General features: G+C 74.1%; 47 protein-coding genes and 1 riboswitch. Of the genes, 19 read left to right on the top strand and 28 right to left on the bottom strand.

Features of this window, described 5'->3' with window-relative positions; translation table 11 throughout:
• The first annotated feature begins 249 nt into the window (after positions 1-249).
• Entirely contained in the window at positions 250-1,866 is a 1,617-nt protein-coding gene (locus ACFVHI_RS26700; RefSeq protein ID WP_380343477.1) for a hypothetical protein, read from the top strand.
• A 275-nt stretch (positions 1,867-2,141) separates the two neighbouring features.
• Positions 2,142-2,516: an RNA polymerase-binding protein RbpA gene (locus ACFVHI_RS26695; protein WP_030306127.1), complete on the top strand. Its 375-nt coding sequence runs from the start codon at positions 2,142-2,144 to the stop codon at positions 2,514-2,516.
• 111 nt (positions 2,517-2,627) lie between these two features.
• On the opposite strand, the gene fxsA is transcribed toward ACFVHI_RS26695, so the two are convergent.
• The 4 genes from fxsA to ACFVHI_RS26675 all read right to left on the bottom strand — a co-directional run bounded on the left by fxsA (position 2,628) and on the right by ACFVHI_RS26675 (position 7,286).
• Positions 2,628-3,206, bottom strand: a complete 579-nt coding sequence (gene fxsA / locus ACFVHI_RS26690; protein ID WP_063346461.1) for an FxsA family membrane protein — start codon at positions 3,204-3,206, stop codon at positions 2,628-2,630.
• Positions 3,207-3,261: 55 nt separating this feature from the next.
• Positions 3,262-4,902, bottom strand: a complete 1,641-nt coding sequence (lnt, locus tag ACFVHI_RS26685; protein ID WP_380343473.1) for an apolipoprotein N-acyltransferase — start codon at positions 4,900-4,902, stop codon at positions 3,262-3,264.
• Positions 4,903-5,200: 298 nt separating this feature from the next.
• The gene (locus ACFVHI_RS26680) at positions 5,201-6,814 is read right to left on the bottom strand and encodes an amidohydrolase (RefSeq protein WP_380343470.1); all 1,614 of its coding nucleotides are present in this window, start codon (positions 6,812-6,814) and stop codon (positions 5,201-5,203) included.
• A 31-nt stretch (positions 6,815-6,845) separates the two neighbouring features.
• Positions 6,846-7,286 carry an Lrp/AsnC family transcriptional regulator gene (locus ACFVHI_RS26675; protein ID WP_045694655.1) on the bottom strand — a complete coding sequence of 147 codons (441 nt, stop codon included), beginning with the start codon at positions 7,284-7,286 and terminating at the stop codon, positions 6,846-6,848.
• Between the two features lie 229 nt (positions 7,287-7,515).
• On the opposite strand from ACFVHI_RS26675, the gene ACFVHI_RS26670 reads away from it, so the two are divergent.
• Positions 7,516-7,986, top strand: a complete 471-nt coding sequence (locus ACFVHI_RS26670) for a hypothetical protein (RefSeq protein ID WP_380343467.1) — start codon at positions 7,516-7,518, stop codon at positions 7,984-7,986.
• A 98-nt stretch (positions 7,987-8,084) separates the two neighbouring features.
• Here ACFVHI_RS26670 and ACFVHI_RS26665 read toward each other — a convergent pair whose 3' ends face one another.
• Positions 8,085-9,248 carry an acyl-CoA dehydrogenase family protein gene (locus ACFVHI_RS26665; protein WP_380343464.1) on the bottom strand — a complete coding sequence of 388 codons (1,164 nt, stop codon included), beginning with the start codon at positions 9,246-9,248 and terminating at the stop codon, positions 8,085-8,087.
• Positions 9,249-9,457: 209 nt separating this feature from the next.
• Here ACFVHI_RS26665 and ACFVHI_RS26660 point away from each other — a divergent pair, with 209 nt between their 5' ends.
• Together ACFVHI_RS26660 and ACFVHI_RS26655 are read left to right on the top strand one after the other, a co-directional pair.
• A complete protein-coding gene (locus ACFVHI_RS26660; RefSeq protein WP_380343461.1) occupies positions 9,458-10,090 on the top strand; it encodes a uridine kinase in 633 nt (210 codons plus the stop codon).
• Between the two features lie 407 nt (positions 10,091-10,497).
• Positions 10,498-12,474, top strand: coding sequence for an AAA family ATPase (locus ACFVHI_RS26655; RefSeq protein WP_380343484.1), 1,977 nt, complete (start codon positions 10,498-10,500; stop codon positions 12,472-12,474).
• A gap of 26 nt (positions 12,475-12,500) precedes the next feature.
• On the opposite strand, the gene ACFVHI_RS26650 is transcribed toward ACFVHI_RS26655, so the two are convergent.
• The 11 genes from ACFVHI_RS26650 to ACFVHI_RS26600 form a co-directional block, all read right to left on the bottom strand.
• Positions 12,501-13,487, bottom strand: coding sequence for an NAD-dependent epimerase/dehydratase family protein (locus tag ACFVHI_RS26650; RefSeq protein WP_380343458.1), 987 nt, complete (start codon positions 13,485-13,487; stop codon positions 12,501-12,503).
• A gap of 98 nt (positions 13,488-13,585) precedes the next feature.
• Positions 13,586-14,632, bottom strand: coding sequence for a hemolysin family protein (locus ACFVHI_RS26645; protein ID WP_063346468.1), 1,047 nt, complete (start codon positions 14,630-14,632; stop codon positions 13,586-13,588).
• Complete coding sequence (locus ACFVHI_RS26640; RefSeq protein ID WP_380343456.1) at positions 14,629-15,972, bottom strand: hemolysin family protein; 1,344 nt, start codon at positions 15,970-15,972, stop codon at positions 14,629-14,631. Before ACFVHI_RS26640 ends, ACFVHI_RS26645 begins: the two co-directional genes overlap by 4 nt.
• A 304-nt stretch (positions 15,973-16,276) precedes the next feature.
• Positions 16,277-16,717: a PH domain-containing protein gene (locus tag ACFVHI_RS26635; protein ID WP_063346470.1), complete on the bottom strand. Its 441-nt coding sequence runs from the start codon at positions 16,715-16,717 to the stop codon at positions 16,277-16,279.
• 194 nt (positions 16,718-16,911) lie between these two features.
• A complete protein-coding gene (gene hisG, locus ACFVHI_RS26630) occupies positions 16,912-17,760 on the bottom strand; it encodes an ATP phosphoribosyltransferase (protein ID WP_363369700.1) in 849 nt (282 codons plus the stop codon).
• 45 nt (positions 17,761-17,805) lie between these two features.
• Positions 17,806-18,078 (bottom strand): phosphoribosyl-ATP diphosphatase, encoded by a 273-nt coding sequence (locus ACFVHI_RS26625; protein WP_063346472.1) that lies wholly within the window; start codon positions 18,076-18,078, stop codon positions 17,806-17,808.
• 100 nt (positions 18,079-18,178) lie between these two features.
• Positions 18,179-18,652, bottom strand: a complete 474-nt coding sequence (gene ribH, locus ACFVHI_RS26620) for a 6,7-dimethyl-8-ribityllumazine synthase (RefSeq protein ID WP_063346473.1) — start codon at positions 18,650-18,652, stop codon at positions 18,179-18,181.
• A 77-nt stretch (positions 18,653-18,729) separates the two neighbouring features.
• On the bottom strand, positions 18,730-20,007 hold the full coding sequence (locus ACFVHI_RS26615; RefSeq protein ID WP_063346474.1) for a bifunctional 3,4-dihydroxy-2-butanone-4-phosphate synthase/GTP cyclohydrolase II: 1,278 nt from the start codon (positions 20,005-20,007) through the stop codon (positions 18,730-18,732).
• Positions 20,004-20,591: a nicotinamide mononucleotide transporter family protein gene (locus ACFVHI_RS26610; RefSeq protein ID WP_079136192.1), complete on the bottom strand. Its 588-nt coding sequence runs from the start codon at positions 20,589-20,591 to the stop codon at positions 20,004-20,006. Before ACFVHI_RS26610 ends, ACFVHI_RS26615 begins: the two co-directional genes overlap by 4 nt.
• 56 nt (positions 20,592-20,647) lie before the next feature.
• Positions 20,648-21,310 carry a riboflavin synthase gene (locus ACFVHI_RS26605; protein WP_063346476.1) on the bottom strand — a complete coding sequence of 221 codons (663 nt, stop codon included), beginning with the start codon at positions 21,308-21,310 and terminating at the stop codon, positions 20,648-20,650.
• 208 nt (positions 21,311-21,518) lie between these two features.
• Positions 21,519-21,646, bottom strand: a riboswitch (FMN riboswitch).
• Positions 21,647-21,843: 197 nt separating this feature from the next.
• Entirely contained in the window at positions 21,844-22,158 is a 315-nt protein-coding gene (locus ACFVHI_RS26600; RefSeq protein ID WP_159398348.1) for an antibiotic biosynthesis monooxygenase, read from the bottom strand.
• 141 nt (positions 22,159-22,299) lie between these two features.
• Here ACFVHI_RS26600 and ACFVHI_RS26595 point away from each other — a divergent pair, with 141 nt between their 5' ends.
• Positions 22,300-22,995, top strand: coding sequence for an MSMEG_1061 family FMN-dependent PPOX-type flavoprotein (locus ACFVHI_RS26595; protein WP_380343448.1), 696 nt, complete (start codon positions 22,300-22,302; stop codon positions 22,993-22,995).
• Between the two features lie 57 nt (positions 22,996-23,052).
• Here the strand turns inward: ACFVHI_RS26595 and ACFVHI_RS26590 are convergent, their stop codons facing one another.
• The gene (locus tag ACFVHI_RS26590; protein ID WP_063346479.1) at positions 23,053-23,241 is read right to left on the bottom strand and encodes a DUF1508 domain-containing protein; all 189 of its coding nucleotides are present in this window, start codon (positions 23,239-23,241) and stop codon (positions 23,053-23,055) included.
• Positions 23,242-23,408: 167 nt separating this feature from the next.
• Between ACFVHI_RS26590 and ACFVHI_RS26585 the strand changes: the two genes are divergently transcribed.
• The 5 genes from ACFVHI_RS26585 to ACFVHI_RS26565 all read left to right on the top strand — a co-directional run bounded on the left by ACFVHI_RS26585 (position 23,409) and on the right by ACFVHI_RS26565 (position 28,850).
• Complete coding sequence (locus tag ACFVHI_RS26585; RefSeq protein WP_363369713.1) at positions 23,409-23,822, top strand: HIT family protein; 414 nt, start codon at positions 23,409-23,411, stop codon at positions 23,820-23,822.
• 317 nt (positions 23,823-24,139) lie between these two features.
• Positions 24,140-25,207, top strand: coding sequence for a glycoside hydrolase family 19 protein (locus ACFVHI_RS26580; protein ID WP_063346481.1), 1,068 nt, complete (start codon positions 24,140-24,142; stop codon positions 25,205-25,207).
• 202 nt (positions 25,208-25,409) lie between these two features.
• The gene (locus tag ACFVHI_RS26575) at positions 25,410-26,486 is read left to right on the top strand and encodes a serine hydrolase domain-containing protein (RefSeq protein ID WP_380343444.1); all 1,077 of its coding nucleotides are present in this window, start codon (positions 25,410-25,412) and stop codon (positions 26,484-26,486) included.
• A 157-nt stretch (positions 26,487-26,643) separates the two neighbouring features.
• Entirely contained in the window at positions 26,644-27,450 is an 807-nt protein-coding gene (locus tag ACFVHI_RS26570; protein ID WP_380343441.1) for a hypothetical protein, read from the top strand.
• 206 nt (positions 27,451-27,656) lie between these two features.
• Positions 27,657-28,850: an alpha/beta hydrolase family protein gene (locus ACFVHI_RS26565; RefSeq protein WP_380343438.1), complete on the top strand. Its 1,194-nt coding sequence runs from the start codon at positions 27,657-27,659 to the stop codon at positions 28,848-28,850.
• A gap of 112 nt (positions 28,851-28,962) precedes the next feature.
• On the opposite strand, the gene ACFVHI_RS26560 is transcribed toward ACFVHI_RS26565, so the two are convergent.
• Complete coding sequence (locus ACFVHI_RS26560) at positions 28,963-29,505, bottom strand: helix-turn-helix domain-containing protein (protein ID WP_063346485.1); 543 nt, start codon at positions 29,503-29,505, stop codon at positions 28,963-28,965.
• A gap of 121 nt (positions 29,506-29,626) precedes the next feature.
• On the opposite strand from ACFVHI_RS26560, the gene ACFVHI_RS26555 reads away from it, so the two are divergent.
• On the top strand, positions 29,627-31,123 hold the full coding sequence (locus ACFVHI_RS26555) for an MFS transporter (protein WP_380343434.1): 1,497 nt from the start codon (positions 29,627-29,629) through the stop codon (positions 31,121-31,123).
• Between the two features lie 196 nt (positions 31,124-31,319).
• Complete coding sequence (locus ACFVHI_RS26550; protein WP_380343431.1) at positions 31,320-35,000, top strand: SpoIIE family protein phosphatase; 3,681 nt, start codon at positions 31,320-31,322, stop codon at positions 34,998-35,000.
• Between the two features lie 98 nt (positions 35,001-35,098).
• Here the strand turns inward: ACFVHI_RS26550 and ACFVHI_RS26545 are convergent, their stop codons facing one another.
• From ACFVHI_RS26545 to ACFVHI_RS26535, 3 genes are all read right to left on the bottom strand, one after another.
• The gene (locus tag ACFVHI_RS26545; protein ID WP_380343428.1) at positions 35,099-36,166 is read right to left on the bottom strand and encodes an S-adenosylmethionine:tRNA ribosyltransferase-isomerase; all 1,068 of its coding nucleotides are present in this window, start codon (positions 36,164-36,166) and stop codon (positions 35,099-35,101) included.
• Complete coding sequence (locus ACFVHI_RS26540; protein WP_363369728.1) at positions 36,163-36,912, bottom strand: SDR family NAD(P)-dependent oxidoreductase; 750 nt, start codon at positions 36,910-36,912, stop codon at positions 36,163-36,165. The genes ACFVHI_RS26545 and ACFVHI_RS26540 overlap by 4 nt, the downstream gene beginning before the upstream one ends.
• Before the next feature lie 72 nt (positions 36,913-36,984).
• Positions 36,985-37,953 (bottom strand): pseudouridine synthase, encoded by a 969-nt coding sequence (locus tag ACFVHI_RS26535; protein ID WP_380343424.1) that lies wholly within the window; start codon positions 37,951-37,953, stop codon positions 36,985-36,987.
• Between the two features lie 126 nt (positions 37,954-38,079).
• Between ACFVHI_RS26535 and ACFVHI_RS26530 the strand changes: the two genes are divergently transcribed.
• The 3 genes from ACFVHI_RS26530 (at position 38,080) to ACFVHI_RS26520 (ending at position 40,834) form a co-directional block, all read left to right on the top strand.
• Complete coding sequence (locus tag ACFVHI_RS26530) at positions 38,080-39,168, top strand: PP2C family protein-serine/threonine phosphatase (RefSeq protein WP_380343421.1); 1,089 nt, start codon at positions 38,080-38,082, stop codon at positions 39,166-39,168.
• Positions 39,169-39,298: 130 nt separating this feature from the next.
• Complete coding sequence (locus ACFVHI_RS26525; RefSeq protein ID WP_063346492.1) at positions 39,299-39,688, top strand: DUF3224 domain-containing protein; 390 nt, start codon at positions 39,299-39,301, stop codon at positions 39,686-39,688.
• A 102-nt stretch (positions 39,689-39,790) separates the two neighbouring features.
• Complete coding sequence (locus ACFVHI_RS26520) at positions 39,791-40,834, top strand: DUF5995 family protein (protein ID WP_380343417.1); 1,044 nt, start codon at positions 39,791-39,793, stop codon at positions 40,832-40,834.
• On the opposite strand, the gene ACFVHI_RS26515 is transcribed toward ACFVHI_RS26520, so the two are convergent.
• Entirely contained in the window at positions 40,795-42,234 is a 1,440-nt protein-coding gene (locus ACFVHI_RS26515) for a GuaB1 family IMP dehydrogenase-related protein (protein WP_380343415.1), read from the bottom strand. The genes ACFVHI_RS26520 and ACFVHI_RS26515 overlap by 40 nt on opposite strands.
• A 297-nt stretch (positions 42,235-42,531) precedes the next feature.
• On the opposite strand from ACFVHI_RS26515, the gene ACFVHI_RS26510 reads away from it, so the two are divergent.
• A complete protein-coding gene (locus ACFVHI_RS26510; protein ID WP_380343480.1) occupies positions 42,532-44,022 on the top strand; it encodes an SDR family NAD(P)-dependent oxidoreductase in 1,491 nt (496 codons plus the stop codon).
• Positions 44,023-44,062: 40 nt separating this feature from the next.
• Entirely contained in the window at positions 44,063-44,515 is a 453-nt protein-coding gene (locus tag ACFVHI_RS26505; protein ID WP_380343412.1) for an NUDIX hydrolase, read from the top strand.
• A gap of 82 nt (positions 44,516-44,597) precedes the next feature.
• Here ACFVHI_RS26505 and ACFVHI_RS26500 read toward each other — a convergent pair whose 3' ends face one another.
• The 3 genes from ACFVHI_RS26500 to ACFVHI_RS26490 are packed head-to-tail and all read right to left on the bottom strand — an operon-like array spanning position 44,598 to position 48,072.
• Positions 44,598-46,838 (bottom strand): FtsX-like permease family protein, encoded by a 2,241-nt coding sequence (locus ACFVHI_RS26500; RefSeq protein ID WP_380343409.1) that lies wholly within the window; start codon positions 46,836-46,838, stop codon positions 44,598-44,600.
• Positions 46,835-47,551, bottom strand: a complete 717-nt coding sequence (locus tag ACFVHI_RS26495; protein WP_380343406.1) for an ABC transporter ATP-binding protein — start codon at positions 47,549-47,551, stop codon at positions 46,835-46,837. Before ACFVHI_RS26495 ends, ACFVHI_RS26500 begins: the two co-directional genes overlap by 4 nt.
• Positions 47,548-48,072, bottom strand: coding sequence for a PadR family transcriptional regulator (locus ACFVHI_RS26490; RefSeq protein ID WP_063346498.1), 525 nt, complete (start codon positions 48,070-48,072; stop codon positions 47,548-47,550). The genes ACFVHI_RS26495 and ACFVHI_RS26490 overlap by 4 nt, the downstream gene beginning before the upstream one ends.
• Before the next feature lie 522 nt (positions 48,073-48,594).
• Between ACFVHI_RS26490 and ACFVHI_RS26485 the strand changes: the two genes are divergently transcribed.
• Positions 48,595-49,263, top strand: coding sequence for a hypothetical protein (locus ACFVHI_RS26485; RefSeq protein WP_380343403.1), 669 nt, complete (start codon positions 48,595-48,597; stop codon positions 49,261-49,263).
• Positions 49,264-49,311: 48 nt separating this feature from the next.
• Here the strand turns inward: ACFVHI_RS26485 and ACFVHI_RS26480 are convergent, their stop codons facing one another.
• From ACFVHI_RS26480 to ACFVHI_RS26470, 3 genes are all read right to left on the bottom strand, one after another.
• Positions 49,312-49,989, bottom strand: a complete 678-nt coding sequence (locus tag ACFVHI_RS26480) for a YoaK family protein (protein WP_063346500.1) — start codon at positions 49,987-49,989, stop codon at positions 49,312-49,314.
• Positions 49,990-50,048: 59 nt separating this feature from the next.
• Positions 50,049-50,783: an MgtC/SapB family protein gene (locus tag ACFVHI_RS26475; protein WP_063346501.1), complete on the bottom strand. Its 735-nt coding sequence runs from the start codon at positions 50,781-50,783 to the stop codon at positions 50,049-50,051.
• A gap of 120 nt (positions 50,784-50,903) precedes the next feature.
• The coding region (locus ACFVHI_RS26470; RefSeq protein ID WP_380343399.1) for a divalent metal cation transporter at positions 50,904-51,557 on the bottom strand (654 nt) is incomplete at its 5' end.

Below are 51,557 nucleotides of genomic sequence, written 5' to 3'. Positions count from 1 at the left end.
CCAAGTACGGCCCAGTACGAGGACGCTTCGCCGGCACGCCCAGCCGGGCGCCCACCGCCGCGCGCTGATCCGACGCGAATTGTCAGACACGCCCTGGGCCCTGTCCGGCCGGACAGGGCCCGGGCCCCACGTTCCAGGCGCTGCCACTCCCCCGCACGGGCCCGGGCGCGGATCCCACCGCCCCGGGTCCCGTCGTACCGGCTCCGCCCCCGCCACCCGACCCGTCCCACTCGCCCGGGGAGTCAAGGAATGCCGCTCCAACGCCATCTCAGCAAGGGCCGCGAGATCGCCCGAACCGCCGGGGACCACGCCTCCGACATGTTCGCCCCGCTCTCCGTGATCGGCCGCGGACTGCGCCACCACGCGGGCTGGGCCAAGGACCGCTGGAACGCCACCCCGAAGGAGCGCCGCGGCCCGACGCTGTTCATCTCCGCCGCGATGCTGGTCGGCGTCTACCTGCTGCCGCACGGCCTGCTGTTCGCCCTGATCGCCCTGATGGCCAGCTCCGCCTGGACCGGCCGGGCCCCCAAGCCGGCACCCGCCCCGCCCGCCCCGGACGTCGCCGACATCAAGCTCGGTGCGCTCTACGCGGCGCTCACGCCGTACCTGTGCGGCCCCGAGGACGCCAACCCGCTGTACCACTACGAGGGCCACTACAAGCGCGCCTTCGGCTCCTGGGAGTTCGACGACGAGGGCCGGCTCTCCCGGCTGGAACTCGGCTACCCGGCGTACTTCACCGACACCGAGCCGAGCGCGCGGGCCCGGATCGAGCAGGTCGTCCAGGGCAAGGCCGGCCGGGCCCGGGAGTACCGCTTCGACTGGGACGAGGAGTCCAACCGGCTGCGGATCGCCGCGCTCACCCCGCTGCCCGCCGACATCGTCGCCCAGCGCTTCGTGGCCGCCCCCGGCGAGATCGTGCTCGGCTTCACCGACGAGGACGGCACCGCCCGGACCATCCCGGTCTTCCAGGGCGGCGCGATCGCCCAGCAGCCGCCGGTCGTCTGGCGCACCGGCCCGCGCTCGGCCGAGCCGCACCTGCTGGCACTCGGCGTCACCGGCTACGGCACCTCCAGCCTGATCCGCTCGATCGCGCTCCAGGCGCTCCCGTACGGGGACCTGGTGGTGGTCGACGGCGCGGGCACCGGGGAGCACGCCTGCCTGGTCAACCGGCCCGGCGTGCACACCGTGGAGACCAGCCTGCACGGCGCGCTGGCCGCGCTGGAGTGGGCCTCCCAGGAGACCGAGCGCCGGCTCGCCGCGCTGAACGCCGCCCGGCACGCCGGCACCGCGCCGCCCGAGGACGCCACCCGTCCGCTCTGGCTGCTCCTGGACCACCCGACCGAGCTGAGCGAGCTCGCCCACGCCGAGGGCCGCCCGGACCCGCAGGACCTGCTGGAGCTGCCGCTGCGGCACGGCCGCGCCGCCCGCGTCACCGTGGTGATCGCCGACGACATCGAGGCCAGGGGCCGGATCACCGCGACCGTGCGCTCCACCACCCGGGCCCGGGTGCTGCTCGGCCCCGCCGGCCCCGAGGAGGGCCACGCCGTGCTCGGCGCGCCGCTGGACATCGTGCCCGCCGCGCACGCCCCCGCCGGCCGCGGCTACGCCCGGATCGGCAACAGCACCCCCGTCCGGCTCCAGGTGCCCGCCACCGTCGACCCGCTGGACGAGGAGGCCCCGACCCAGCTGCGGGACGCGGTGATCGCCCTGCTGCCGCACCGCGACACCCGCACCGAGGCCGCCGCCGACCTGCCGCCCCGGCCGGAGCGCCCGCCGGCGGCCCTGCCGGCCGATCCGACCCCCCGGGCCCACCCGGTCGACCTCGCCAAGGGCGAGCCGATGATCCGTTCCCGCCCGATCTCCTGACCACGGCGGACGGGGGCGGCGGCGCTCGTCGAATCCCGTCCCGGTAGGCTCGTCCAGGAAAGGCCGACCGATCACCAGATGTGAAATAGGTGACACCTAGGGTGATATCCACGGCCAGATGTGACAAATCGGGCGCCGATGGGTACAAACAGGGGCGGCACCACAGACGACGCATGTCCCGGGACGGGAATCTTCGTCGGAAGCCGAGCGTTGACCGAACGACGAAGAACAGCGACCACTAGTCCTGTGGGCTATAAGCCCGGGAGGCACGATTCATGAGCGAGCGAGCTCTCCGCGGCACGCGACTCGGGGCCACTAGCTACGAGACCGACCGCGGTATCGATCTGGCTCCCCGCCAGACCGTCGAGTATGCATGTCAGAACGGACACCGATTCGAGGTTCCTTTCTCGGTCGAGGCGGAGATCCCCCAGGCCTGGGAATGCCGCTTCTGTGGCCAGGAGGCGGTACTTCTCGACGGCGACGAGCCGGAAGAGAAGAAGGTCAAGCCGACGCGTACCCATTGGGACATGCTGATGGAGCGCCGGACCCGTGAGGAACTGGAGGAGGTACTGGCCGAGCGACTGGCCGTGCTCCGCTCCGGCGGAATGAACCTCGCGGTGCACCCGCGGGACACCCGCAAGAGCGCCTGACCTCGCTCCCGCCACGGCGGGAGGACGCGAAAAGGGACCCTGGTCACCAGGGTCCCTTTCGCGTTCCCGCCTCGCGTTCCCCGGGACGGGAACGCGGGACGGGAGGGGCGGTCAGCCCGAGATCGGCGGGCGGTACGTGGTGTCCGGGCCCTGCGGACCGCGCGGGCCGTCGCCGGGCTCCACCACCTCGCCCTGGATCACCTTGCCGTCCGGGCGGTGGATGCGCAGCTGCTCCTGCAGCCGCATCGCGTCCGCGAACGGGTCCGCCCCGGCGGCGACGGTGCTGCGCAGCGCCTTGTCGGCCACCCGGCGGCCACCGGCCCGCCAGAGCGCCCGGGTGGGCGGGAACAGCAGGGTGAGCGCCACCAGGTCCGACAGGAAGCCCGGGACGATCAGCAGCAGGCCCGCCAGCACCGTCAGACTGGTGCCGGTCTGGGGCTGCTCGGACTTCGGGTCCTTGCTCTGCTCGATCGCCGCGGACAGCGCCTTCAGCCCGGCCCGCTTGATCAGCGAACCGCCGATCAGCGCGCCCGCGATGAGCAGCAGCACGACGACGAATCCACCCAGCCACGAGCCCACTTGGACCAGCAGCCAGATCTCCAGCACCAGCCAGGCGGTGATCAGCAGCGGCAGCACCCGGCGGAGCTTGCCGCGCGGGGCCGGACGGGCGGGGGTAGCTTGCTGGGTCACGGTACGAATCCACTCCAAGCAGTGCTCTGCGCGCCGCACGGGAGGTCCGGGCCGGCTACGGCACCACCTGGTCCAACGATTCCCCGGCGGCCGGTGTTCCGGCGCCGGCCTTCCGTCGGCGGCCGACCAGCACGCCCGCGCCGCAGGCCAGCAGGCCTGCGAGGGCCAGCGTCCACTCCGGCGCGGCGCCGACCCGGTCGGCGACCGTGGTGCCGTCGCGCAGCGGGACGACCGCCGACAGCTCGGCCGCGGTCAGCTCCTCGGTGCGCTGCTGGACCGTGCCGTCCGGGGCGATCACCGCGCTGATGCCGCTGGTGGCGGCGATCAGCACGGCCCGGCCGTGCTCGACCGCACGCAGCCGGCTCATCGCGAGCTGCTGCTCGGGCTGGCCCGTCTTGGCATAGGTCGCGTTGTTGGTCTGGACCACCAGGACGCGGGCGCCGCTGTCCACGGTGTCGCGGACGATCTCGTCGTAGGCGACCTCGAAGCAGATCACGTCGCCGATCCGGGCCGGGCCGAGCTGCATGACGCCGTTGTGGTCGCCGGGGTAGAAGTCCCGGGCGACCCGCTGGAGGCGGGTGATCACCTTCATCAGCTGGGCGCGGAACGGCACGTACTCGCCGAACGGGACGGGGTGCTGCTTGGTGTAGGAGGCGCCGGGGCCGGTCTTCGGGTCCCAGACGATGCCCTCGTTCTGGACGTGCTGCGCGTCCGGGCCGTCCACCAGGGTGCCGACCAAGGTGGGCACGCCGACCGTCTTCACGGCCTGGTCGATGCGCTGGTAGGCGAGCGGGTCGCTGAACGGGTCCAGGTCGGAGGAGTTCTCCGGCCAGATCACGATGTCGGGGCGCTCGACCTTGCCGGCGGCGATGTCCGCGGCCAGCCGCTCGGTCGCCACCGCGTGGTTGTTGAGGACCATCATCGGGCGGCCCAGGAAGTCCATGCCCGGGTTGGGCACGTTGCCCTGGACGATGGCGACCTTGACGGTGTCGGCCGGCGCGGTCGGCACCGGCACCAGGTACCCGGCCAGCAGCGCGGCCACCGCGCCCAGCCCCGCCAGCGCGGCGGCCCGGGGCGTCTTACGCGGCCCGCGCAGGCGCAGCGCGGCGCCGGCGAGCAGGGCGCCCGAGAGGGCGACCGCGAAGGTCACCAGCGGTGCGCCGCCGAGCGCGGCCAGCGGCGTGAACGGGGTCGCGGTGTTGGCGAAGGCCAGCCGCCCCCACGGGAAGCCGCCGAACGGCAGCCGGTCGCGCGCCCACTCCTGGGTGATCCACAGGCAGGCCGCCCAGAGCGGCCAGGCCGGCAGCCGGGAGGTGAGGGCCAGGCCGCCGCCGAGGACGGCCAGGAACAGCGCCTCCACGACCGACAGGCCGACCGTCGCGTCCCAGCCGACCACCCGCAGCCAGCTGAGCAGCAGCAGGAAGAACGGCAGGCCGAAGGCGAAGCCCGTCCAGGCCGCCTGGCGGACGGTGCGGCCACGGGTGAGCAGGGACAGCGCGGCGACGCCGAGCAGCGACAGCGGCCACAGGTCGAAGGGCGGGAAGGCGAGTGCGAGCAGCAGACCCGCCAGGGCCGCGAGGCCGGTGCGGGGAAGGCCCGCCCGGACCTTGGCGACGGCGCGGGCGGCCCGGCCGGGCCTGGGCGCCGACTCCGCCGGTTCGGGTGCGGCCCCGGGCCGCTCCTGGGTGACGGGCATGGCCACCGGCGCACCATCTTCCTGGATCTTGCTGTTCGGACGCTGTCCGAAGAAGGTACCCCGGACGGTCAGGGAAGCGTGAGGTCAGGGTGGTAGCAGGGTCAGCGGCTCACGGCCCCGGTGGGCTTGCCGCACATGCCCCGTCGGAGGCGCTGTGCTGCTCGCCCAGGGGTTCCGGGTGGAAGTCCGGGGCGAGCAGCTCGCGGGGGTCGGTGAAGCCGACGGGGCGGTCGTCCTGGGGTCGACCCACGGCCGCCGGGCCGCCGCTTCAGCTGGGTTGATGCGGGCCTGCTCGGCTCTACTCGGCGGCCAGGTGGACGGTGCGGCCGCGGACGACGGTGCGCAGGCAGGCCGGCAGCGGGTGGCCGGGGGTGAGGTCGGGCAGGCCCGGGGTGCCGGAGCGCGGGTCGGTGGACCAGCCCGCCACCCGGGAGTCGGGGGCCTGGACGACCAGTTCGTCGGCGGCCCAGATCGCGTAGCTGGCGACGGCGCCGGGCACGAGCACGCCGTCCTGGTCGCGGCCGATCGCGCGCCAGCCGCCGCGGGTGTGCGCGGTGAAGGCCGCGCGGACGGAGATCCGGTGGTCCAGGGTCTGGTGGAAGGCGGCCGCGCGGACGGTGCCCCAGGGGTCGAGCGGGGTGACCGGGGCGTCCGAGCCGAAGGCCAGCGGCACGCCGGCCCGCAGCAGGGCGGCGAAGGGGTTGAGCCTGGCGGCCCGCTCGGCGCCGAGGCGCTGGACGTACATGCCGTCCGGGCCGCCCCAGGCGGCGTCGAAGGCAGGCTGGACGGAGGCGGTGAGGCCGAGCTCGGCGAAGGCGGCGACGGACTTGTCGTCCAGCGCCTCGGCGTGCTCGACGCGGTGGCGCAGCGCCCGGACCCGCCCGGCGCCGACCCGCTCCCCGGCCGCCCGGACGCCGTCCAGGACGGCGGCCACGGCCGCGTCTCCGATGGCGTGGAAGCCGGCCTGGAGCCCGGCCTCGGTGCAGGCGGCGACGTGGTCGGCGACCTGCTCGGCGGTCAGGTAGGCGGTGCCGGTGTGCTCGGCGTCGGCGTAGGGGGTGTGCAGGCAGGCGGTGTGCGAGCCCAGCGCGCCGTCCGCGAAGAGGTCGCCGCCGGCGCCCACCGCGCCGAGTCGGCGGGCCGTCTCGGCGCCGCCCAACTCGCCCCAGTAGCCGAAGACTTCGGGGCCTTCACCCTCGGCGGCGAGGGCCAGCAGGGCGGCCAGGTCGGCCTCGGAGGAGATCTCCGGGCCGGCGCACTCGTGCAGCGCGCCGATGCCGAGTTCGGCGGCGCGGGCGAGGGTGGCGCGCTGGGCGCGGCCGCGCTGCTCTGGGGTGAGGTGGGCGAGCGCGGTCCGCCGGACGGCGTGGTGGGCGTCCTTGGTGAGCGGGCCGTCGGCGGTGTGGCCGGGGCGCTCGGCCAGGCCGGGGGCGAGGCTGCGCAGCGCGGTGGTGGCGAGCGCGGAGTGCACGTCGGTGCGGGAGAGGTAGAGCGCGGCGCCGCGGGCGGCGGCGTCGAGTTCGGCGAGCGTGGGCGGGCGGCCCTCGGGCCAGCCGGTCTCGTCCCAGCCGTGGCCGATGAGCACCCCGCCGGGCTCGGGGCTGGCGTCGACGAAGGCGGTGACGGCGGCGAGGGCGGCGGCCAGCGAGGGGCTGCCGGTGAGGTCGAGGCCGGTGAGCGCCAGGCCGGTGGCGGTGGCGTGCACGTGGGCGTCGACGAAGGCGGGGGTGACCAGGGCGCCGTCCAGCTCGACGATCTCGTCGGCTGCGGCGGCGTACGCCTCGGCGGCGCCGTCGCTGCCGACCCAGGCGATGTGCTCGCCCTCGACGAGCATCGCGGTGGCGAAGGGGTCGGCGGGGCTGTAGACGGCGCCGCCGCGCAGCAGGACGGTCCGTGGGGTGCGTTCGGTCATGCCGCTAAGTCTGCACCTGCGGGGTTCGTCCTCAGAGCTTCGGGGGTCGCGCTTCGTAGGGGGTGGAGAGGACGACGGTGGTGCGGGTGGAGACGCCGGCGGCGCTGCGGATGCGGGCGAGCAGGTCCTCCAGGTCGCCGGGGGCGCCGACGCGCACCTTGAGGATGTAGTTCTCGTCGCCGGCGACGCTGTGGCAGGCCTCGATCTCGGGCAGGCCGGCCAGCCGTTCGGGGGTGTCGTCCGGGGCGCTGGGGTCGAAGGGCTTGACCGAGATGAACGCGGTCAGCGCCAGGTCGACGGCGTCGGGGTCGATGATCGCGGTGTAGCCGCGGATCACCCCGCGCTGTTCGAGGCGGCGCACCCGCTGGTGCACCGCCGAGGTGGACAGGCCGGTGGCCTTGCCCAGGTCCGTGTAGCTCATCCGGCCGTCCTCTAGGAGCAGCTGGACGATGCGTTGGTCGAGATCCTCCACAGTGCGCAAACCTACCCGGTCGGGGGCACGGGGGGCGCACGCGGTGTCACATCGGGTGCCCGCAGGTGTCACGCGGGCAAATGCCAGGCGAATGTGGCAGTGGATGTGGCCAAGGACACACCCGGTGCATCACGGTGCACCGGACCGCAGGGTTATGAGCCCGAATCGGAGGGAAGTGCTGGTTGTGGCCCCGGGCGACCACGCCGGGCCCGATCCGAGGGGGATCCTCATGCCGACTGACCAGCGTGCCCTGGGCGCCGACGACACCGACGATACGACCGGCCGCGACGACCTCGCGGTCGATCACGGCCACGTCCCGGGCATCGACCCGGGCGAGGCCGAGACCTGGGACATCTTCCGGGTGCACTGCCCCGAGTGCCGCCGCCCGATCGCCCTGGTGGCCGACGAGGAGCGGCTGCCGCAGCACGCGCTGCTGCCGACCGCCTGGAACCCCTTCGCCCCCGCGCTGTGCCCGGGTTCGGGCACGCCGACCGACGACCTCGCCGAGGTGGAGACCCCGGAGGACGACCAGCCCGCCGGACTCGACGCGCTGTTCAGGCTCCCCACCGAACTCGACTGGCGCACACAGCCGTTCTCGCACGCGGTGGCGCACCGGCCGACGCGGACCGCCGTCGTCGCCCCGGCCGTCCCCGTCATCTCGGCCATCCCCGAGCAGCGCCGCCGCCTGGTCCGGCGCTGACCCGCCAGCCCGCGCAGGCGGGCTGACGCAGAGACGAAGACGCCTCCGGCCGTCACTCCGCACCCTGGAGTGACGGCCGGAGGCCGTTTGTGGGGGGATCAGCCCTTGGTGAGGTGGCGACCGATCACCAGGCGCTGGATCTGGTTGGTGCCCTCGACGATCTGCAGCACCTTCGCCTCGCGCATGTAGCGCTCGGCCGGGAAGTCCTGCGTGTAGCCGTAGCCGCCGAGCACCTGGACCGCGTCGGTGGTCACCCGCATCACGGCGTCGGTGCAGAACAGCTTGGCCATCGCCGCCTCCTTGGAGAACGGCAGGCCCGCGTCCCGCAGCCGGGCGGCGGACAGGTAGAGCGCCCGCCCGGCCTCGATCTGGGTGGCCATGTCGGCGAGCATGAAGGATAGACCCTGGAACTCGGCGATCGGGCGGCCGAACTGGCGGCGGGTGCGCGCGTAGTCGACCGCGAGGTCGAGCGCGGCCTGGGCGACGCCGACCGCGCAGGCCGCGATGCCGAGGCGGCCGGAGTCCAGTGCGGCGAGCGCGATCTGGAAGCCCTGGCCCTCCTCGCCGATCAGCCGGTCACGGGCGACCCGGGCGCCGTCGAAGTGCAGCTGCGCGGTCGGCGAGGAGCGCATGCCCATCTTGTGCTCCGGCGGGGCGGCCGACAGGCCCTGTACGTCGCCCGGGACGAGCAGGCAGCTGATGCCCTTGGAACCCTCGTCGCCGGTGCGCACCAGGGCGCTGTAGAAGTCCGCCCGGCCGCCGTGGGTGATCCACGCCTTGGTGCCGTTGACCACGTACGCGTCGCCGTCGAGGTCGGCGCGGGTGCGCAGCGCGGCCGCGTCCGAGCCGGACTGCGGTTCGGAGAGGCAGTAGGCGCCGAGCTGCTCGCCGGAGAGCATTCCGGGCAGCCACCGGCCGCGCTGCTCCTCGGTGCCGAAGCCGGCCAGCGCGTGGCAGGAGAGGGTGTGCACGCTCACCCCGAGGCCGACGGCCAGCCAGCCGGCCGCCAGCTCCTCCAGCACCTGCAGGTACACCTCGTAGGGCTGCCCGCCGCCGCCGTACTTCTCGTCGTAGGGGAGGGAGAGCAGGCCGGCCTCGCCGAGGGTGCGGAAGACCTCTCGCGGGAAGCGGCCGGCGGCCTCGTCCTCGGCCGCGCGGGGCTGCAGCTCGCGCTGGACCAGGTCCCGGGTGAGGCTCAGCAGCTCGTGGGCCTCCTCGCTGGGCAGCTGGCGCTCCACGGCTTTCACTGGGGACGGGGTCATGGCGGCGGTCGCCTCCTCGATCGGGCACCGGAGCGTGGTGTGGCTGGTCCGGCGCGGGTGTGGCAGGTCGGCCCGACCGGCACCGGATTACGGTGAACGGCCGTTCACAGGCATGGCGATGCGAGTATGCCGGAAACCCGCGCCGCCGTCACGATCACCCAGGAGTAACTGGACGGACTGGTGGGCTACGGCACCGTAGGGTTGCCGTTGTGGCTGCTTCCCGACCCCTCGCCCCCGCCCTTTCGCCCGTTCCCGGCGACGCGGTGGCCTCGCTCGCGGCGGAGCTGCGCGCGCTGCCGCCCTCCTGTGGGCCGGTGCGGCTGGTCGCGGTGGACGGGCACGCGGGCTCGGGCAAGACGACCTTCGCCGGGCGGCTGGCGGCGGCGCTCGGCGGGGCGCCGGTGGTCCACCTCGACGACCTGGCCACCCACGCCGAGCCCTTCGGCTGGACCGGGCGGCTGCGCGAACAGGTGCTGGAGCCGCTGGCGGCCGGCCGGGACGGTGCGTACCGGGTGTACGACTGGACGCTGCGCCGCTTCGCGGGCACCACCGCGGTGCCGGTCGCCCCGGTGGTGCTGGTGGAGGGTGTCGGCGCCGGGCGGCGGGCGGTACGGCCGTGGCTGGCCCGGGTGATCTGGCTGGAGTTGGACGCCGCCTCGGCCCGGCGGCGCGGCGAGCAGCGGGACGGGCCGGATCTGGCCGAGTTCTGGGCCGGCTGGGCGCGGGCCGAATCGGCGCATTTCGCCGCGGATCCGAGCCGTCCGTTCGCCGGGACGCGGGTCGACGGGGTGACCGGACGAATCACACCGGGCACCGTGGGTGAACCTTCAACAAGCCCTTGACCTGCACTGTCACCAGGATTTAGGTTCTCCTCAGCCGCCGGAACGGGATGTTCCGGCCGCCTCGGACCCGGCGTCCCCGGCTTGTTCCCCCGTGAGCCGGGGGCGCCGTCCGGTCCTTTCCGAATCGCGCTCCCCCGCCGCCGGTCCAGGCCCCCACCCGCTCAACGACCGCTCACACGATCGCATTTGACTCCGTGGGCGCCCTTCCGGATCAGCGCCACGCCGGTACGATTCCTCGCAGGCGCAGATGCGCCCGGGGGCTTTCGACCACCGGCCCGGCTGCACGCAGGCGACCTGCCACCGAGCCCCGGGCCAAGCCGCGGGGGGCGTGAGTGACAACGGTGGACAGTTCGGACAGCAACGCGGGCGGCCCGGACCGGCTCGCCGAACGCGCGTGGCTGCGTGCCATGGACGCGTACACGGCGGGCGCGTACGCCCGTGCCGAGGAGGAGTTCCGCGCGGCCGTCCGGCTGGACCCGGGCATGGCCGACGCCTGGCTCGGCCTGCACGCGCTGCGCAGCGACACCTCGGCGGCGCTGCTGGCCATGTACCGCAACCAGAAGCGGTTCGGCGAGCAGCGGCGGCGCCACCGCCGCCCGCTCAGTTCCTGGTACTGGCTGGGCTGGTGGGTGCAGCCCGTCCTGGAGGACGCCCGCGACCTGGCGCTGGCGCACGCCTCGCACTGGCTGGACGGCCGCCACCTGGCCGAGCTGGACCGGGCGCTGGAACAGTGCCCGGCGCCCAGCGAGGACCCGTCCGCCCAGTTCCTGTACGCCTGCCGGTCCTATCTGCTCAAGGACTGGGAGCAGCTGATCCGGGACACCGACCGGCTGCTGGACGACCCGCTGCTCGGCATCGAGGCCGGGCTGTTCGCCGGCATGGCGCGGGTCCGACTGGACATGTGCGCCCAGGCGCAGGCGCCGCTGGCCGCCTCGCTGGCCCGCTGCCGCTCCGAGCAGCCCCAGCGCAAGGAACTGCGGTACTGGCTGGCCCGGGCGTACGAGGGGGCCGGGCGCAGTGCGGCCGCGCTGCCGCTCTACCGGGCGGTGCACCGGGCCGATCCGGTGTTCATGGACACCGCCGCGCGGCTGGCCGCGATCGCGGCGGAGGACGGGCTGGCGGACGACCTGCCGGACGCCCTGCTGGACGGCGGCCTGCCGGCGGGCGGGCGGGCGGCCGGGTACGAGGACACCGAGCCGGATGAGACGGACGAGGCGGACGGGACGGACTTCCAGGACGGGGCCGGGTACGCCACGGCGGGGGGCTTCGGCGACGCGGCCCCCGGGTTCACCGAGAGCGCCGGGTTCACCGAGGGCGCCGGGTACACCGGCGGGGTCGGATTCGTCGAGGGGGTCGGGTTCCTCACGGGGCCCGGCCCGGGCGACGGCTCCACGGCCGGCCCGGCCCCGCAGGCGGCCGGCGAGCGGTCGGGTTCGCCGGGCGGCTCCGCCGCCCCGCTGCCGGCGCCGGTCCGCGCCGAGGCCCAGCCCCGCACCGCGCCGCTGCCCGCCGCCCAACCGGTCGACGACGAGCGCGAGTTGGACGCGGCGCTGGCGGAACTCTCGCTGATGGTGGGCCTGGAACCGGTCAAGCGCCAGGTGCGGGCGCTGTCGGCGCAGCTGCGGATGTCCAGACTCCGGGCCGCGCAGGGCCTGCCGGTCCAGCCCCCCAAGCGCCACTTCGTCTTCTCCGGCCCCTCCGGCACCGGCAAGACCACCGTCGCCCGGATCCTCGGCCGGGTCTTCCACGCCCTCGGACTACTCTCCGGCGACCACCTCGTGGAGGCCCAACGGGCCGACCTGGTCGGCGAGTTCCTCGGCCAGACCGCGGTCAAGGCGAACGAGCTGATCGACTCGGCACTGGACGGCGTGCTGTTCATCGACGAGGCGTACAGCCTCTCCAACTCCGGCTACACCAAGGGCGACGCCTACGGCGACGAGGCCCTCCAGGTGCTGCTGAAACGCGCCGAGGACAACCGCGACCGCCTGGTGGTGATCCTGGCCGGCTACCCCGAGGGCATGAACCGGCTGCTCGCCACCAACCCCGGCCTCAACTCCCGCTTCACCACCCGGGTCGACTTCCCCAGCTACCGCCCGAACGAGCTGACCGCGATCGGCGCCGCGCTGGCCGGCCGGGACGGCGACGGCTGGGACGAGGACGCGGCCGAGGAACTGGCCAGCATCTGCACCCACGTGGTCCGCGAGGGCTGGATCGACGAACTCGGGAACGGCCGGTTCATCCGCACCCTGTACGAGAAGTCCTGCGCCTACCGGGACCTGCGGCTCTCGCTGCTGCGCGAGCCGCCGGGCCGCGAGGACCTGGCGACGCTGCGCCTGCCCGACCTCGTCCAGGCCTACGGGGAGCTGATCGACGGCCGCGGCTGAGACCAGCTCCCCGGGATCGCGCCGGGTCAGCCCCGGAGCAGCTCGGCCTCGCGCTCGGGGTCGAGGCCGACCTTCGGCCGGTCGGCGCGCTGCGGGGCGACGCCGCCGATCGACCGCAGCCAGGCCCAGGTGTCCTCGACCGTCTCGCCCACCGGCCGGCAGCGCAGCCCGGCGGCGACCGCCCGGTCCACGGACGCGCCGTGCAGGAAGTCGTTCAGCTCGCCGGGCGCCAGCCAGATCGGCAGCTCCGTCCAGGGCTCGACGCCGGCCGCCAGGATGCGCTCGGGGTCGGTCCAGCGCAGGTCCGCGTCCGAGCCGGTGACCCGCACGCAGGCCTCCAGCAGCTCGCCCATCGTGGTGTGGCCCGCCGGGCTGACCACGTTGCACGCGCCGCCGAACCGGGCCGCCGCCGCGTCCAGCAGCCAGCCCGCGAGGTCGCGGACGTCGATGTACTGCAGCGGCAGGTCGTACGGACCGGGGGCGAGCACCGGGCCGCCCCGGGCGATCCGGTTCAGCCACCAGGGCAGCCGGCCGATGTTCTCGTGCGGGCCGAGGATCAGCCCGGCCCGGGCGAGCAGGGCGCGCCCGCCGAACTCCGCCTCCAGGGCCAGTTCGGCCCCGCGCTTGGCCTCGGCGTAGGGCACCTCGCCCTCGGCGTCCGGGGACGACCCGACCACCTTCGCCGACTCGTCCGCCCCGCGCGCCAGCGGGTAGTCGTACACCGACCGGCTGGAGACGTACCCGTAGTGGCCGACCCGGCCGGCCAGCAGCCGGGCGCTGTCGCGCACCGCCGTCGGGGCTCCGGACCAGGTGTCCACCACCGCGTCCCACTCCCCCGCGGCCAGCGCCGCCAGCCCGCCCTCGGCGGTGCGGTCGCCCAGCAGTGCGGTCACGCCCGCGGGCGCGGGCTGCGTACCGCGGTTGAGGGCCGTCACCTCCCATCCCCTGGCCAGCGCCTCCTCGGCGACGACCCGTCCGACGAAATTCGTTCCACCCAGCAGGAGAAGCCTCATGCCGACCACCCTGCGCCCAGGGTGGTCGGCATGGGAACGGCTGCACGCTGAGAGCAGAATCGCCCGCAGCGGACACGCCGTCAGCGAAAGGGGGAACCTCAGGCGGCGGAGCGGTGGTCCGGGTCGTGCATCTCGCCGACCAGTTCCTCCAGCACGTCCTCCAGCATGACCACACCGAGCGTGCGGCCGTCCTGGTCCAGCACGGCGGCCAGGTGGCAGGTCGCCCGGCGCATCGCGCCGAGCGCGTCGTCCAGCGGGAGGCTGCCGCGCAGCACCGTGATCGGACGCCACAGCCGGGCCGGGACGGGCGCGGACGGGTCCTCCACGTCGAGGATGTCCTTGAGGTGCAGGTAGCCCAGGTAGCCGTGGCCGGCCGGGTCGCCGTCGGTGACCGGGAAGCGCGAGAAGCCGGTGCGCAGGGCGAGCTCCTCGACCTCCGCGGCGGTCACCTTGGTGTCCACGGTGACGAGCTGCTCGGGCTTGAGCAGCACCTCGGTGACCGGGCGGTGGCCCAGCTCCAGGGCGTCCTCCAGACGCTCCTGGCGGCCCTCGTCGAGCAGGCCGGCGTCCCGGGAGTCGACCAGCAGGTACATCAGCTGCTCGGTGGTGAACACCGACTCGACCTCGTCCTTGGACTCGACCCGGAACAGCCGCAGCACACCGTTGGCGATGGCGTTCAGCAGGCTGATCACCGGGGCCAGCCAGCGGGCCAGCCGGTCCAGCGGCGGGCCGAGCCAGAGCGCGGCCTTCTCCGGGCCCGCCATGGCCATGTTCTTGGGCACCATCTCGCCGATCACCATGTGCAGGAAGACCACGACGGCCAGCGAGATGCCGTACGAGAGCGGGTGCATCAGACCGGACGGGACGCCGATCGCGTGGAACGGGCCCTCCAGCAGACTGGCGATGGTCGGCTCGGCCAGGGCGCCGAGGCCCAGCGAGCAGACGGTGATGCCGAGCTGGGCGGCGGCCAGCATCGCGGACACGTTGGACAGCGCGTGCAGCACGGTGCGGGCACGCTTGTGGCCGGCCTCGGCGAGCGGCTCGATCTGGCTGCGGCGCACCGAGACGACGGCGAACTCGGCGCCGACGAAGAAGGCGTTCCCGAGCAGGAGCAGGACGGCGACGGCCAGTTGGAGCGCGGTCATCGGGCATTCTCCTGGTCGTCTCCGAAGGAGGCCGGCGCGCTGGTGCGCTCGACCCGGACCTGGCTGGTGCGGTGCCGGTCGACACCCGTCACGGTGAAGCGCCAGCCCGGCAGCTCCGCCTGCTCGCCGACCTCGGGCAGCTTGCCGAGCAGGTCGGCGACCAGGCCGGCCAGCGTCTCGTACGGGCCGTCCGGGGCGATCAGGCCGATCGCCTCCAGCTGGTCGATCCGGGCGCGGCCCTCGGCCTCCCAGGCCGGCAGGCCGTTCACCGGGGGCAGCGGGAGCAGCTCGGGGCGGTCGGCGGGGTCGTGCTCGTCCTGCACCTCGCCGACGATCTCCTCGACGATGTCCTCGACGGTGACGACGCCGGCGGTGCCGCCGTACTCGTCGACCACGATGGCCATCGGCTGGAGGCGGCGCAGCTGGTCGAGCAGCCGCTCGGCGGGCAGGGTCTCGGGCACCAGCAGCGGCGGCGAGGTGAGCTCGCCCACCCGGACCAGGCCGCGCCGGGCGGCCGGGACGGCGAGGGCGTCCTTGAGGGTCACGATGCCGGTGACCTCGTCCAGGCTGTGGGTGTAGACCGGGAAGCGGGACAGGCCGGTGGCCCGGGTCAGGTTGATCACGTCGGAGGCGGTGGCGTCGCTCTGGAGGGAGGCGACGTCGATCCGCGGGGTCATCACGGACTCGGCGGTCAGCTCGCCCAGGCCCAGGGTGCGGACGAACAGGGTCGCCGACTCCTCGTCTATCGCGCCGGCCTTGGCCGAGTGGCGGGCCAGCGAGACCAGTTCGGCCGGGGTCCGGGCGTGGTCCAGCTCCTCCTGCGGCTCGACGCCGAAGGCGCGGACCGTCCGGTCGGCCGCCCCGTTGAGGAAGCTGATCAGCGGGCGGCAGGCGAAGGAGAAGGCCATGTGCGGGGCGGCGACCGCGCGGGCCACCTGGAGCGGGCGGGAGATCGCCCAGTTCTTCGGGACCAGCTCGCCGATCACCATCTGCACCACGGTGGCGAGCACCATGCCGACGACCACGGCGACGCCGCGGGCGGCCGACTCGGGCACGCCGATCCCGGTCATGACGGGGCTGAGCAGGGTGGACAGCGCAGGCTCGGCGAGCATGCCGACCACCAGCGAGGTGACGGTGATGCCGAGCTGGGCGCCGGAGAGTTCGAACGAGAGGTGCCGCAGGGCCCGGGAGACGCGGACGGACTTGGCGTCGCCGGCCCCGGCGGAGCGTTCGACCGCCCCGCGCTCGACGGTCACGAAGGCGAACTCGGCGGCCACGAACAGGCCGTTGGCGAGGATCAGCAGGAGGGCTGCGAGCAACAGCAGCCAGGCGGTGATCACAGTGCCGCCTGCCTTCCGCTGACAGGAAGGTGGGCGGCGCAGGTACTACCGGACGGATCGTCCATCGAGGGGGGAAGTCACTCCTCAAGTCGTCTTTCGGGCAGGACGGAAGTTTTGCCCTGCTTTTACCAGCGTAGACCATAGCCGGACGATGGTAGGAAGAGTGTTCGGACCCGCCGGGCCGAGGATTCGCAGGCCCGACGGGGCCCGGCGGGGTGTCGGGAGGGGTGTCGGGAGGGGTGTCGGCGGGCGGGCGGTGCCGGTGCGAACGGGCGGGCGCCGACCGGCGGCGGCGGTGCGGGGCTCAGGCCCTGGCGTGGTGCTCGACCAGGTCGCGCAGGGCACGGGCCTGCGCGATCGCCTGGTCCTTGCCGACACCGGACTGGATGCCGACCGCGGCGAGCGAGGTGCCGTCGGCCAGGTCGAGGGTGGCCCACGGGTCACCCTGGCGGAAGTTGACCCGGACGATCTCGGCCCAGGTGAGCCGGCGGCTGCGGACGAAGTTGACCACCGTCACGCCCTGCGCGTCGGCGCTCACCCGGGGGCGGGCCAGCATCAGGCCCACGCACGCGAACAGCACGCCGCTGCCCGCCATCATGATCCGGTCGTTGAGCTGCCAGTTCTCCGGGAGCACCACGGCCATCACGGCGAACAGCACCACCAGCAGCGCGCAGACCGGCAGCAGCACGGCGCGGGTGCGGCGCGGCGCCCAGGTGACGGGGAACTCGACGGGCGGCGTGGACACGTGGGGTCTCCGGTGGGGTGGTTCGGGGGAACGGTCGTTCCCGGGAACGACGGTTCCGGGCAACGGACGGATCCGGACGAAGGGCTGTTCCGGACGACGGTTCCAGACGAAGGGCGGGGACGCCGGTCAGCGTCCCCGCCCCATTCAACCGTTCCTTACCCGCACCACGGCGGGCGAGGTCGCCGCCGCGCCGGTCAGAGGCGGCAGGCGTGGATGTTGGTGACCAGGATGGCCCGGGCGCCGATGGCCCACAGGTCGTCCATGATCTGCTGGGCCTCCTTGCGGAGCACCATCGAGCGCACCGCCACCCAGCCCTCGGTGTGCAGCGGGGAGACGGTCGGCGACTCCAGGCCGGGGGTGAGCGCCACGGCGGCGCCGACCTTCTCGGCGCGGATGTCGTAGTCCATCAGCACGTAGCGGCGGGCCACCAGCACGCCCTGGAGGCGGCGCAGGAACTGGTCCACCCGGGTGTCCTCGCCCGCGCCCTTGGGGCGGATCACCACGGCGTCCGAGATCAGGATCGGCTCGCCGAACACCTCCAGGCCGGCGTTGCGCAGGCTGGTGCCGGTCTCCACCACGTCGGCGATCACGTCGGCGACGCCCAGCTGCACCGCGGTCTCCACCGCGCCGTCCAGCTTGGTGACGGTCGCCTTCACGCCGTGGTCGGCGAGGTGCTGCTCGACCAGGCCGGTGTAGGAGGTCGCGATCCGCAGGCCCTCCAGGCCCTTGACGTCCTCGACGGCGACGCCTTCGGGGCGGGCGAAGCGGAAGGTCGACGCGGCGAAGCCGAGCGCGAGCACCTCCTCGGCGTTGGAGTGCGAGTCCAGCAGCAGGTCACGGCCGGTGATGCCGACGTCCAGGCGGCCGGAGCCGACGTAGACGGCGATGTCGCGCGGGCGCAGGAAGAAGAACTCGACCTCGTTGTTCGGGTCGACGAGGACGAGCTCCTTGGGGTCCTTCCGCTGGCGGTAGCCGGCCTCATGGAGCATCTCCGCCGCGGGACCCGAGAGCGAACCCTTGTTGGGGACGGCGATGCGCAGCATGGGAGGTTGGTTCCTTACCTGTGGGGAGGGGCGTGCGGTTCGGGTTTAGAGGTACTTGTAGACGTCGTCGAGCGTCAGCCCGCGGGCGATCATCATCACCTGAACGTGGTACAGGAGCTGTGAGATCTCCTCAGCGGTCTGCTCGTCCGTCTGGAACTCGGCGGCCATCCAGACTTCGGCGGCCTCCTCGACGACCTTCTTGCCGATCGCATGGACGCCCTGCTGGGCGAGCTGCGCGGTACGGGAGGACGAGGGGTCGCCGGTGGCGGCCTTCTGCTGGAGCTCGGCGAAGAGCTCCTCGAATGTCTTCGAAGCCATGATGGGACTCACCTTACGGCGTGCGGGCTGACCGGCGGTAAACGGTCCCGGACCGTGGACAGTCCGTTGGACGTCCACGGTCCGGGTCGGGGCGGTGCGCTCAGAGCGCGGCGCGCAGCACCGCGGCGGTCGCGACGGCGGCGGTGACGGCCTCGTGGCCCTTGTCCTCCGCGGAGCCGGGCAGGCCCGCGCGGTCGAGCGCCTGCTCCTCGTTGTCGCAGGTCAGCACGCCGAAGCCGACCGGGACGCCGGTGTCGACGCTCACCTGGGTGAGGCCGGCGGTGGCCGCCTGGCAGACGTAGTCGAAGTGCGGGGTGCCGCCGCGGATCACCACGCCGAGGGCGACGACCGCGTCGTAGCCGTGGTCGGCGAGGCGCTTGGCGGCGACCGGCAGCTCGAAGGTACCGGGGACGCGCAGCACCGTCGGCTCGGTGACGCCCAGCTCCTTGAGCGCCCGGTGGGCGCCGTCCAGCAGGCCGTTCATCACAACGTCGTGCCACTGGGCGGCGACGACGGCGACCTTGAGGTCGGCGGCGCCGTCGATGGTCAGCTCGGGGGCTCCGTGGCCGCTCATGTTCGTTCTTCCTGTCCGTCGTCATGGGGTGCGTGGTGCGTGGTGCGTGGGCGCGGTGCGTGGGGCACGGGGCGGGTTCAGGAGTCGAGGCCGGGCAGGTCGTGGCCCATCCGGTCGCGCTTGGTGCGCAGGTAGCGCAGGTTGTGCTCACCCGGCGCGATCTCGACCGCTTCGCGCCCCTTGACCTTGAGGCCGTGCTCGGTGAGCGCGGTGAGCTTCTCCGGGTTGTTGGTGAGCAGGATGAGCGAGCGGACCCCGAGGTCCACCAGCATCTGCGCCGCGATGCTGTAGTCGCGGGCGTCGGCCGGCAGGCCGAGGTCGAGGTTGGCGTCGACGGTGTCGCGCCCCTGCTCCTGGAGTTCGTAGGCGCGCAGCTTGTGGGCCAGGCCGATCCCCCGGCCCTCGTGGCCGCGCAGGTAGAGCACCACGCCGCGGCCGGACTCGGCGACCTTGTGCAGCGAGGCCTCCAGCTGGGGGCCGCAGTCGCAGCGCAGCGAGCCGAAGACGTCGCCGGTCAGGCACTCGGAGTGGACCCGGACCACGACGTCCTCGCCCTCGGGCAGCCGGCCGTCGGCGCCGAGGCCTCCGGCCACCAGCGCGATGTGCTCGACGCCGTCGATGGTGCCCTTGTAACCGACGGCGGTGAACTCGCCGTGTGCGGTGGGCAGGGCGGTCACGGCGGCCCGGTCGACGTGCAGCTCGGTGCGGCGGCGGTAGGCGATCAGGTCCTCGATGGAGATGATCGCGAGGCCGTGCTCGCGGGCGAAGGCGACCAGCTCGGGCAGCCGGGCCATGGTGCCGTCGTCGTTGACCACCTCGGCGATCGCACCGGCCGGCGGCAGCCCGGCGAGCCGGGCCAGGTCGACGGCGGCCTCGGTGTGGCCGGGGCGCACCAGCACGCCGCCCTCGACCGCGCGCAGCGGGAACACGTGCCCGGGGCGGGTGAGGTCGCCGGGCTCGGTGCCGGGCGAGGACAGCAGCCGGACGGTGCGGGCGCGGTCGGCGGCGGAGATTCCGGTGTCGACCCCCTCCCGGGCGTCCACCGAGACGGTGTACGCGGTGCCCTTGCGGTCCTCGTTGACCTGGGTCATCGGCGGCAGCTTGAGCCGGTCCAGCTCCTCGCCGGTCAGCGGGGCGCAGATCACGCCGGAGCTGTAGCGGATGGTGAAGGCCATCAGCTCCGGGGTGGCGGCGGAGGCGGCGAAGACGATGTCGCCCTCGTTCTCGCGGTCCTCGTCGTCGACCACGATCACGGCGCGGCCGAGGGCGATGTCGGCGATCGCGCGCTCGACCGGGTCGAGGACGAGTTCGGGTGCCACCTCGCGGTCGCGGTCGGCGGTGTGGTTCTCGGTCATACCGTGGCTCCCTGCGGGACGTTGGCGGAGTTGACGCGCGGCTCACGGCTGCTCAGCCACCACGAGCGCAGGCCGAGCAGCACCAGGACGAAGTAGATCGAGTAGGTGAGGCCGGAGAAGGGGTAGCCGTTGTTGAAGGCGAGCGGGACGCCGACCACGTCGACGGCGATCCAGGCGAACCAGAACTCCAGCCAGCCACGGGCCTGGGCGACCATCGCGGCCAGCGTGCCGACGAAGATGTAGGCGTCCGACCAGGGGCTCCAGGACAGGCTGGGGTGGGCCGTGAACAGCCAGGCCAGCGCGACGGTGCCGGCCGCGGTGCCGACCACCAGGGCGGCCCGCTCGGGCCAGGTGGCGAACCGGACGGCGATCGTGCCGGTGTCCCGGCGGCCCCGCCGCCACTGGGCCCAGCCCCAGGCGGCGGCGACGAGCACGATCAGCTGCTTGCCGATCAGGCCGGGGACGTGGCCCCCGAGGTAGGCGGCGATCAGCACGGCGCCGGACAGGAGTTGGAGCGGCCAGCTCCACACCGAGCGGCGCCAGCCGAAGGCCAGCCCGGCCAGGCCGAGCAGGTTGCCGAACATGTCGGCCCACTTCACGTGCTCGCCGAAGACGGTGAACGCTTCTCCGCTGAGCCAGTTCACTTGGACTCTCCGGCGATCGTCGGGGGAAGGGTGCGGGAGTCGAGCAGTCGCTCGACGTACTTGGCGAGCACGTCCACTTCGAGGTTGACGCTCTCGCCGACGGCCTTGGCGCCGAGCGAGGTCAGCGCGAGGGTCGTGGGGATGAGGCTGACGGTGAAGCTGTCCCGGGCGGCTTCCACCACGGTGAGGCTGACGCCGTCGACCGTGATCGAGCCCTTCTCCACCAGGTAGCGGGAGATGGTGCCGGGCAGCGAGAAGCGCAGCACCTCCCAGCGCAGGTCGCCGGCCGCGTCGCGCTCGCCGGGCTCGCGGCCCAACAGCGTGCCGGTGGCGTCGACATGGCCCTGGACGAGGTGGCCGCCGAGCCGGTCGCCGAGCGCCATGGCGCGCTCCAGGTTGACCCGGGAGCCGGGCTTCAACTCGCCGAGGCTGGAGCGGTGCAGCGTCTCGGCCATCACGTCGGCGCTGAACTCGCCCGTATCGGCCGCCAGTTGGTCCGGGCTGTCGACGACGGTCAGGCAGACGCCGTTGACCGCGATGGAGTCGCCGTGCCGCGCACCCGTACAGACCACCGGGCCGCGCAGGCGGATTCGCGAGGAGTCGCCGATCTCCTCGATCGACACGACCTCGCCGAGCTCTTCGATGATGCCGGTGAACACCCGGGTTCTCCTCGCGCTTGGGGGCGCGGACTCCGGGGCGACATGGGAGATGACACGGACGGGCAACGGCGCGCGAGCCGACGGCACGACCCGTCGCCGGGATGCCGAGGCCGCCGGGAGATCGCTCGCCCGGCCCGGGAGACACCTCTCCCGCCGTTCACCTGGCCGCGGTCCACCGGGGGACCACGGATACTGCTCTTCGTCCGCCCGCGCACGCCTCCCATCCGGACTTTAACCGTCGGTCCAGGAATTTCACCTGGTCAACCGGCCGCTGGCTGCGGACGGGTCGCGGACTGTAACCGCCGGTTCGGATTTTCACCGACCCCGGAGTGCGCTGAACGTCACTGCTGTTGGGGTCATTCTGCCACGACGCGCGCAAGGCCAGGGAGAGCCTTCCGCTGTGGCCTGTTTCACGCGGATGCGGGGAATGTGCGGCCGGGTGGTAGGTGACGCCCACAACGTGGCGGTCACCTACGGAGGGTGGCAGGCACGTACGGAGGGTAGTGGGTGCGGCCGGAGCGCGGCGGGTGCGGTCAGAGCGTGGCGGGTGCGGCGATCGACGTGAAGTGGGTGACCACCGGCGGGTGCGCGAGGTAGCACAGCTCGCCCTCCGACCAGACCGGCCGGATCCGCCACATCGGCCCCGCGTACCCGCGCAGAGCCGCCTCGTCGCGCCAGCGGCTCACCACGAGCACCCGGTGTCCGTCCTCAGTCACCGAGCGCAGCAGTTCGCCGCCCAGGCAACCGTCGGTCCGCCCGAGCTGCGGGATCACCTGGGTTGTCAGCAGCACACAGAATTCCTCGATGCGACCGGCCAGGACCTGCCCGGCCCAGATCCTCACGATCACGACCACCACCTCCGAGCGGAGCGCCTGGCCCCATTATCAGCGTAAAACCGCTGGTGGGGAGGGGTGGCGGGGAAGCTTTACCGAGGGGTGCACCGCCCGGCGGCCGGGCGCTCCGGGAAGGGGCTCGGCTAGATTTCCGGTATGACCAGCACACCGGAATCTGTCATTGCGTCAACCACCGCTCCGGACATGCCGGGCAGCCTGTTCGCCGCCCTCAGCACAGGGGCGCTGACCGACCAGGCGCAGCTGCGCGAGATCTACGAGCAGCCCGGCGAGCACGCGCGCCGCAAGCAGGTCGACCACCTGCACGAGGTCGCGCGGCGGCTGATCGCCTGCTCCTCGCTGGTGTTCGTGGCGAGCTCGGACGCCGCCGGGCGCTGCGACGTCTCCCCGCGCGGCGGGCCGGCCGGGGTGGTCTCCGTCCTCGACGAGCACACCCTGGCCATCCCGGACGCCACCGGCAACAAGCGGCTGGACACCCTGCACAACATCCTGGAGAACGGCCGGGTCGGGCTGCTCTTCGTCGTCCCGGGCCGGGACACCACGCTGCGGGTCAACGGGCGGGCCTGCATCTCCACCGACCCGGAGCTGCTGCGACAGCTGACCGCCGTCGGCAAGCCCCCGCGCAGCGCGATCGTGGTGGCCGTCGAGGAGGTGTACGCGCACTGCCCGAAGGCCTTCCTGCGCGGCTCGGCGTGGAAGCCGGAGAACTGGCCGGCCAAGGACGCGCAGCCGACCTCGGCCGAGATCACCCTCTCGCACCTGCGGGACGAGTCGCTGACCGTCGAGATGATCGAGCAGACCGAGCGGGAGGCGCTGCTCTACCGCTACGAGTGACGAACGGTGCGGGCGGGCGCGGCGCGCCCGGTGCTCGGCGCCCGGTGCTCGGCGTGCTCAGGCGGCCTTGGGTACGTCCACCACCGGCGCGTCGCTGGCCGCCCGCTGGACGGCCTCGACGCCCTTGTGGGCGGCCTCCTTGCTGGAGTAGCCCTGGCCGGTGGCGACGATCTCGCCGTTGCCCGCCTTGAGCCGGAACCGGTACTTGCCGCCGGCGTCCTCGTAGACCTCGAACTTGCCCGCCATCGGGCCACCTCCTCGTACGGCGCGCGGCGCGCCTCTGGTCGACCCCCTCCAGCACCGTGCGCCCCCCGACCGGGCGGCCGCACCTGCTCGGCCGCCGGACGGGTGACGCCCCGCAACCGCGCGATCGCGGAGGTGCCGGGGCGGCCGCCGGTGGTTTGAATGGACGGATGGACTGCGTCTTCTGTGCGGTGGTGGCGGGCGAGGAGCCCGCGCACCGGGTGCTGGACGACGAGGCGGCGGTGGCCTTCCTGGACCGGCGGCCGCTGTTCCCCGGCCACGTGCTGGTCGTCCCGCGCGCCCACCGCCGCACCCTGGCGGACCTGCCGGCCGCCGAGGTGGGGCCGTTCTTTCTCCAGGTGCAGCGGGTGGCCGCCGCGGTGGAGCGCGGATTGGGCGCGGCGGGCAGCTTCGTGGCGGCGAACAACCGGATCAGCCAGTCGGTGCCGCACCTGCACGTCCACGTGGTGCCGCGCAATCCGAAGGACGGGCTGCGCGGCTTCTTCTGGCCGCGGGGGAAGTACCCGGACGAGGCGGGGGCGGCGGAGGTCGCGGCCCGGCTGCGGGCGGCGCTCGGGGGCTGAAGGGGCGGCTCGGGGGCTGAGGGGACGGCTCGGGGACTGAGGGGACGCTTGGGGGCCGAGTGGGGCGCTCGGAGGCCGAGAGGGCTCGTGGGGGCTCCGGGGGGCGTGCGCACCGCATTTGTGAGCCGGTTTCACCCACTCTCTTGACAGGTATAGAACACTCCGCTTGAGTCGCCTTCACGGCCCCGCACCGGCCCACACCCCGGTCGGCCGCCTCCCCTGGCGCACCCCCGCACGAGGCCCGGCTCCCCTGCCCCGCTCAAGTCCCTGTCACGACGACGTGCGGCCCCCACCGCACAAGGGGTGATGACGTGTCAATGAAACGCCTGCTCGCGCTGCTCTCCGCCGTGGTCACGGCGCTGGCGGTCGCGGTGCTCCTCCCCGCCTCCGCCAGCGCCGCCGCCTGCGGCACACCGTGGAGCGCGGCCACCGCCTACACCGGCGGCGCGGCCGTCTCGTACAACGGGCACAACTGGAACGCCAAGTGGTGGACCCAGAACGAGCCCCCGAGCACCGGCGGCACCGGGGTCTGGGCCGACCAGGGCTCCTGCGGCGGGTCCACCGACCCGACGCCGACCCCGACGTCCGGCACCTGCAACTACCCCGCCTGGGTCGCCGGCCGCGCCTACGTCGCCGGCGACATCGTCCGGTACACCAACGGCGGCTACTACCGCGCCACCCACGACAACCCGGGCTACGACCCGGTCATCAGCACCTGGTACTGGGAGCCGTACGGCTGCGGCTCGACCCAGCCGCCCAACCCGGGCGGATTCCCGGTCAGCCAGGCCCAGTTCGACCAGATGTTCCCGGGCCGGAACTCCTTCTACACCTACCAGGGCCTGCTCGACGCGCTCGGCGCCTACCCCGGCTTCGCGGCCACCGGCAGCGACACCGTGCGCCGGCAGGAGGCCGCCGCGTTCCTCGCCAACGTCAGCCACGAGACCGGCGGACTGGTGTACGTGGTCGAGCAGAACACCGCCAACTACCCGCACTACTGCGACACCTCGCAGCCGTACGGGTGCCCGGCCGGGCAGGCCGCCTACTACGGGCGCGGGCCGATCCAGCTGAGCTGGAACTTCAACTACAAGGCCGCCGGCGACGCGCTCGGCATCGACCTGCTGAACAATCCGAACCTGGTGCAGACCGACCCGGCGGTGGCCTGGAAGACCGGCCTCTGGTACTGGAACACCCAGAACGGGCCGGGCACCATGACCGCGCACAACGCCATGGTCAACGGGTACGGCTTCGGTGAGACGATCCGCAGCATCAACGGCTCGCTGGAGTGCAACGGCAACAACACCGCCCAGATGCAGCACCGGATCAGCCTGTACCAGAGCTTCGTCCAGATCCTCGGCACCGTCCCCGGGGGCAACCTGAGCTGCTGACGGCTCGCCCCCGCCCCACCACGCGCCCCGCTACGCCCGGACCGGTCATCACACCGTGGTGCCCGTACGCTGCCGAGCGTAGCGGGGCGTACTCATGTGGGGGACGCATGTAGGGGCGTACTCCTGCGGGAGCAGCGGAGGGCGGTTGAAATCGTCGTTCCGGCGGACGACTTCGCAGGTCGCGGACCCCTACGCTCAAGGCATGAACGAACTCGCCAGCCTCGTGCAACAGACCGCCGACCGGCTCGCAGGCCAGCACGTCGGTGCGGTGGTCGCCGGGCTGGCCGGCGGCGCCGTGGAGATCCGCGGCGCCGGGCGGACCGGTCCGGGCGGCGCCGCGCCCGGGCCGCACACCCTGTTCGAAGTCGGTTCCGTCACCAAGGTGTTCACCTCGCTCGTCCTCGCGCGGCTGGTGCTCGCCGACTCCGGCGGGGCCGCCACCGGGCTCGACGAACCGCTCGCCGACGTGCTCGCCGACGTACGGCCCGGCGGTGTCGCCGTCCCGACCAGGGGCGGGCAGCCGATCACCCTGCGGCACCTCGCCACCCACACCTCCGGGCTCCCCCGGCTGCCCCGGGGCCTGCTGGCGACGGCACTGTTCAATCCCAACAAGCCCGATCCGTACGCCCATTGCAGCACCGAGTACGTCCTCGCCGGGCTGGCCCGGACGAGACTGCGGGCCAGACCCGGGCGTGGCTTCCGCTACTCCAACCTCGGCGCCGGGCTGCTCGGCCTGGCCCTCGCCCACCGGGCCGGCACCGGCTACGAGGAGCTGGTGGCGCGTGAGATATGCGAGCCGCTGGGACTGGTGGACACCCACGTGCGCTCGGGCCGGGAGCAGTCCGGGCGGCTGGCGCACGGGCACACCTCCGGCGGGCGGCCCGTGCCGTACTGGGACTTCGCGGACGTCCCCGGTATGGGCGGGCTCCGGTCGACCGCCTCCGACCTGGCGATACTCCTGCGGGCCCAGCTGGCCGCCGACCGCGAGCCGGACGCGCCGCTGGCGCCCGCGATCACCCTCACCCGGGCGGCCCGGCACCGGGTCAACCCGTTCGCCTGGATGCACCTGGGGTGGCTCGGCCACCGCCTGCACACCCAGCAGGGCGGCCACCTGCAGATCTGGCACAACGGCGGCACGGGCGGGTTCCGCTCCTTCGTGGCCTTCGATCCGGAGAAGCAGGTGGGGGTGGCGGTGCTGGTCAACACCCGTCGCTCCGCCGATCCGGCCGGGACGGCCCTGCTGCGCACGCTGCAGAACGAGTACGCGACGGCGAGCTGAGGCCGGGGCGAGGCGGTGAGCGGGCCCGGCGGCGGACCGGGTGCGGCCGTCGGCGGAGCGAGGTGGAGGATGGGGTGAGGTCGTTTCAGGGCCAAGAGGTACGAATTGGCCCTGTTCGAGGGCGCGGCGGTCGGTCGATGCTGAGGATCTGACAGTCGTGGTTCCGGTTGTGGTGTTCGCTCAGCGGGAGGTGGCCGAGGTGGCGGTGGTGTGGCCCTTGTCGCGGGCTCGGTCGGTCGCGGGCGGCGACGGGCGGCTCGGCCGGGCAGTGCGGGTGTACCGGCGGTTCCGGCCGCTGCCGTGGCGGACGCGGGCCTGGCTGGACGCGGCGGCGGCCGCCGTCGCCGGGGCGGCCTGGCTGGCGAGCGGGGAGTGGTGGCCCGCGCCCGTGGTGGCCGCGGCGGCGATCACGGCCGCGAGCGGATACGGGCGGCTTCGGCCGGCACCGGGCCTGCGGGCCGTCCGGGTGCACGAGCGCGGGCTGGTGCTGGTCGGGGCGGACGGCGCGGAGCAGCCCCTGCCGTGGAGTGCGGTGGAGGCCACCGAGTACTCCCCCGGCGGGCGGCACGGGGTGGGCGAGCAGGGCCGGATCTGGCTGGTCGGCGCGGACGAACCGCTGGCACTGGCGCAGCTGCGGCGGCTGGACGAGCTGTTCCGGGAGCTCGACGAGCGGCTCCGCCCGACCCTCCGGGCCGCGCTGCACGAGGCGTTGCGCACTGAGGGCGGCGTCCGGTTCGCCCGGGGGCGGCTGACGCTGACGGCCGGCGGGCTGGTGCACCGGCCGCCGCACCCGCTCGCCGCGACGGAGGCGTTCCGGTGGGCGGAGGTGCAGTCCGCGAGGGCCTCGGATCTCGGGGAGCTGGAGATCCGGACGCACTCGGCCGGCCTGCCGCTCACCCTCCCGGTGCCGAACGCCGGTGCGGCGGCGGCCTTCGTCGAGGAGGTCCGGGCCCGGAGCCTCTGACCGGCGGACGATTCGAGGGTTGGATTCCCGAACCCACTGCTCTGCGGTGAGTTCGGCTCCTCAACCGACCCCAGCCTGGTCCGACCGGCTTCCATTCGGTCTCCATTCGGCCGACCCCTAAGGGTCCCTGCCTGCACATCCCGGAAGGGATCTCTACGCCGCTGAGTGGACGTCAACTTCCGCTCCCCCGGCCTACCGTCCCTCACATGGACCGACTTCGCACCACCGCCGCCGCGGCAGCCCTGCTGCTCGCCCTGCCGCTGTCCGTCGCCGCCGCCGCGCCGGCCCTGGCCGCTCCCGCCGCCCCGGCGAACGCCTCCACCTCCGCCTCCGCTCCCGCCCCGACCGCCGTCCACGTCGACCTGCCGCGCCCGACCGGCCCGTACGCGGTCGGGCAGGAGATCCTGCACCTGGTGGACCAGGACCGCCCGGATCCGTGGGTCCCCTCCGCCGGTCCGCGCCAACTGATGGTGTCGATGTACTACCCCGCGAAGGCCGGGACGGGCAGCGCGGCCCCGTACATGACCCCTGCGGCCGCCCGGATGCTGCTGGACGGGAAGCTCCCGGGCAACACCATCCCGACCGAGACGGTCACCGGCACCCGGACCTGGGCGAAGTCCGACGCGCGCCCGCAGGGCGGCCACTTCCCGATGGTGGTGCTGTCGCCGGGCTTCACCATGCCGCGGGCCTCGCTGAGCAGCCTCGCCGAGGACCTGACCAGCCGCGGGTACGTCGTCGCGCTGATCGACCACACCTACGAGAACACCGGGACGACGTTCCCCGACGGGCAGACCCTCCCGTGCCTGCTGTGCAACAAGCTGACGACCCCGGAGTCCTGGGCGGCCGTGGACAACAGCCGGGCGAAGGACGTCTCCTTCGTCATCGACCAGCTGACCGCCCGCCCCCACCCGGCCTGGCGCTACGCCCGCATGATCGACCGCGACCGGATCGGGATGGCCGGGCACTCGGCCGGCGGCGCCTCGACCGTCCCGTCCCTGCTCACCGACGACCGGATCCGGGCCGGGGTGGACCTGGACGGCACCATGGACGTCACCGTCCCCGCCTCCGGGATCGACGGCAAGCCCTTCCTGATGATCGGCCACCCGCTGCCCGGCGGCGCCGAGGACAGCAGTTGGACGGAGAGCTGGCCGCACCTGGACGGCTGGAAGCGCTGGTTGACCTTCGCCGGCTCCAACCACGGCACCTTCACCGACTTCCCGCTGTTCTTCGAGAAGCTCAACCTGCCCCAGCCTCCCGGCACCACGATGTCGGGCGAGCGGGGCGTGGAGCTCACCCGCTCGTACGTGGCGGCCTTCTTCGACCTCCAGCTGAAGGGCGTGCAGCAGCCGCTCCTCGACGGGCCGACCGCCGCCAATCCGGAGGTGACGTTCCAGCCGTAACCGGGACGTGGTGGGCGCGGCCGTCGGCAGCCCGCCGGCGGCCGCGCCGCCGTCTGTCGCCAGCCGTTCGCCTTTTGCCGTTCGCCTTTTGCCTTTTGCCGACCGCCGTTCGCTAGGCGGCCGGCGCCGCCGAGGCGATCGGTTCGAGCAGCCGGTGCGGGCGGACCAGGGAGCGGGAGACCGGGTCGTCCCGGTGCGTACCGCCGCGGGCGGGGTTGGGGCGCATCGCGATCTCGGCCGGCGGGACGGGTGCGCCGCCGCACCGCGGGCAGACACCGACGACGTCCAGGTCGGTGCCGCAGACGGCGTGCGCGAACAGGTGGTGCGGGCCGCCCGCGGTCGCGTGCCGGCCGCCCCAGCGGCTCAACTGGTAGAGCGGCCCCCACAGTTCGAGGCCGGTCCCGGTGAGCAGGTAGCCGTGGCGCAGCGGCGCCTGCTGGTACGGCTCCTTGCGCAGCACCCCGGCCGCGACCAGGGCGTTGAGGCGGGCGGTGAGGACGGCGCGGGGGATGCCGAGGTGGGCGAGGAAGTCGTTGAAGCGCTGCACTCCGTAGAAGGCGTCGCGGAGGATCAGCAGGCTCCAGCGTTCGCCGACCACCTCCAGGGCGCGGGCCAGTGCGCAGTCCTGCTGTTCGTAGTCGGTTCCCAGCGCCATGCGGGTCAGCCTAGTCCACCCGGACAGCGGGTTCAATGAACAGACCAATGGTGGTAGCGTGCCGATCGAGACGAAGGTTCATTCACCAGACCTAAGGTCCGCGCTCCGGAGGGAACACCCCATGTCCCCCGCACCACCCGGCTCCTCCCCCGTCACCGCGCCCGCCCGGCCCGGCGCCACCCTGGCCGCCACCGCGGCCGCGACCGCGCTGGTCACCGTCGCCTACACCGCCCCCACCGCCTCGCTCGCCGCCACCGCCCAGGCCGCGCACCTCGGGGCCACCGGCCGGACCTGGATCCTCACCGGCACCCTGGTCGGCATCTCCGCCCTGCTGCTCACCGCCGGAAGCGCCGCCGACGACCACGGCCGCAAGCGGGTCTTCACCTTCGGCGTGCTGCTGTTCGCGGCCGCCGAGGCGCTGGCCGCGCTGGCCCCCGGCGGCGCCGTCTACCTGGCCGCCCGGGTGCTGCTCGGCGTCGCCTCGGCCGCCGTCCTGGCACCCGCGCTCGGCCTGATCAGCCACGCCCACCCGCCCGGACCGGGCCGGATCCGGGCCCTCGGGGTCTGGGGCGCCGCCGTCGGCCTCGGCATCGCCGTCGGCCCGGTGTACGGCGCGCTGGTCGGGCAGTGGGCCGGCTGGCGCGCGGTCAGCGGCGGGATCGCGGTCGTCTCGGCCGCCGTGGCGGCGTACGCGGCCGCCGTCCTCACCGAGTCCCGGGCCGAACGGCCACGCGCCCTCGATCCGTACGGGGTGCTCACGCTGGCCGCCGGGACGTCCTGCCTGATCGCCGGGCTGGCCGAGGGGCGCGGCGGCTGGGGGCGGCCGGTGGTCGTCGCGCTGCTGGCCCTCGGCGTGCTGCTGCTGGCGCTGTTCGGGCTGGTCGAGGCGAAGACCCCGGAGCCGATGCTGGACCTCGCGCTGTTCCGCAGCCCCGGCTTCGTCGCCGCCACCGTCGGGGCGCTGTTCACCGGGCTCTCGCTGGTCGGCTTCATGAGCTACCTGCCGACCCTGCTCCAGGGCGTCCTGGGCCTGTCCGGCCTGGCCGCGGGCGGGGTGCTGGCGCTCTGGTCGGGCCTGTCGGTGCTGTCCGCGCTCCAGGCGCGGCGGCTGGCGGCGCACCTGTCGGCCACCGCGCAGGTCGCCGTCGGACTCGCGGTCTGCGGCCTCGGCGAGGCAGGCCTGTACGGGCTGGCGCCCGGCTCCGGCTGGCTGCGGCTGGCGCCGGGTCTGGCGGTGGCGGGCGTCGGCAGCGGGGTGCTCAACGCGGCGCTGGCCCGGCTGGCCGTCAGCAGCGTCCCGGCGCACCGGGCGGCCATGGGCTCGGGTGCCAACAACACCTCCCGGTACCTGGGCTCGGCGCTCGGCGTCGCGGTCACCGTGGCCGTCGCGGGCTCGGCCCGACCGGGCGGCCCCGGCCGGGAGGCCGCCGCCCGCGCCCTGGCGGCGGGCACCGACCGGGCCGTCCTGGTCGCCGCCGCCCTGTGTCTCGTCGGCGCGCTGCTCGCCCTGGCCGCCCGCACCGCCGAAGTCCGGGGCGCCGAAGCCCGCACCGCCGAAGCCCGGGGCGGCTGCGCCCCGGAGGCCGCCCCGGCCGGCGAGCGGGTCGCGACCCGGTGAGGAGCGCGGGAAGTCGGCCCGGCCGACTTCGCGCGCTCGACCGCCGCCGGCGCAGCCGGTGCCGCCGGGAGCTCGGCGAGTCCTTCCCGGAGCGCCCGCTGCCGCACCGGTGAGCCCGCTACGGTGAGCGGCCCGCCGGGGCCGCGTGCGAAGATGGCAGGGCTGGTGGGGACGATCTCCGGACGGTTCTCTGGCCATGGTGAACGACAACGAACACCACCAGGGCGAGCCGCAACAGGACGCCCTGCTGATGGTGCCGATCGCGACGGCGCTGATCGAGGCCGACGGCCGGATCCTGCACTGGAGCGGCGACGCGGAGGCACTGCTCGGCTACTCCCCGGGGCAGGCGGTCGGGGCCAGGGCCGCCAAGTTGCTGACCTCCGAGGAGCAGCGGCCCGAGGTGCTGGAGCTGTTCCAGCAGATCCTGAACGGTCGGCCCTGGTCCGGCGTGTTCCCGGTCCGGCACCGGGACGGGCACCTGGTGAACCTGGAGTTCCGCACCCATCCGATCACCGGGCCGGACGGCCGCACGCTGGTGCTGGCCGTCGCCTCCGACGTGACCACGCTGCGCCGGATCCAGGCGGACCTGGCGGTACTCGACGGCTTCTTCACCCAGTCCCCCGTGGGCATGGGCGTCTTCGACCCCGAGCTGCGGTTCGTCCGGCTGAACGAGGCGCTGGCCCGGGCCAACGGCCTGCCCGTCGAGGAGCAGCTCGGCCACCGGCTCACCGAGGTGCTGCCCGGGATCAACGGCGCCGAGGCCGAGGCGGTGATGCGGCGGGTACTGGAGAGCGGCGAACCGGTGGTGGACACCCGCTCGCACGGCCGCACCCCGGGCGACCCGCAGCGCGACCACGCGTGGTCCGCCTCGTACTTCCGGTTGGAGGAACCCGGCGGCCGGGTGCTCGGCGTGAGTTCCACCGTCATCGACGTCACCGAGCGGTTCCGCGCCGAGGCCCGGGCGGCGCGGGCCCAGGAGCGGCTGGCCCTGCTGGTCGACGCGACCGCCTCCATCGGCACCACGCTCGACCTGCGGCAGACCGCCCGGGAGCTGGCCGACACGATGGTGCCCAGGGTCGCCGACATCAGCGGGGTGTTCGCGCTGGAGGTGCTGGTGGCTGGGCGGAACGTCGAACCGCCCGACCCGGACGCGCCGCAGCTGGTCCGCCGGCTGGCCCTGGCCACCACCGACCCGCTGTACCCGGCCGAGTCACTGCCGGTGGAATCGCTGTACGAGCTGACCCCGGACTCGCCGTACGCCCGGGCGCTGGCCACCGGGCGGACGGTGGTGGTGCCGTCCTGGGAGCTGCCGCTGCTGAGCGAGGCCATCACCGAGAGCCACCGCCGGGCCTACCTCGGCGACCGGCCGCGCTCGGTGCGGATCACCCCGCTGGTCGCGCGCGGCACCACGCTCGGCATGGTGGTGTACTCGCGGCGCGGCGACCGGGAGTCGTTCGCCGAGGCCGACATCACCCTCGGCGACGAGCTGGCCTCGCGGGCCGCCGTCGCGATCGACAACGCCCGGCTGTACCTGCGCCAGCACCAGACCGTCCTGGCCCGGCAGCAGGCGCTGCGCGAGGCGAAGGCCGCCCAGGAGCGGCTGGCGCTGGTCAACGTGGCCTCCGCCCGGATCGGCACCACCCTCGATCTCGCCCAGACCGCGCAGGAGTTGGCCGAGGTGGCGACGCCCAGGCTGGCCGACTCCGTGGTGGTGGAGGTGCTGGAGGACCTGGTCCGCGGCGAGCGCGAGGCCCGCGCCCCGGAGGACGGTTCGGCGCTGCTGCGGCGGATGGCCTTCCACTCGGTGCCCGGCTCGACGTTGCGGCCGGTCGCCCGGCTCGGCGGGGTGCACCGCTTCGCACCCGGCACGCCGTACGCGTGGAGCCTGGCACACCGCAAGCCGGTCCTGGTGCCGCGGATGGACGCGGAGGGGCTGGCCTGGTTCGCCGACGACCCGGTGCGCGCCGCGGCGGTGCGGGAGCAGAACGTCCACTCCTTCATGGTCGTCCCGCTGATCGCGCGCGGCACCGCGGTCGGCGTCGCGGGCTTCTACCGCACCCTGGTGGAGCGCCCGTACGAGGAGAACGACATGGCGCTGGCCGGCGAGTTGGCGGTGCGGGCCGCCGTGTCGATCGACAACGCGCTGCTGTTCACCCGCGAGCGCGACGCGGCCGCCGCCCGGCAGCGGGCGCTGGACGCGGCCCGGGCCGCGCAGCAGCGGCTGTCACTGCTCAACGAGGCCAGCACCCGGATCGGCACCACCCTCGATCTGCACCGCACCGCCCAGGAGTTGGTGGAGGTGGTGATCCCGCGCTTCGCCGACTTCGTCACCGTGGACCTGCGCGACGCGGTGCTCGGCGGCGAGGAGCCCGGCCCCGTCCCGGACAACGAGTCGATACTGATGCGGGCGGTGGCGGTCGGCGAAACGGCTCAGGACGGCACCATGACGGCGGCCTCCGACCAGGTCGGCGAGACCTCGCAGTCCGCCCAGCTGTACGCGCAGAGCCTGCGCACCCGGCGCTCGATCCTGGTCTCCGAGGTGACCGAGGAGGAGATGCGCCGGATCGCCGCCTCGCCCGACCGGGTCCAGCCGGGGCTGGCCGCCGGGGTGCACTCGTACCTGATGGTGCCGCTGGTGGCGCGCGGACTCGTACTGGGCGGCGCGGAGTTCGTCCGCACCCGCAACCCGGAGCCGTTCGGCCCGGAGGACCGCTCACTGGCCGAGGAACTCGCCGCGCGCACCGCCCTCGCGATCGACAACGGCCGGCTCTACCGGCGCGAGCGGGACACCGCGCTCACCCTCCAGCGCAGCCTGCTGCCGCAGGAGATCCACCGCACGCTCGGCCTGGACCTCGCCTACCGCTACCTGCCCAGCAGCGTGGTCAGCGAGGTCGGCGGCGACTGGTTCGACGTCGTGCCGCTCTCCTCGGGGCGGGTCGCGCTGATCGTCGGCGACGTGATGGGCCACGGCATCCGGGCAGCCGCCACCATGGGCCAACTACGCACCGTAGCCCGGACGTTGATCACCCTTGACCTGAGTCCGGAGCGCGTCCTGCACCGGCTGGACGAGGCCTCCAGCGCCCTCGGCGAGGGCCAGTTCGCCACCTGCGTCTGTGTGGTGTACGACCCGGTGGACCGCCACTGCACCGCCGCCTGCGCCGGCCACCTGCCGCCCGTCGTCGCCGATCCGCAGGGGCGGGCGCACCTCGTCGAACTGCCGCCCGGCGCACCGCTCGGCGTCGGCGGAGTCCCGTTCGAGAGCGTGGAGTTCACCCTCCCCGAGGAGGCCATCCTGGTGCTCTACACCGACGGGCTGGTCGAGCGCCGGGGCCACGACATCGACGAGGGACTGCAGTTGCTCTGCCGGACGGTCGCCGACCGGCGCCGCTCGCTGGAGCAGACCTGCGACGCCGTCCTGGCCGAACTCACCGGCCCCACCAGCGAGGACGACATCGCCGTCATCATGGCGCAGGTCCGGCCGGTCGGCGCGGACCGGATCGCCAGCCTGCCGCTCACCGGCGACCGCGCGATGGTCGCCCACTCGCGCCGCTTCACCCGCGAGACGCTGGCCGCCTGGGGCCTCGAAGCGCTCGCCGACTGGGCCGAACTGCTCACCAGCGAGCTGATCACCAACGCCCTGGTGCACGCCGGATCCCCCACCCAGCTGCGGCTGTTCTGCAACCGGGCGCTCACCGTCGAGGTCGCCGACCAGGAGAGCGAGACGCCCCGGATCCGGCGCGCCCGCGCCGAGGACGAGGGCGGGCGCGGCATCCACCTGGTCAACGAGCTCGCGCACCGCTGGGGCAGCCGCCGCACCGGGGACGGCAAGGTGGTCTGGTTCGAGCTGGAACTGCCCCCGGGCAGCCCGTCCGAGTGATCCGGCGGCCCGCGACCGGGCGATCCGGGCCCGCGACCGGGTGGCACGGCCTGCGACCGGGCGGTTCGGCCCGCGACCGGGAGGCTCGGCCCGCGGGCTCAGTCCGGCAGGAGCAGGTTCACGTCGCCGAACTCGTGCCAGAGGTAACGGTGCTGGACGGCAGCCCGGTAGCACTCGGCGAGCAGGGGCCGCCCGGCGACGGCGGCCAGCATCAGCAGGTGCGAGGCGCGGGGCTCGTGCCAGCCGGTGAGCAGGCCGTCGACCGCGCACACCCCGCGCTCCGGGGTGATCACCAACTCCGTCCAGCCGTCCGCCTCCTGGACGGTGCCGTCCGGCGCAGCGGCCGACTCCAGGGCGCGCACCACCGTGGTGCCGACCGCGACCACCCGCCCGCCGCCGGCCCGCACATGGCCGACCAGGCGGGCGGTGGCCGCCGGGACGTGGAACCGCTCGGCGTACGGCGCCTCGTGCGCCTCCGGCGAGGCCACCCCGGTGTGCAGCGTGACCGGCGCGACCAGCACCCCGCGACCCGCCAGCCGGGCCACCGCCTCCGCGCTGAACGGCCTTGCGGCGCTGGGCATCTCGCTGCTTCCGGGGACGGTCGCGAAGACCGTCTGGTAGGCCTCGATCGGCCAGTCGCGGTCCACGTAGCCGTACCGGATCGCCTTGCCGTACGCCTCCAGGTACGGCAACAGCCCTGCTGGAAAGGTCAGTCGGGCGTACCAGAGCCGGGCGGTGAACGGTGCGACCAGCTCGGCCGCGCCGCCGGCGGGCAGCGCCACCCGCAAACCGGGGCGGGCCGGGGAGTCGGCCGGCGGGTAGTAGGCGGCCGCCGCACCCGGCACCACCCGCCGCAACTCCACCAGGTAGGAGCCGCGTTGGTCGGGCTGGGCGGAGGACAGGTGCAGCGCGACCGCCGTACCGTCGGGCAGCCGGCCGGGCAGCGCGGCCGGCAGGGTGGCCGAGTTGTTGACCACCAACAGGTCACCCGCGCGCAGCACCCCGGGCAGCCCGGTGAAGCGGTGGTGCTCGACGCTCCCCCGGTCGCGCCGGCCGACCAGCATCCGCACGCCGTCCCGCGCCCCGCCGCGCGCCTCCGCCGGTGCCCGGGCGGAGAGTTCGGGCGGCACGGCGACGTCGAGGCCGAGGTCCGCCAGTCCGGTCATCGCCCACCCCGGGCCGCGGCCCTCAGGTCCTCGACGCGGTAACGGCCGGAGGGGGCGCGGTCGTGCAGCAGTCCGAGCAGGACCGGCACCACCTCCTCGGGCAGCGGCTCGCCGGAGATGTCCTCACCGGGGCTGGCCTCCTGCAGCATCCCGGTGCGCATGCTCCCCGGGTCCACCGCCCACACCCGCAACTCCGGTTCCTCGCGGGCGAGTACGGCGGTGGCGAGGTCGAGCGCCGCCTTGCTGGCGCCGTAGCCGCCCCAGCCGAGATAGGGCACGACGGCGGCGTCCGAACTGATGTTGAGCACGGCCCCGGCGTGGGCGCGCAGCTGCGGCAGGACGAGCTGGGTGAGGGCGATCGGGGCGAGCGCGTTGACCTCGAAGGTCTCCAGCAGGTCCGGCAGCGGGAAGTCGGCCAGCCGGGGCAGCGGCTCGGCGCCGGGCGCGGTGGCGCCGTTGAGCGTACCGGCGTTGTTCACCAGCAGGCTCGCGCCGCCGAGCCCGTCGGCGGCCGCGGTCAGGTGGGCGCGGTGGTCGTCGTCGACGATGGAACCGGGGAGGGCGACGACCTTGGTGACGGCGGCCAGGGCCGCCTCGGCGGCGGCGAGTCCGGCCGCGCCGCGGGCGCTGATCACCAGCTGCCAGCCGTCGGCGGCGAGGGCCCGGGCGAGCGCCAGGCCGAGCCCCCGGGAGGCGCCGGTGACCACGGCGACGGGGGCGGGGGCGGTGTGCTGTGCTGCGTTCATGCCCCCACCCTCGCCCCGCAGGGGGCGGCGGCGGATCGGCCACCGGAACCGGGACCCGGTCGTCCGTTGGGCCTACGGCCTCTGGGTCGCCGGACCCGGGCCGGCGGCCCAGGCTTGCGGGTCCGTCCAGGCGGCGAGGGTGCGGCGGGTGTCGAAGCGGCGCTCCCGGCCGGTCAGCGGGTCGGTGAACTCGACCACCGAGGCGAGGAGTTGGAGCGGGCGGCGGAAGTCGTCCGGGGCCGGTTCGGGCAGCACCACCGGATACACCGGGTCACCGAGGATCGGCACGCCGAGGCCGCACATGTGCAGCCGCAGCTGGTGGGTGCGCCCGCTCAGCGGCCGCAGCCGGTAGCGGGCCAGGCCGTCGCGGCGTTCCAGCAGGTCGATCCGGCTCTCGCTGTTCGGCGGCGCGTCGAGCTCCCGGGCCGCGATCACCCCGCGCTCCTTGAGGATGTGGCTGCGCACGGTGCGCGGCAGGTCCAGCGCCGGGTCGTACGGGGCGATCGCCTGGTACTCCTTGCGCACCAGCCGGTCGCTGAACAGCGTCTGATAGGCGCCGCGCTCCTCGGGCCGCACCACGAACATGGCCAGGCCCGCGGTGAGCCGGTCGAGCCGGTGCGCGGGGCTGAGGGCGGGCAGGCCGAGACTGTGCCGCAGCCGGGACAGCGCCGTCTCGACGACGTGCCGGCCGCGCGGGGTGGTGGCCAGGAAGTGCGGCTTGTCGACGACGACCAGGTGTTCGTCGCGGTGCAGCACCTCCAGTTCGAACGGGACGTGGACCTCCTCGGGGAGGTCCCGGTAGAACCACAGGTGCGCGCCGGGCCCGAACGGCTCGTCCGGGGCGACCGGGCCGTGCTCGCCGACGATCTCGCGGCCGCTCAACGCCGCGTCGATCCGCGCGGCGGCCACGGCCGGCAGCCGCTCGACCAGGTAGGCGCGGACGGTCGGCCAGGGGCCCTCGGGCGGCAGCCGCAGGTGCACCGGGTCCACACCGTGGCGCTGCGGAAGGGGGGAGGCCGGGCGGCGGCTCTTGCGTCTCATCTCCCGGCCAGCGTAGTCCGCCCGCTGGGGCGGCCTCGGCCGAGGCCCCCGAGGTGCCGCTCACGGGGAGTGCGGAGCACAGTGGACGGTAGGTCGCCAATCCGCCGGGAGCAGCCGGGAGGACGTGTGAGCGCAGACGGCCCGGGCGGTGTGCCGCCGCTGCACCTGCCGCGGCGCACCCGGATGCTGCTGGTCAGCGCCTTCGGGCTGCTGGTCGCCGCCGTGGTGGCCGACCTGGTGACCGGGCCGGGGACGACCCTCTCCCCCGTACTGGCCGTCGCGCCGGTCCTGGCCGGGGCGACCACCCGCAGCGCCCGGGTGCCGCTGGCCGCCGGGGGCATCGCCGTCGTGGCGGTCGGGCTGCTGGAGACCACCAACACCGAACTGCCGGCCGAGGTGCACATCACCGCGCTGATCACGGTGCTCGCGGCGACCCTGGCCAGCGCCGCCAACGTCGTCCTGGTCTCGGCCCGGGAGCGGGAGCTGTTCCACGTCCGGACGGTCGCCGAGGCGGCGCAGCGGGCCCTGCTGCGCCCGCCGCCGGAGCGGATCGGGCGGCTGCGCACCGCGGTGCGCTACGTCGCGGCGGCGGCCGAGGCACGCATCGGCGGGGACCTGTACGCGGTGGTCGACACCCGTTACGGCACCCGGATCCTGCTCGGGGACGTGCAGGGGCACGGGCTTCCGGCGGTGGAGACGGCGGCGGACGTGCTGGGGGTGTTCCGCGAGGCGGCCCGGACGGAGCCCGATCTCGGGCGGCTGGCCGAGCGGCTGGACGCGGCGCTCGCCGCCCGACCGGGCGAGGGGCGCTTCGCCACCGCGCTGCTGCTGACCGTGCCCGCGGAGCGGGGGCCGGTCGGCGTGGTCAACTGCGGGCACCCGCCCCCGCTGCTGCGCCGCGCGGGCCGGGTGCACGCGCTGACGCCGCCGTACGCCGCGCCGCCGCTCGGGCTGCGGGGGCTGACCGGTGACGGGTATCCGACGGGCCGCTTCGAGCCGCTGCCGGGGGACCTGCTGCTCCTGTACACCGACGGCATCACCGAGGCCCGCAACGCCGAGGGGCGGTTCTACCCGCTGGAGGAGCGGCTGCCGGGGCTGCCCGCGGGGAGCCCGGCGGACCTGCTGGAGGACCTGCTCGCGGACGTCGACGGCTGGGTCGGCGACGCCGGGCTGACGGACGACGCGGCGCTGCTGGCGCTCCGCTGGGAGCACTGACGGGCGGACGAGCAGGCCGGCGGGCCGGCGGGAGCGGTGACGGCCCGGCCGATTGTCAGAGCCGTGTGCAAGGCTTCACACACGGTCGGTGAGGGGCCGGCCGGGCAACGATCGTCGGGAGGAGAGCACCATGGGGTCCAAGGCCAGCGGGTCGTTCGAGCTGACCAGCTTCGAACCGGTGGAGACGGAGGAGCGCGAGGGTGCGGCCTTCGGGCGGGTCCGGATCTCCAAGAACTTCACGGGCGGGCTGAGCGGCACCAGCGAGGTGCGGATGCTCTCCGTCGCGGGCCCCTCGGGCGGCCCGGCGTCGTACGTCGCGGTGGAGCACGTGACGGGCGAACTGGACGGGCGGAAGGGTTCGTTCGTGCTCCAGCACGCGGCGTGGGACACCGGCGGGACGACCATACGCGTGGTGCCGGGCACCGGGTCGGGCGAGCTGGCCGGGCTCACCGGCGAGTTCCTCCTGACCGTCGACGAGGCCGGCACCCACACCTACGTCCTGGAGTACGACCTGGGCTGATCACCTGGTCTCCCCCGCGCGCCGCGTGCCGCACGCACCGGGCTGCCGTCCGCGCTGCCACGATGATGCGATCAGTGCACGATCGACATCGGAGGGTGGCGCATGCCCGGTACGACGATGGCGGCGGACGGCACGCCGGTCGCGGTGCTGGCCGCGAATACGGTCACGGCGCCTGTCGCGACTCCTGTCACGGCGCCAGTCACGGCTCACGTCACGGCGCCGGTCACGGTCGAGGAGGTGGTCGGTCGGCTGCGGGAGATCGGGGCGGGTCTGCCCCCGGCGGACGGGGTGGCGGTCTTCAACCGGCTCTACCTCACCGTCACGGAGGCCGTCCGCGACCGGCTCGGCGGCTTGTACTTCGCCGATCCGGCGGCGATGGCCGAACTGGACACGGTGTTCGCCGGGCGCTACCTGCTGGCCGTGGCCGCCGACGCGGCCGGGCAGGAGCCGCCCGCCTGCTGGCGGCCGCTGTTCGCGCTGCGCGCCCACCCGGGGGTGCACCCGCTGCAGTTCGCGCTGGCCGGGATGAACGCCCACATCCAGCACGACCTGCCGCTCGCCGTCGTGGACACCTGCCTGCGGCGGGGCTGCGAGCCGGCCGGGCTCGCGGCGGACTACCACCGGATCAACGGCCTGCTGGCGGAGGTGGAGACGGCCGTCCGGGAGGAGCTGATGCCCGGCCCGGACGTGCTGGAGCGCGCCGAGCCACTCACCCACCTGCTCGGCGTCTGGTCGGTGGAGGCCGCCCGCGAGGGGGCGTGGTCCGCTGTCCAGGCGCTCTGGGAGCTGCGCGCGGTGCCGACCGCCGCGCGGGCCTTCGCCGCCGCCCTGGACTGCTCGGCCGGCCTGCTCGGCCGCGCCCTGCTGCTCCCGCTCGGCCCGCACCCCGCACGGGACGCAGCCTGCGGCGCACCGGGCACGGCAGCGGCCGCACCGGACACACCAGGCAAGGCACTGCACGCACCGGGCATGGCGCCCGACGCACCAGGCAAGGCGCCGGACGTACCCCGCAAGGCACCGGACGCGCCCCGCACGGCGGCCGGCCGGCTCCCCGAGGCGAGGAACCGGCCGGCCGGTGAAGGAGCGGGCGCTCGGGCCCGGCCCGATCAGGCCCAGCTGGAGTGCAGCGGCTTGCCCTCGGCGTAGCCGGCCGCGCTCTGGATGCCGACGATCGCCTTCTCCTGGAACTCCTCCAGGGTGTTGGCGCCCGCGTAGGTGCAGGAGCTGCGCACACCGGCCACGATCGAGTCGATCAGGTCCTCGACGCCCGGGCGGGCCGGGTCGACGAACATCCGGGAGTGCGAGATGCCCTCCTCGAACAGCGCCTTGCGGGCCCGGTCGTACGAGGAGTCCTGGGAGGTGCGGTTGCTGACCGCACGGGCCGAGGCCATGCCGAAGCTCTCCTTGTACTGGCGGCCGTCGGCGGCGGTCTGCAGGTCGCCCGGGGACTCGTAGGTGCCGGCGAACCAGGAGCCGATCATCACGTTGGAGGCGCCGGCGGCCAGTGCCATCGCGACGTCGCGCGGGTGGCGGACGCCGCCGTCGGCCCACACGTGCTTGCCGAGCCGGCGTGCCTCGGCGGCGCACTCCAGCACGGCGGAGAACTGCGGGCGGCCGACGCCGGTCATCATCCGGGTGGTGCACATGGCGCCGGGGCCGACGCCGACCTTGAGGATGTCGGCGCCCGCCTCGACCAGGTCGCGGACACCGGCGGCGGAGACCACGTTGCCGGCCACGATCGGGATCCGCGGGTCGAGGCCGCGCACCGCGCGCAGCGCGCTGATCATCGATTCCTGGTGGCCGTGCGCGGTGTCCACGACCAGCACGTCGGCGCCGGCGTCGATCAGGGCCTTGGCCTTGCCGGCCACGTCGCCGTTGATGCCGACGGTGGCGGCGATCCGCAGCTTGCCGGCGGCGTCCACGGCCGGGGTGTACAGGGTGGCGCGCAGCGCGCCCTTGCGGGTGAGGATGCCGACGAGCCGGCCCTCGGCGTCGACGACCGGGGCGAGCTTGCGGTGCGCCTCGGTGAGCTTGTCGAAGGCGGTGCGCGGGTCGATGCCCTCGTCCAGGAGCAGCAGGTCGCGGGACATCACGTCGGCGAGGCTGGTGAAGCGGTCCACGCCCTGGCAGTCGGAGTCGGTGACGACGCCGACCGGCTTGCCGTCCTCGACGACCACGAGGGCGCCGTGCGCGCGCTTGGGCAGCAGCGACAGCGCCTCGGCGACGGTGGCGCCCGGGGCGAGGGTGATCGGGGTGTCGTGCACCAGGTGGCGCTGCTTGACCCAGGAGACGACCTCGGCGATGACCTCGGTGGGGATGTCCTGCGGGATGGCGACCAGGCCGCCGCGGCGGGCGACGGTCTCGGCCATCCGGCGGCCCGCGATGGCGGTCATGTTGGCGACGACCAGCGGGATGGTGGTGCCGGTGCCGTCGTTCGAGGAGAGGTCGACCGCCTGCCGGGAGCCCACGGCGGAACGGCTGGGGACCATGAAGACGTCGTCGTACGTGAGGTCGTACGAGGGCTTGAGGTCGTTCAGGAAGCGCATGAAGGGGGCTCTCTGGCTGGGAGAAATTACACCTCGGGTGCGGTTGCGGCACTGCCGCCGGGCGCACTCGGGCGCCCGGCACCCAGCATTCGATTCTCCGGGACGGTGGGATCAAAAGCCAGTTCGAGGCCCATTGCTGGCACTGTGTACAAACCATGATCAATGCTCCGCGCGTAGACTTGGACGATCATCCAAGTCCGACGGTTTTCGCCCCGGCCAGGGCCGCTCCCGTAGCATTCACGCGGTAACGGCGAGGCGAGCGGGAAGCGGCGACAGGCAATGACGGCGGGCGTGGACATCAAGCAGGACCAGAGCGACACGGACACCGGGGAGGAGATCGACTACGGTCCCGGCCTCGACCCCGAGCGGCTGCGGCTCTGCCTGGACGTGCTCGCCGAGCTCGACCAGTTGCACGTCGACCACCCGGACGCGATCACCGTCCGCCAGGCCGTCGGCGGCATATTCCGGACCCTCAAGCAGCGCCGCCGCCAGGAGACCCGGGCCCGCAAGACCGCCAACGACCGCGAGGTCACCGCGCGCACCGCCACCGGCGCCCCCACCCGGATCGACGACGAGACCGCCGGCGCCTTCGGCCTGACCACCGTCACCAGCACCGAGATCGCCGGCATCCTGGAGCGGCCCCGCTCCTGCTACACGTGCAAGCAGCGGTACGTCGAGGTCGACGCGTTCTACCACAACCTCTGCCAGGACTGCGCCGTCAAGAACCGGTCCCACCGGGACGCCCGCGCCGACCTCACCGGCAAGCGCGCGCTGCTCACCGGCGGCCGGGCCAAGATCGGCATGTACATCGCGCTGATGCTGCTGCGCGACGGCGCCCACACCACCATCACCACGCGCTTCCCCAACGACGCCATCCGCCGCTTCACCGCGATGCCGGACAGCGCCGAGTGGATCCACCGCCTCAAGGTCATCGGCATCGACCTGCGCGACCCGGCCCAGGTCATGGCGCTCGCCGACGAGGTCGCCGCCGACGGCCCGCTGGACATCCTGATCAACAACGCCGCGCAGACCGTGCGCCGCCCGCCGGAGTCCTACCGCGAGCTGCTCGCCGCCGAGTCCGCGCCGCTGCCGGCCGGCGAGCTGCCGCAGGCCACCACCATCGGCCGCTTCGGCAGCGGCAGCGTCGACCTTCCCGCCCTCCCCCACCAGGCGAGCGGCGACGCGCAGCGGATGGCCGCCGAGGACGTCACCTCGCTCGCGCTCGTCACCGGCTCCGCCACGCCCGCCCGGATCGAGGCCGGCACCGCGATCGACGCCGGCGGGCTGGTGCCCGACCTCGCGCCCACCAACAGCTGGGTGCAGACCGTCCAGGAGGTCGGCCCGGTCGAGCTGCTGGAGGTCCAACTCTGCAACTCCACCGCGCCGTTCATCCTGATCAGCCAGCTGCGCCCGGCGATGGCCGCCTCCGCCTCCCGCCGCAAGTACGTGGTCAACGTCTCCGCGATGGAGGGCGTGTTCCAGCGCGGCTACAAGGGCGCCGGCCACCCGCACACCAACATGGCCAAGGCCGCGCTCAACATGCTCACCCGCACCAGCGCGCACGAGATGTTCGAGACCGACGGCATCCTGATGACCGCCGTCGACACCGGCTGGATCACCGACGAGCGGCCGCACCCGGACAAGATGCGGCTGGCCGACGAGGGCTTCCACGCCCCGCTCGACCTGGTCGACGGCGCGGCCCGGGTGTACGACCCGATCGTCCGCGGCGAGCTCGGCGAGGACCTGTACGGCTGCTTCCTGAAGGACTACGAGCGCTCCAACTGGTAACCCCGGTCCCCCCGAGGATCCCCGCGAAGGAGATGGCGAATTGACCACCGCACCGCTGCTCGGCGCAGGAGTCATCGTGCCCACCGGGGACGGCCGGGTGCTGATCGGCCGGCGCACCACCGCCGGCGAGCCGCCCACCTGGAGCCTGCCCGGCGGAAAGGTCGATCCCGGCGAGTCCTTCGAGCAGACCGCGGCCCGCGAACTCGCCGAGGAGACCGGCATCGTGCTGCCCGCCGAGCAGATGCGGGTGCTCGCCCTCCTGCTCGACCACGAGCTCGGCCGGCCCCGGCTGACCGCCGCCGTGCTGGCGCCGCCGAGCCTGGCCGAGGCGGTCGTCACCGAGCCGCACGCCTGCGGCGGCTGGGAGCGCGTCGCGCTGGACGCGCTGCCGGAGCCGATGTTCTACCCGTCCTCGCTGGTCCTCGGCAGCTGGCTGCCGCAACGGCCGTCGGCGGTCCGGGCCGGAACGACCGGGTACCCCGTCACCCGCTGAGGGCGACGGGGTACGCCCGGGCGGCGACGGTCCAGCTCACCCGGGCGCCGACGGTCCGGCTCGCCCGAACGGCGACGGGCCGTCAGCCGTTGCGGGCGGCCTCGGGGCCGGTGATCCGCTTCAGCAGCGGCAGCGTCGAGGCGATGATCCCGACCGAGGCCACCACACCGAGGGCGACGAAGCCGAAGTACACCGCGCCCGGCGACACCAGGTGGTAGTCCATCTGGGAGCTGAGGAACAGGGCCGAGGCGGCGAGGGCCGCGCCGATCGAGATCACCGCCACCGACAGCAGCGGCAGCACGCTCTCCAGCGCGATCACCCGCTGGAGCAGGCGCAGCGGCGAACCGGTGAGCCGCAGCATCGCGAACGGCCGCCTGCGGTCGGAGAGTCCGGCCACCACGCTGACCGCGAGGCTGCACCCGGCGATCGGGAGCGTGGTCAGCAGCACCACGTTCGCCAACTGCCGCCATCCGGCGAGCCGTTGCTGGCCTTCGGTGGCCCAGTCACCGACCGTGTGCGCGTCGTGGTCGGGCCACGCCGCGGTGAACACCGTCCGGACCTGCTCCTTCGCCGCCGTCGATCCGTCGGTCGTGGCGTAGAGCAGTTGGACCGGGAGCTTCGCGACCTCCTCCGCGGAGACCGGGACGGCGGGCCACTCGGCGTCCGGGTGCGAGGTGAGGTTGAGGAACTCGCGCGACGGGACGGCCGCCACGCTCGCCCCGGCCGCGCAGTGGCCGACCACCGGGACCTCGGTGAGGTCCGCGCAGGACACCAGGCCGGGGGTGAGGAGCGGGGCGTCCGGGCGGGGACTGACCGGGATCTTCCCGAGGCCGGCCGGGTTGGTGTGGAGCACCGCGAGACCCCGCAGGCCCGGCACGGCCCGCGCCTGTGCCAGGACCTGCTCCGGCACCGCGTCCGTCAGTTGCCTGCCGTCCCGGTAGTCGCCCTGCACCACGGACGCGCGGGACGACTGGTCGCCGTCCAGCGAGCCGCGGTTGGCGTTGATCGTGCCGATGACGCAGACCGTCGACGTGGTGACGAACAGCGCCAGGATCAGGCCGCTGACCGCGCGGAATCCGGCCTTCGGGTCGTCCGCGAGCCGGCGCACCGCGATCAGCGTGGCCGGACGGCTGGTGCGGCGGGCGACCGCACGGGCGGCGACCATGGTCAGCCACGGCCCGGCGATCACCAGGCCGAGCATCACCAGCAGGAACCCGGGCAGGTAGGCCGCCGCCTGTCCGTTCCCGGTGGCCGGGCGGCGGCCGAGGAAGTACAGCAGCTCCGCGAGCCCGGCCAGCAGCGGGACCAGCCGCCAGGCCCGGGGCGGCCGCGGGGTGACCCGGCGGCTGACGCCCAACGGGGAGACGGTGACCCGGCGCAGCGCGAACCGGGCCGCCACCGCCGAGGCGAGCGGCACGGCCAGGACGGTGCCCAGCACCTGGAGGCCGGTCAGGCTCAGGTCGTCGAGGTGGAAGCGGCCGCCGGTGAAGGGCACGTCGGCCACCAGCGGGCGCAGCGCCAGGTAGAGGCCGAAGCCGGCGGCCGTACCGGCCACCGCGGCGACGGTGGACTCGACCGCGGCGATCACCGAGATCTGCCGCGGGGTGGCACCGACCAGCCGCATCGCGGCGAACCGCTGCTCCCGGGTGGCGGCGGACAGGCGGGTCGCGGTGCCGATGAAGATCAGCACCGGGAAGATCATCGCACCGCCCACCACCGACAGGATGAGCGTCATCGCGTCACCCCGGATGCCCCGGCTCAGGCAGTCACCGTTCCCGCACTCGGGCCGGGTGGTGGCGATGGTGGTGACGGCGACGGCGCGGGGCGCGGCCTCGACCTCGCCGACCGTCCGGCCGACGACCACGGCCAGCGTGTCCGGGGAGGGCATCGCCGAGTCGTTCAGGGTGCCGGCCATCCGGCCCGGGAAGCGGTCGCCCAGCTCGACGGCCGGGACGGTGCGCAGCAGCGCTGCCAGCGCCGGGGAGGCGTAGTACTCGCCGGGGGCCGGCACCCGGTCGAGCCCCGGCGGGACGGGCGAGGTCGGCCCGGTCGCGGCGACGTCGATCTCGCGGATCTCCGAGCCGTCGTAGTAGTCGTTGTGGGGCCGCCACCACAGCGGGTCGACGTGCGCGCTCTCGGTCCGGCTCCGGGCCCCGGAATCGAGCCAGACCTGGCGCTGGTTGGCGCGGTCGATCGCGTTCATGCTGGCGAGCGTGGACAGCAGCAGCCCGACCCCGATCGCCACCGCCGCCGCGATCATCAGCAGCCGGGCGAGCGCCTCCCGGCCGCCGCTGACCGCCAGCCGGAGCGAGAACCGGATCACGAGGCCACCGACCCGGCTCCGGCCCCGGCCCCGGCCCCGGCCCCGGCGGAGAGCGTGCGGGCCTGGCCGTCGCGGACGATCGCCTCGCGGTCGGCGTAGGCGGCGACCCGCGGCTCGTGGGTGACCAGGATGACGGTGGTGCCCTGCTCCCGGGCCGAGCCGACCATCAGTTCCATCACCTGCTCGCCGGTCAGCGAGTCCAGCGCGCCGGTCGGCTCGTCGGCGAACAGCACCTGCGGCCGGGCCACCAGGCCCCGGGCCAGCGCCACGCGCTGCGCCTGACCACCGGACAGTTCGCCGGAGCGGCGCCGCTCCATGCCGTCCAGGCCGAGCCGGGCGAACCACGGCCGGGCCTGCGCGAGAGCGTCCGCGCGGCGCACGCCGTTCAGCAGCAGCGGCAGCGCCACGTTCTCCTCCGCCGTCAACTCCGGGACGAGCTGGCCGAACTGGAACACGAAGCCGAACTTGTCGCGGCGCAGGGCGCTGCGCCCCGCCTCGTTCAGGGTGTCCAGGCGCTGCCCGTTGAACAGCACCTCGCCCACGTCGGGCACCAGGATGCCGGCCAGGCAGTGCAGTAACGTCGACTTTCCCGAGCCGCTCGGGCCCATGATGGCGAGCACCTCGCCGGCCTCGACGGACAGGCTCGCCCCGCGCAGGGCGGGGGTTTCACCGAAGGACAGGGCGACGTCGCGGGCCTCGATCACGGCGGTCATGAGCGCACCGCCTCGGCCAGCGCGTCCAGGCGGGCGGCGGTGAGGTCGATCCAGCGCAGGTCGGCGTCCAGGTGGAACAGGCCGTGGTCGGCGAGCAGGGCGTCCACCAGGGCGCCGGTGCGGCGCAGTTCGGTGAGTTCGCGCATCCGGCGCAGGTGGGCGGCGCGCTGGGTGTCCAGGTACTCCTCGGCGTCGCGGCCCAGCATCAGGGCCAGCACCACCTTGGTGAACAGCACGCTCTGCAGGTTGGGTTCGGGTGCGACCGGATCCCGGAGCCAGGTCTCGAACTCCGTCACCCCCGCGTCGGTGATCACGTAGCGCTTGCGTTCGGGTCCGTCGCCGGGCTCCGCCTCGCCCGCGACCACCTTGCCGTCCCGGGCCAGCCGGCCGAGGGTCGCGTACACCTGTCCGTACGGGAGGGGTTTGCCGCGGCCGAAGAGGGAGTCGTAGTCGCGCTTGAGGTCGTAGCCATGGCTCGGCTCCCGCTCCAGCAGCCCCAGCAGGGTCAAAGGAACACTCATGGGGGAGACCATACCCCACGCGTATACTCCGAGTGTATAGCTGGCGAGAATACGGCCCCTGCCTGCGGAAACCCCGTCAGAACCCGGGCGAGACCCGGGCGGAAGCCGGTCAGAGCGCGGTCAGAGCGCGGTCGGAACCTGGGCGGAAACACCGTCACCCGGGTGCGGGCGGGCAGAGGGCAGCCCCACGCTCACCCCCTGCACCGCACCACGGCCCGGCACCCCCACGGTCAACCGGGCCAAGCCGTCCCCTGGCACGAAGGATGCGGCCGGACCCCAGCCTGCCCGCCCGCCCGGCCGCTGCCGAGGGCCGAACGTCCCTGGTGCGCGAAGGGGCGCCGGGCGGCCGCGCACCCGGGCGCGACCCGGAACGCGACCGGCGCGCGGCGGCGCCGTCCGCAGGTCCCGGTGGTACGAGCCCGCACGACTCTTGTGCGCGGGCGGCCACCGGGTGGAAATTGGGTGACGAAGCCTCACGACCTCACCACCGCGCCGCCCCAACCCCCCTGAGGAGCCGTCGACGTGTCCAGCACACCCCGCCCCGCCCGGCCATCGTCGCGCCCGCCGCGAACCGGCCGCCGGCTGCGGCGGGCCTTCGGTGCCCGGCACGAACCGCTGGTCCGGCCCGTCGACCGGGCCCGCGCCCGCGCCTGGCTGCTGAGCGCCTTCGGGGCCCTGCTCGCCCTCGCCTTCGCCACCGGCAGCTCCCTGCTCGCCTACCACGCCACCGCACCCCAGGCCGACAGCGACCGCCTGCGCCTCCACAAGGTCGACGCCGTGGTGCTCACCCTCCCCGACCACGGCTCCGGCACGGGCACCGGCGCCGGAGGACGCTTCGGCGCCGGCTACAGCACCCGCGTCGACGCCGAGGCCTCCTGGACCTACCCCGACGGCCAGCCGCACACCGGTACCGTCCAGGCCCCCCGTACGGCCGTCACCGGCACCGTCGTCCCCGTCTGGGTCGACCCCGTCGGCGCCCTCTCCTCGCCCCCGACCAACCGCGCCGCCGTCGCCGTCTCCGCCGTCTGCACCGGCGCCGGCGCCCTCCTCGCCCTCCTGGCCCTGCTCACCCTCGCCCTGCGCCTTCGCCTGCACGTCCTCGACCGCCGCGCCGACGAGGCCTGGACCCAGGGCTGGGCCCGCCTCGAACCCCTCTGGAGCGGCCGCGCCGGCCACCGCCAGGACGACTGACCCCTGTGGACGAGCGGGAACCGGCGAGCAGCGGGACGCGGCGCCGGGTCAGAGCGGGTGGGTCCAGTCCGGGGCGGGGTGGGCTCCGGCGGCCCGGTGGGTGAGGGCCGCGACGGCGACGAGGAGGGCCAGGGCGAGGGTCAGGGCGATGGGGACGTCGGCCTGGCGGATGAGGAGGGCGCCGACGAGGGCGCCGACGAACATCCAGACGGCGGAGGCCAGACGGCGGGGGCCGGTGCGGTCGGCGGCGAGGGCCGTGATGGTCATGGTGAGCACCGTGGTGGTCAGGTCGGGGACCTTGAGGGAGCGGACCACCGCGTTCTGGCCGCCCATGGCGAAGGCCAGCAGCCCGATGAGGCCGTAGCGGGCCGGGTCGGAGGTGTAGCCGGCCACGGTGGCCAGGGCGATGCTCGCGGCGACGAACACCGTCTGGGCGACCACCGCCGTGGTCAGCAGCCGCCCGCGGTGGTCGGGCAGCCGTCGGGCGAGGTGGCCCCCGACCAGGGCGCCGAGTACGAACGCGGCGAGGGCGCTCAGCGAGGCGGTGGCGGAGAGTCCGGCGGCACCGGCCAGGGCGAAGCCGAGGAAGACCACGTTGCCGGTCATGTTGGCGACGAAGACGTGGCCGAGCCGGAGGTAGCTGACGGCGTCCACCAGTCCGGTGACGACGGTGAGCACCAGCAGCATCGGCACCAGCGGCCCGTGCCTGGGATCGGGGGTGAACATCGGGACCTCCTGGTCGGCCTCGTGACGGTGCCTCCGTTCTACCTCCCCCGGGCCGCGCCCTAGGCGAGCGCCGGGCGGCTCGGGTCGTCGGGTTCGTCGTCGAGGTGCCAGTGCAGGTCGCGGACGCCGGGTTCGAGGGAGAGCCGGCTGACGACCTGTTCGAGGGCCGGGGCGACCTGCCCGGTGATGGCCACGGTGGCGCGCAGGCTGGTGGCGTCGCCGCTGTCGGTGCGGCGGGCGCGCAGGCCGGTGGGGGCGAGGCCGGAGGCGGACAGGGCCTGGAGCAGCAGGGCCCGGATGTGGGTCTCGGCCTTGCGCTCGCATTCCAGGTGGACGGTGGCGCGGACGGTGGAGTCGGGGTCGCTGCCGGACTGCGGGGCCCGGTCGAGCATCCGGCCGGCCGGGCGCAGGATCAGGTGGACGGCGAGGACGCCGAGCGTGCCGAGGACGGCGAATTCGAGCTTCCCGGCGGCGGCGAGCACCCCGACGGCAGCCGAACACCACAGCGTGGCGGCGGTGTTGAGGCCGCGGACGCCGGCGCCGTCGCGCAGGATGACGCCACCGCCGAGGAAGCCGATGCCGGAGACGACGTAGGAGGCGACCCGGGTGGGGCTGGCGGCGTCGCCGACGGCCTCGCTGTACAGCACGAACAGGGTGGCGCCGGCGGCGACCAGGGCGTTGGTGCGCAGGCCGGCCATCCTGGCCCGCCACTGGCGTTCGACGCCGATGAGCGCGCCGCAGGCGACCCCGGTGGCGAGCCGGACGAGGAAGTCGGCGGTGGTCAGGGTGTGCACGACGGCACCTCCTTCACTGGGAGAGCTGGGAGAGCGGGGAGAGCTGGAAGAGCAGGGAGACGGACGGACGGGTGGCGGGCCGCTGCCCACCACCCGTCCGTCCGGGCTGCGGTCTTCGGCTCAGTGGTTGAGCGCGGTCTGGACGATCTTGATGATGACCATCACCATCGCGACCAGGAGGTAGGCGCGCAGGGCGCCCATGCCGACCTTGCGGGCGGTGGACATGACCGGCTTGCCGAGGGTCTCCAGCGGGGGCATCCGCCATTCCTCGCGGCCGGTGCGGTCGACGGGGTCCTCCTTGGTGGCGGTGCGGCCGAAGGTGAAGAAGTATCCGGCGACCAGGACGCCGGCCACGCCGCAGCCGGCCATGATCCACAGGATGGCCTGCGAGCTGATGTCGGGCCAGACCACGGCGGCGGTCAGGATCAGCGACAGCATCACCAGGACGCCGACCACGGCGGAGGTGAAGGCGTTGGTCTTGGGCCCGTTGACCCAGGGCCCCAGGACGGCCTTGTCGTTGCACAGCAGCAGCAGGAACACCGTTGCCGAGGGCAGCAGCACACCGGCCAGCACCTGGACGAACTGCGTCATCAGGCCCTGGGTGTAGCCGGTGGACAGCAGCGTGATCGCGGCCGCCGCGACCACCAGGCCGGCGTAGATCGCGTAGAAGCCCTTGGCGCCCTTGACGCCCCGGTGCAGCGAGTGCCTGATGCCGAACACGTCGCCGATCGCGTAGGCGGTGGACAGCGACACGGCGAAGGCGCCGATGATCGA

Origin of the sequence: Kitasatospora sp. NPDC127121 (assembly GCF_042677305.1) — a bacterium.
In the GTDB taxonomy this organism is placed as follows: domain Bacteria; phylum Actinomycetota; class Actinomycetes; order Streptomycetales; family Streptomycetaceae; genus Kitasatospora.
This window is presented reverse-complemented; position numbering and strand designations above follow the sequence as displayed.

Excerpts from the sequence above, each read along its gene's own strand:
- ACFVHI_RS26700 (WP_380343477.1), top strand. The coding sequence starts at position 250 with ATGCCGCTCCAACGCCATCTCAGCAAGGGCCGCGAGATCGCCCGAACC.
- ACFVHI_RS26695 (WP_030306127.1), top strand. The coding sequence starts at position 2,142 with ATGAGCGAGCGAGCTCTCCGCGGCACGCGACTCGGGGCCACTAGCTAC.
- lnt (WP_380343473.1), bottom strand. The coding sequence starts at position 4,902 with ATGCCCGTCACCCAGGAGCGGCCCGGGGCCGCACCCGAACCGGCGGAG.
- ACFVHI_RS26680 (WP_380343470.1), bottom strand. The coding sequence starts at position 6,814 with ATGACCGAACGCACCCCACGGACCGTCCTGCTGCGCGGCGGCGCCGTC.
- ACFVHI_RS26670 (WP_380343467.1), top strand. The coding sequence starts at position 7,516 with ATGCCGACTGACCAGCGTGCCCTGGGCGCCGACGACACCGACGATACG.
- ACFVHI_RS26665 (WP_380343464.1), bottom strand. The coding sequence starts at position 9,248 with ATGACCCCGTCCCCAGTGAAAGCCGTGGAGCGCCAGCTGCCCAGCGAG.
- ACFVHI_RS26655 (WP_380343484.1), top strand. The coding sequence starts at position 10,498 with ATGGACGCGTACACGGCGGGCGCGTACGCCCGTGCCGAGGAGGAGTTC.
- ACFVHI_RS26650 (WP_380343458.1), bottom strand. The coding sequence starts at position 13,487 with ATGAGGCTTCTCCTGCTGGGTGGAACGAATTTCGTCGGACGGGTCGTC.
- ACFVHI_RS26645 (WP_063346468.1), bottom strand. The coding sequence starts at position 14,632 with ATGACCGCGCTCCAACTGGCCGTCGCCGTCCTGCTCCTGCTCGGGAAC.
- hisG (WP_363369700.1), bottom strand. The coding sequence starts at position 17,760 with ATGCTGCGCATCGCCGTCCCCAACAAGGGTTCGCTCTCGGGTCCCGCG.
- ACFVHI_RS26625 (WP_063346472.1), bottom strand. The coding sequence starts at position 18,078 with ATGGCTTCGAAGACATTCGAGGAGCTCTTCGCCGAGCTCCAGCAGAAG.
- ribH (WP_063346473.1), bottom strand. The coding sequence starts at position 18,652 with ATGAGCGGCCACGGAGCCCCCGAGCTGACCATCGACGGCGCCGCCGAC.
- ACFVHI_RS26615 (WP_063346474.1), bottom strand. The coding sequence starts at position 20,007 with ATGACCGAGAACCACACCGCCGACCGCGACCGCGAGGTGGCACCCGAA.
- ACFVHI_RS26610 (WP_079136192.1), bottom strand. The coding sequence starts at position 20,591 with ATGTTCGGCAACCTGCTCGGCCTGGCCGGGCTGGCCTTCGGCTGGCGC.
- ACFVHI_RS26595 (WP_380343448.1), top strand. The coding sequence starts at position 22,300 with ATGACCAGCACACCGGAATCTGTCATTGCGTCAACCACCGCTCCGGAC.
- ACFVHI_RS26590 (WP_063346479.1), bottom strand. The coding sequence starts at position 23,241 with ATGGCGGGCAAGTTCGAGGTCTACGAGGACGCCGGCGGCAAGTACCGG.
- ACFVHI_RS26585 (WP_363369713.1), top strand. The coding sequence starts at position 23,409 with ATGGACTGCGTCTTCTGTGCGGTGGTGGCGGGCGAGGAGCCCGCGCAC.
- ACFVHI_RS26580 (WP_063346481.1), top strand. The coding sequence starts at position 24,140 with ATGAAACGCCTGCTCGCGCTGCTCTCCGCCGTGGTCACGGCGCTGGCG.
- ACFVHI_RS26575 (WP_380343444.1), top strand. The coding sequence starts at position 25,410 with ATGAACGAACTCGCCAGCCTCGTGCAACAGACCGCCGACCGGCTCGCA.
- ACFVHI_RS26565 (WP_380343438.1), top strand. The coding sequence starts at position 27,657 with ATGGACCGACTTCGCACCACCGCCGCCGCGGCAGCCCTGCTGCTCGCC.
- ACFVHI_RS26560 (WP_063346485.1), bottom strand. The coding sequence starts at position 29,505 with ATGGCGCTGGGAACCGACTACGAACAGCAGGACTGCGCACTGGCCCGC.
- ACFVHI_RS26555 (WP_380343434.1), top strand. The coding sequence starts at position 29,627 with ATGTCCCCCGCACCACCCGGCTCCTCCCCCGTCACCGCGCCCGCCCGG.
- ACFVHI_RS26550 (WP_380343431.1), top strand. The coding sequence starts at position 31,320 with ATGGTGAACGACAACGAACACCACCAGGGCGAGCCGCAACAGGACGCC.
- ACFVHI_RS26545 (WP_380343428.1), bottom strand. The coding sequence starts at position 36,166 with ATGACCGGACTGGCGGACCTCGGCCTCGACGTCGCCGTGCCGCCCGAA.
- ACFVHI_RS26540 (WP_363369728.1), bottom strand. The coding sequence starts at position 36,912 with ATGAACGCAGCACAGCACACCGCCCCCGCCCCCGTCGCCGTGGTCACC.
- ACFVHI_RS26535 (WP_380343424.1), bottom strand. The coding sequence starts at position 37,953 with ATGAGACGCAAGAGCCGCCGCCCGGCCTCCCCCCTTCCGCAGCGCCAC.
- ACFVHI_RS26525 (WP_063346492.1), top strand. The coding sequence starts at position 39,299 with ATGGGGTCCAAGGCCAGCGGGTCGTTCGAGCTGACCAGCTTCGAACCG.
- ACFVHI_RS26520 (WP_380343417.1), top strand. The coding sequence starts at position 39,791 with ATGCCCGGTACGACGATGGCGGCGGACGGCACGCCGGTCGCGGTGCTG.
- ACFVHI_RS26515 (WP_380343415.1), bottom strand. The coding sequence starts at position 42,234 with ATGCGCTTCCTGAACGACCTCAAGCCCTCGTACGACCTCACGTACGAC.
- ACFVHI_RS26495 (WP_380343406.1), bottom strand. The coding sequence starts at position 47,551 with ATGACCGCCGTGATCGAGGCCCGCGACGTCGCCCTGTCCTTCGGTGAA.
- ACFVHI_RS26490 (WP_063346498.1), bottom strand. The coding sequence starts at position 48,072 with ATGAGTGTTCCTTTGACCCTGCTGGGGCTGCTGGAGCGGGAGCCGAGC.
- ACFVHI_RS26480 (WP_063346500.1), bottom strand. The coding sequence starts at position 49,989 with ATGTTCACCCCCGATCCCAGGCACGGGCCGCTGGTGCCGATGCTGCTG.